The organism is Paenibacillus filicis (assembly GCF_038070315.1).
Taxonomy (GTDB): Bacteria; Bacillota; Bacilli; order Paenibacillales; family NBRC-103111; genus Paenibacillus_G; species Paenibacillus_G filicis.
The window spans coordinates 1-57671 of sequence record NZ_JBBPCC010000007.1 but is presented as its reverse complement, the minus strand read 5'-3'; the positions used below and the strand labels follow the sequence as shown (position 1 = coordinate 57671).

At 53.6% G+C, this 57671-nt stretch carries 42 protein-coding genes and 2 pseudogenes (1 of these 44 running past the window's edge); 12 read left to right on the top strand and 32 right to left on the bottom strand.

Annotated elements, in window-relative coordinates; all coding sequences use genetic code 11:
• The 8 genes from WMW72_RS12570 to WMW72_RS12535 form a co-directional block, all read right to left on the bottom strand.
• On the bottom strand, positions 1 to 197 hold the 5' end (the start) of the coding sequence (locus WMW72_RS12570; protein WP_341415828.1) for an SDR family NAD(P)-dependent oxidoreductase. 526 nt of this gene lie to the left of the window's left edge; 197 of the gene's 723 nt are visible here — the first part of the coding sequence; the start codon lies at positions 195 to 197; the stop codon falls past the left edge of the window.
• A 187-nt stretch (positions 198 to 384) separates the two neighbouring features.
• On the bottom strand, positions 385 to 1260 hold the full coding sequence (locus WMW72_RS12565; RefSeq protein ID WP_341415827.1) for a GNAT family N-acetyltransferase: 876 nt from the start codon (positions 1258 to 1260) through the stop codon (positions 385 to 387).
• 67 nt (positions 1261 to 1327) lie between these two features.
• Positions 1328 to 1657, bottom strand: coding sequence for a hypothetical protein (locus WMW72_RS12560; protein WP_341415826.1), 330 nt, complete (start codon positions 1655 to 1657; stop codon positions 1328 to 1330).
• A gap of 98 nt (positions 1658 to 1755) precedes the next feature.
• Complete coding sequence (locus WMW72_RS12555; protein ID WP_341415825.1) at positions 1756 to 4659, bottom strand: NHLP bacteriocin export ABC transporter permease/ATPase subunit; 2904 nt, start codon at positions 4657 to 4659, stop codon at positions 1756 to 1758.
• On the bottom strand, positions 4656 to 6869 hold the full coding sequence (locus tag WMW72_RS12550) for an NHLP family bacteriocin export ABC transporter peptidase/permease/ATPase subunit (protein ID WP_341415824.1): 2214 nt from the start codon (positions 6867 to 6869) through the stop codon (positions 4656 to 4658). The genes WMW72_RS12555 and WMW72_RS12550 overlap by 4 nt, the downstream gene beginning before the upstream one ends.
• 22 nt (positions 6870 to 6891) lie before the next feature.
• Entirely contained in the window at positions 6892 to 7758 is an 867-nt protein-coding gene (locus WMW72_RS12545; protein ID WP_341415823.1) for an HlyD family efflux transporter periplasmic adaptor subunit, read from the bottom strand.
• Positions 7755 to 9497 carry a cyclic nucleotide-binding domain-containing protein gene (locus tag WMW72_RS12540; protein WP_341415822.1) on the bottom strand — a complete coding sequence of 581 codons (1743 nt, stop codon included), beginning with the start codon at positions 9495 to 9497 and terminating at the stop codon, positions 7755 to 7757. The genes WMW72_RS12545 and WMW72_RS12540 overlap by 4 nt, the downstream gene beginning before the upstream one ends.
• 131 nt (positions 9498 to 9628) lie before the next feature.
• Complete coding sequence (locus tag WMW72_RS12535) at positions 9629 to 11383, bottom strand: protein kinase domain-containing protein (RefSeq protein WP_341415820.1); 1755 nt, start codon at positions 11381 to 11383, stop codon at positions 9629 to 9631.
• A gap of 263 nt (positions 11384 to 11646) precedes the next feature.
• Here WMW72_RS12535 and WMW72_RS12530 point away from each other — a divergent pair, with 263 nt between their 5' ends.
• Genes WMW72_RS12530 through WMW72_RS12515 form a run of 4 tightly spaced genes read left to right on the top strand, consistent with a single transcriptional unit; the run spans position 11647 to position 15702 of the window.
• Positions 11647 to 13131: a spore germination protein gene (locus WMW72_RS12530; RefSeq protein WP_341415819.1), complete on the top strand. Its 1485-nt coding sequence runs from the start codon at positions 11647 to 11649 to the stop codon at positions 13129 to 13131.
• Positions 13132 to 13153: 22 nt separating this feature from the next.
• The gene (locus WMW72_RS12525; RefSeq protein WP_341415818.1) at positions 13154 to 14350 is read left to right on the top strand and encodes a Ger(x)C family spore germination protein; all 1197 of its coding nucleotides are present in this window, start codon (positions 13154 to 13156) and stop codon (positions 14348 to 14350) included.
• A gap of 2 nt (positions 14351 to 14352) precedes the next feature.
• On the top strand, positions 14353 to 14583 hold the full coding sequence (locus WMW72_RS12520; protein WP_341415817.1) for a hypothetical protein: 231 nt from the start codon (positions 14353 to 14355) through the stop codon (positions 14581 to 14583).
• An 18-nt stretch (positions 14584 to 14601) separates the two neighbouring features.
• On the top strand, positions 14602 to 15702 hold the full coding sequence (locus WMW72_RS12515; RefSeq protein ID WP_341415816.1) for a GerAB/ArcD/ProY family transporter: 1101 nt from the start codon (positions 14602 to 14604) through the stop codon (positions 15700 to 15702).
• Between the two features lie 91 nt (positions 15703 to 15793).
• Here the strand turns inward: WMW72_RS12515 and WMW72_RS12510 are convergent, their stop codons facing one another.
• The 3 genes from WMW72_RS12510 to modA form a co-directional block, all read right to left on the bottom strand.
• Entirely contained in the window at positions 15794 to 19186 is a 3393-nt protein-coding gene (locus tag WMW72_RS12510) for a discoidin domain-containing protein (protein ID WP_341415815.1), read from the bottom strand.
• Positions 19187 to 19491: 305 nt separating this feature from the next.
• Complete coding sequence (gene modB, locus WMW72_RS12505) at positions 19492 to 20148, bottom strand: molybdate ABC transporter permease subunit (RefSeq protein WP_341415814.1); 657 nt, start codon at positions 20146 to 20148, stop codon at positions 19492 to 19494.
• Positions 20149 to 20159: 11 nt separating this feature from the next.
• Positions 20160 to 21011: a molybdate ABC transporter substrate-binding protein gene (gene modA, locus WMW72_RS12500; protein ID WP_341416020.1), complete on the bottom strand. Its 852-nt coding sequence runs from the start codon at positions 21009 to 21011 to the stop codon at positions 20160 to 20162.
• 417 nt (positions 21012 to 21428) lie between these two features.
• Here modA and WMW72_RS12495 point away from each other — a divergent pair, with 417 nt between their 5' ends.
• Complete coding sequence (locus WMW72_RS12495; protein ID WP_341415813.1) at positions 21429 to 23603, top strand: galactose-binding domain-containing protein; 2175 nt, start codon at positions 21429 to 21431, stop codon at positions 23601 to 23603.
• 68 nt (positions 23604 to 23671) lie between these two features.
• Here WMW72_RS12495 and WMW72_RS12490 read toward each other — a convergent pair whose 3' ends face one another.
• A complete protein-coding gene (locus WMW72_RS12490; protein WP_341415812.1) occupies positions 23672 to 24646 on the bottom strand; it encodes an AraC family transcriptional regulator in 975 nt (324 codons plus the stop codon).
• Positions 24647 to 24756: 110 nt separating this feature from the next.
• Positions 24757 to 25677, bottom strand: a complete 921-nt coding sequence (locus WMW72_RS12485; protein ID WP_341415811.1) for a tyrosine-type recombinase/integrase — start codon at positions 25675 to 25677, stop codon at positions 24757 to 24759.
• A 305-nt stretch (positions 25678 to 25982) separates the two neighbouring features.
• Here WMW72_RS12485 and WMW72_RS12480 point away from each other — a divergent pair, with 305 nt between their 5' ends.
• Positions 25983 to 26672 (top strand): hypothetical protein, encoded by a 690-nt coding sequence (locus WMW72_RS12480; RefSeq protein WP_341415810.1) that lies wholly within the window; start codon positions 25983 to 25985, stop codon positions 26670 to 26672.
• A 24-nt stretch (positions 26673 to 26696) separates the two neighbouring features.
• On the opposite strand, the gene WMW72_RS12475 is transcribed toward WMW72_RS12480, so the two are convergent.
• The 15 genes from WMW72_RS12475 to WMW72_RS12405 form a co-directional block, all read right to left on the bottom strand.
• Positions 26697 to 28094, bottom strand: a complete 1398-nt coding sequence (locus WMW72_RS12475) for an MATE family efflux transporter (RefSeq protein ID WP_341415809.1) — start codon at positions 28092 to 28094, stop codon at positions 26697 to 26699.
• Positions 28095 to 28098: 4 nt separating this feature from the next.
• On the bottom strand, positions 28099 to 28641 hold the full coding sequence (locus WMW72_RS12470) for an HAD family hydrolase (RefSeq protein ID WP_341415808.1): 543 nt from the start codon (positions 28639 to 28641) through the stop codon (positions 28099 to 28101).
• Entirely contained in the window at positions 28607 to 29650 is a 1044-nt protein-coding gene (locus WMW72_RS12465; RefSeq protein ID WP_341415807.1) for an ABC transporter ATP-binding protein, read from the bottom strand. Before WMW72_RS12465 ends, WMW72_RS12470 begins: the two co-directional genes overlap by 35 nt.
• Entirely contained in the window at positions 29647 to 30705 is a 1059-nt protein-coding gene (locus WMW72_RS12460; RefSeq protein WP_341415806.1) for an ABC transporter ATP-binding protein, read from the bottom strand. The genes WMW72_RS12465 and WMW72_RS12460 overlap by 4 nt, the downstream gene beginning before the upstream one ends.
• Before the next feature lie 12 nt (positions 30706 to 30717).
• Entirely contained in the window at positions 30718 to 31863 is a 1146-nt protein-coding gene (locus WMW72_RS12455; RefSeq protein ID WP_341415805.1) for an ABC transporter permease, read from the bottom strand.
• Positions 31864 to 31865: 2 nt separating this feature from the next.
• Positions 31866 to 32864: an ABC transporter permease gene (locus tag WMW72_RS12450; protein ID WP_341415804.1), complete on the bottom strand. Its 999-nt coding sequence runs from the start codon at positions 32862 to 32864 to the stop codon at positions 31866 to 31868.
• A gap of 63 nt (positions 32865 to 32927) precedes the next feature.
• Positions 32928 to 34883, bottom strand: a complete 1956-nt coding sequence (locus tag WMW72_RS12445; RefSeq protein ID WP_341415803.1) for an ABC transporter substrate-binding protein — start codon at positions 34881 to 34883, stop codon at positions 32928 to 32930.
• A gap of 312 nt (positions 34884 to 35195) precedes the next feature.
• Positions 35196 to 36353 carry a GntR family transcriptional regulator gene (locus tag WMW72_RS12440; protein WP_341415802.1) on the bottom strand — a complete coding sequence of 386 codons (1158 nt, stop codon included), beginning with the start codon at positions 36351 to 36353 and terminating at the stop codon, positions 35196 to 35198.
• Positions 36354 to 36474: 121 nt separating this feature from the next.
• A complete protein-coding gene (locus tag WMW72_RS12435) occupies positions 36475 to 38100 on the bottom strand; it encodes a response regulator (RefSeq protein ID WP_341415801.1) in 1626 nt (541 codons plus the stop codon).
• 1 nt (position 38101) lies between these two features.
• Positions 38102 to 39889 (bottom strand): sensor histidine kinase, encoded by a 1788-nt coding sequence (locus WMW72_RS12430; RefSeq protein WP_341415800.1) that lies wholly within the window; start codon positions 39887 to 39889, stop codon positions 38102 to 38104.
• Positions 39890 to 39983: 94 nt separating this feature from the next.
• A complete protein-coding gene (locus tag WMW72_RS12425) occupies positions 39984 to 41324 on the bottom strand; it encodes an ABC transporter substrate-binding protein (RefSeq protein WP_341415799.1) in 1341 nt (446 codons plus the stop codon).
• Positions 41325 to 41454: 130 nt separating this feature from the next.
• A complete protein-coding gene (locus WMW72_RS12420) occupies positions 41455 to 42279 on the bottom strand; it encodes a carbohydrate ABC transporter permease (protein ID WP_341415798.1) in 825 nt (274 codons plus the stop codon).
• 12 nt (positions 42280 to 42291) lie between these two features.
• Positions 42292 to 43176 (bottom strand): carbohydrate ABC transporter permease, encoded by an 885-nt coding sequence (locus WMW72_RS12415; protein ID WP_341415797.1) that lies wholly within the window; start codon positions 43174 to 43176, stop codon positions 42292 to 42294.
• A gap of 74 nt (positions 43177 to 43250) precedes the next feature.
• Entirely contained in the window at positions 43251 to 44366 is a 1116-nt protein-coding gene (locus tag WMW72_RS12410) for a type I phosphomannose isomerase catalytic subunit (RefSeq protein WP_341415796.1), read from the bottom strand.
• A gap of 2 nt (positions 44367 to 44368) precedes the next feature.
• Positions 44369 to 46471, bottom strand: coding sequence for a beta-galactosidase (locus WMW72_RS12405; RefSeq protein ID WP_341415795.1), 2103 nt, complete (start codon positions 46469 to 46471; stop codon positions 44369 to 44371).
• Between the two features lie 237 nt (positions 46472 to 46708).
• Between WMW72_RS12405 and WMW72_RS12400 the strand changes: the two genes are divergently transcribed.
• The 4 genes and pseudogenes from WMW72_RS12400 to WMW72_RS35580 all read left to right on the top strand — a co-directional run bounded on the left by WMW72_RS12400 (position 46709) and on the right by WMW72_RS35580 (position 49742).
• Positions 46709 to 47557, top strand: coding sequence for a class I SAM-dependent methyltransferase (locus tag WMW72_RS12400; protein WP_341415794.1), 849 nt, complete (start codon positions 46709 to 46711; stop codon positions 47555 to 47557).
• A 208-nt stretch (positions 47558 to 47765) separates the two neighbouring features.
• Positions 47766 to 48374: a PadR family transcriptional regulator gene (locus tag WMW72_RS12395; protein WP_341415793.1), complete on the top strand. Its 609-nt coding sequence runs from the start codon at positions 47766 to 47768 to the stop codon at positions 48372 to 48374.
• A 35-nt stretch (positions 48375 to 48409) separates the two neighbouring features.
• Positions 48410 to 48787, top strand: coding sequence for a hypothetical protein (locus WMW72_RS12390; protein WP_341415792.1), 378 nt, complete (start codon positions 48410 to 48412; stop codon positions 48785 to 48787).
• Positions 48784 to 49742, top strand: a pseudogene (locus WMW72_RS35580) (alpha/beta hydrolase). The gene WMW72_RS12390 and the pseudogene WMW72_RS35580 overlap by 4 nt, the downstream one beginning before the upstream one ends.
• A 73-nt stretch (positions 49743 to 49815) precedes the next feature.
• Here the strand turns inward: WMW72_RS35580 and WMW72_RS12375 are convergent.
• From WMW72_RS12375 to WMW72_RS12365, 3 genes are all read right to left on the bottom strand, one after another.
• The gene (locus WMW72_RS12375; protein WP_341415790.1) at positions 49816 to 50469 is read right to left on the bottom strand and encodes a DUF1796 family putative cysteine peptidase; all 654 of its coding nucleotides are present in this window, start codon (positions 50467 to 50469) and stop codon (positions 49816 to 49818) included.
• Between the two features lie 366 nt (positions 50470 to 50835).
• A complete protein-coding gene (locus tag WMW72_RS12370; protein WP_341415789.1) occupies positions 50836 to 52602 on the bottom strand; it encodes a stalk domain-containing protein in 1767 nt (588 codons plus the stop codon).
• An 84-nt stretch (positions 52603 to 52686) separates the two neighbouring features.
• Positions 52687 to 54408 (bottom strand): stalk domain-containing protein, encoded by a 1722-nt coding sequence (locus tag WMW72_RS12365; RefSeq protein ID WP_341415787.1) that lies wholly within the window; start codon positions 54406 to 54408, stop codon positions 52687 to 52689.
• A 314-nt stretch (positions 54409 to 54722) separates the two neighbouring features.
• On the opposite strand from WMW72_RS12365, the gene WMW72_RS12360 reads away from it, so the two are divergent.
• Positions 54723 to 55508, top strand: a complete 786-nt coding sequence (locus WMW72_RS12360) for a pentapeptide repeat-containing protein (RefSeq protein WP_423227542.1) — start codon at positions 54723 to 54725, stop codon at positions 55506 to 55508.
• A 301-nt stretch (positions 55509 to 55809) separates the two neighbouring features.
• Positions 55810 to 56396: pseudogene (locus WMW72_RS12355) on the top strand (LLM class flavin-dependent oxidoreductase); the annotation flags it as partial.
• A gap of 108 nt (positions 56397 to 56504) precedes the next feature.
• On the opposite strand, the gene WMW72_RS12350 reads toward WMW72_RS12355, so the two are convergent.
• The coding region (locus WMW72_RS12350) for a right-handed parallel beta-helix repeat-containing protein (RefSeq protein ID WP_341415785.1) at positions 56505 to 57671 on the bottom strand (1167 nt) is incomplete at its 5' end.

Sequence of the window (57671 nt, the reverse complement as noted above, 5' to 3'; positions counted from 1 at the left end):
TCTGAGATCACCCTGGCCGCCTGCTGAGGCTGCGACAGGTCCGCTTGAATCCACAATCTCCGAACCCCATCCTGGATATCCAGGCTACCCGGTCTGTTCCTGGAAACTACCCAGACCTGATCTCCCTGCTCCGGAAGTCCTCGTACAAAGGCATCTCCCAGCCCCCGGCTTGCTCCGAATATGATATAGGTTTTCATCTTCGTATCCCCTTGCTACGTTTCGTAATTCTAGTCCGTTGAACTTGCCCCTCCTGGCAGGAGAAGGCCGCTCAAGTCGGTAAGCTGTCCGCAAAACTGCAAACCAACCGAACCTGATAACGGCTGCGAAAAGCATATCATACTCCGGCAGATCCTTCCAGCAGTGGCGCATGAGCTAACCTGATGTTCAGAAATTCCACACCGCCCTCTTGTACTCCGTGACAATGGGATTCATCGGCACCAGCATCCGCTCGGCTACCTTCTGCATCCGCTCATTGCCCGTCAAAATCTGGATAACAAGATGCGCAGCATCCGTCCGGGCTATCCTTTGCGCGGATTGCGCCGCAAGAAGTATACCTAGTCCTAGATCCCGATAAGCCTCGCGGATATATAGCGTCCGGTAGAGCAGCGTATCCGCCAGCTGCCGGTCCACGATGGACCAGCCAACGATCTCCGCTCCCAGCTTCAGTACCAAGCTGCAGTTGGGTTCGATATGCTCTTCTTGGAAGAGGGGTCTGAAGTAAGTGTTAAAGTCTTGCTCCTGAAGCTGATTCATGAGCGTCAGTTCGTCTCTCCGTACCTCGCCCCATGGCATGACCGTATAACGGTCGGGCAGCTTGAAGCGGTGAATCCACCGGGTCTCCCGGTTTGGAACGATATCGCAGCGGTAGTACCGGCTGTACACCTCGGGGGACTGCCAGCCTGATCTCAGCAGCACGCGTTCCAGCGCCTGGTAACTGTGTAAGGCGTAGTACTCCACGCATGCTTGCTTGAGACCTATTCGGGTCAAGCACGCCTTCAGCTCCGACATCAGCGCACCGGCGATGCCGAGCTTCCGGAACCGCTTTTCGACGAAGACGGAAAGGACCCTTGCCGGCTCGTCCTGTTCAGGAGGATGGGCCAGGAGCAGACCCGCTGGCTCCCCCATGAAGCTCACACCTAGCGCTATCCGCAACGTGCCCGCCTCCCCTTCCGGCCCGCCCAGTCCAGCCTGATAGGTGCGATAAGTAAATGCCCGGTACGGCGCTGCCGTCTCCGGCGTAAGCGGAATAATTTCGATCAAGAACATGGCCCCCTCACATAAAAAAGAGCCGAAATCTTGCATTCCGGCTCTGCTTGCTATGCATGAATTATTTCTTCTTCGTTCTTTCCGGGTACGGAGGGCCGTATAGAATAAACGCGGAGAACGACGTGCCTCCGGCAACATGCTCCAGCTCCGCTTCATCCAGCTCGCGCTCGGCCTCGGAAGCCGGGGCGTTGATCAGGGTCTTGGCTTGAAGCTCTCCCTGCTCGTCCTCAGTAATAACAACCTCGATGCCCTCCGGCAACTCCTGGCCGGTCAGCTCTTGGATCGCTTGCTTAGGGTTGCTCAGCGCCAAAGCGCGGAATTCAGCATCCTCGGAAGCACGCTTCTTAAATACTTCGAATTGCTCATTGGCTTGTTCAATTGTCCAACTCATGGTCTATACCTCCATCGTCATATTGAGTAACTCTGGACTCATTATACCGGGTATAAAGTTAAAAATCCGTACCCCATACGGGGTATCTTTCGGCATATTCAGACAACTTGGCGCGCAGCAAGCCGGGCAAATAGTCCCTCCTGCCGGATGAGCTCTGTGTAGCTGCCCTGCTGCACGATTCTTCCCTGCTCCATCACGACAATCCGGTCCGCATGAATGATCGTGCTCAGCCTGTGGGCGATCACAATTCTCGTACTGCTCATGTTTCGCAGCATGGTCGTAATCTTCTCCTGCGATTTCTGATCCAGCGCGCTGGTCGCTTCATCGAGCAGTACGATTCGCGGTTTATGCACGATAGAGCGGGCGATCAAGATCCGCTGCTTCTGCCCGCCGGACAAGCTCCCTCCGCCCTCGGAGAGCACCGTGTGCATCCCCATCGGAAGCCGGCCGATCTCCTCGTCCATCCCCACCAGCTGCGCCGCATTCCACGCATCCTCGATCGTATATTCGCTGCTCTGCCCGATAATATTCTGCGCGATATCTCCGGCCCATAGGCGGCCGTTCTGCAGCACCACACCGCATCGCCGGCGCACGGCCCGCAGCTCGAGTCCGCTGAGGTCCTTACCATCGACATACACCGCGCCCTGCTCAGGCTTCTCGAAGCCTAGGATCAGACGCAGCAGCGTAGATTTGCCGCTGCCGGAGGCACCTACAATCGCTACATATTCGCCCGGCTTGATGCGCAGGGACACATGGTCGAGAACAGGAGGACTGTTCCCGTCATAACGGAAGGTGACCTCACTCAGCTCGATGGCCCCTTTCAGATCACCGGGGTCTTCCCTCCTTACTTCGTTCTCGGGCGGCTCCTTCATGAGCGGCTTGATCCGCTCGTACAGGGGCTTCAGCTCGAGGAGCGGCAGAGACGAGGCGCAGAAGGCGATGACCGAGCCAATTAAGGTTGCATAAGCGGCATGAAAGGCTGCGAAGGAACCCGGATTCATCCGGATGTCTGAAGCCGACATGACCCAAAACAGCAGCAGGCTCGACAGGAGCGGATACGTGCTGTTTACCACCGTCAGCCGGTTCCCGGATTCGCGAAGCCGGTATACGTGAGAGCGCTGTACACTGAATGCACGGCTCCAGCGGTTGAAGGCGCGCTGTTCGGCCGCTGCTACACGCAGCTTGGGCATATTGGTGAGCAGCTGCACGAGCAGCCCGCCCACGCGTCCCTCCTGCTCGGTTTTCCGTCGTGTATGCTTCGCCGCCTGAAGGCTTAGCACGGCGAAAATCATCATGTAGACAACGGTCAATATGACGGCCAGACAAGCCAGCAGGGGCTGATACCCGAACAGCAAGCCGAATTGCAGCAAGGAAAAAAACGCAATCGTCATCCCGGATACGAGCCAGCCGGAGATGAGATGAAAGACGGCGCTCACTCCTCCGATGCGGCTGGCCAGATCTCCTGCATTGTACAGGCGGAAAAAACCAACGGGCATATTCAGCAGCCGGTCCCAGGTGGCGCTATGCAGCGATGCCCCCCACCTGCCGAAGATCCGCAGCCAGGCCATAGACTGGGTAACCCGCAAGCCGAAGCCGGCGAAAGCTATGCACATCAGCAGCACCATGACCTGAAAAAGCTGGCTTGCATCGGCTCCAGGTAGGATCTTATCGATGATAACGCCGGTCGCAGCCGGCAGGGCCATGCCGAGCACCCCCAGGCTAAGCCCCGCTGCCAGTCCCCAGGTGACATCCTTCTTCGCTGCGGGAGTAAGGAGAAAGCGGATGATATCCCGGGGAACCAGCGGACGGTATGGCAAGGGTCGGTACAGCTCATAGGCGAACGGACGCAGCCGGGCGGCGAGCTGCTCCGTCACGATGACCGGCTTATCCCCGGTCTCGCATCTCAATGCATAGGCGCTCCCTCCGGTGGGAAGCAGTGCTGCCGGACGTCCGTCCTCGAGGAAGGCCAGCAGAGGTCCGTTGTCCTCCCTCCACCAGCCTGAACGCAGCGCTACCTTGCGGCAGCGGATACCGGCCTCACGGAACAAGTCCTCTGCCTTGCCGCCCCGCTCCCAGCGCTTCGGAATCTTCAGCTCCATACCCAAGCATTCGCAGACCAAGCGTGCGCAGAAGAGCAGTGGATCACGGTGATGCGTGAAGGTCTCCAGCGCATGGATCCCCTTCTTGTCCGCAACCGCCGAGAATCGGCCGACCGCTTCCTCCATGCTGAGCCTGTCTTGCTCCCGTCTCCTGCTGATCCGCTCCATCTCCTCCCACTTCGCGTCACGAAGCTGATGGAACAGCTTCTGTATGAGGAGACGGTGGAAAAGCTGCAGCGAAGCCGGTAAGCTGCCCCGCTGCAGGCCAGTTAACGTATCCGCCGTGTGCAGCCGGTTGCCTTTGGGCGAGGCCACCCATACGGAGCGCATCAGCGGCACCTCGACGCCAGACGGTATCCCGGGCAGGTCGGCGTCCTGCCATAGTGCGGGCAGTACGCCCACTGCTCGTACCCAGACGACTTGTGTCTCCGAGTTGAAAACCGCCGGCTCCCAGACGACAATCTCGGTTAAAGGCTCCGCGTGCTGAGCTTGCACGGGAGCTGAGCCCGTCACCGACGCAGCGCTTAGATTCAGCAGCCACTCGTCCAGCAACCCCGCCGTGTGTGACTGCCGTCTAAATCTGCTCTCCTCATGCCCGGCAGTGCCTGTAAATGTCTCTAAGGGGCTGCTCACCAGCACCGTATCCGGCATCACCTCCGCGATCCAGCCGAAGCTGCCTTCTTCTGTGGGCGGCATGTCGTACCAGACTTGCCCGGGCTTGATCGTCAGCACATACGACTTTGAACCGGCTGCCTTGCCTTGTGCCAGCTCGGCTGTGTATAACTCGACCGAGCCTTGCTCGACATAATGCATCGTCAGCGGCGTCTGCTCTTGAAGGATCAGCGAGGTCCTGGACGGGTAATGCCGTCGTGCTTCAGCGAGCTTCCCCCAGTCTATGGTCACGAAGCCTCACTCCTCTCCGAAGCGTAGAACAACTGACGGTAATGACCTTCCATACCGATCAATTCCTCATGGGTTCCCGTCTGGACCAGCCTTCCCTGGTCCAATACCGCGATTAGGTCGCAATCCCGGATCGCACTGAGCCGGTGGGCAATAATGACGCAGGTACATCCTCGCCTGCGGATATGGGTATAGATCGAGGCTTCGATCTCAGGGTCCAGGGCGCTGGTCGCCTCGTCCAGAATGAGAATCGACGGCTGCTGGGCGAGCGCTCTGGCAATCTCCAGACGCTGCGCCTGTCCTCCACTGAAGTTCCTGCCGCCTTCCTCCAGCTCGTGATCGTAACCGCCGGGTCTTGCGGCGATGACCTCATGGATGCCGCTGTCCTTGGCCGCCTGTACGACGACCGCATCGGGTATGGTCGAATCCCACAACGTCAGATTATCCCGAATCGTGCCTTCGAACAGCCGGATCTCCTGATCAACCAGTGATACGGAATTCACCAGCACATGACGGGGCAGCTCGGAGCGCTGACAGCCGTCGAATTCGACGGTCCCGTTCCACGGCTGGTACAGACCGGACAGTAACCTCGACAATGTTGACTTGCCGCTGCCTGAGCCTCCGACAATGGCAAGCGTCGTGCCTGGAGGCACTTCCAGCGTGATTTGCTCGATAAGCGGAGGGTCCAGAGGGCTATAGCCGAACGTTACGTTCCGTAGGGACAGAGCTCCCGACAGCTTGGGCGGCCAGTTGCCGGGCTCCGGCTGCTGTTCGCTGGATTCCGGGTCAGTGGCGTGAGTCTGATCGGCCGGATGCTTCAGCACATCGTCAAGCCGGGATAGATGCCCGCGCAGCTCCTGCACTTCCCCGCCCATAGCGACCAGACTATGGACGGGAGTGAGGAACCCGGCGGTAAAGCCGAGAAAGGCAAGCAGCATCCCGACCGTAAACGATCCGTTCTGCACGAGAAGTCCGCCGATGACGAGAATTGCGGTGTGATTCAATTGCTCCAGCAGCACAGGGATAGCCGACAGGTATTGATTGGACACTCCGAGCTGTTGCTCCGTGCGCGTCATATTGGCTTGATGACCGGCCCAGCGGGAGAAGAAATCCGATTCCCGCCCGCTGGCCTTCAGCGATTCCATATTGAGGAGTCCGGCAATCGAAGCGCCCCATAGCTTCCCCTGGTCCATCTGCAGCTTCTGGTTCCGGTCCGTCTGCTTGCGTGACACATACAGCAGGTACGCGACATTGAGTCCGGCCACTAGCATCGCAGCGAGCGCCAAGCGGTAATCGTAGAGGAGCATAAAGGTAAGGTAAAGCCCGACCAGCATCACGTCAATCACCGTACCGGCCAGCTTTTCCGTGAGAAATTGGGCAACTCTGTCATTGGCCTGCGCTCTCCCCGCGATCTCTCCCGCAAATCGCTGCGCGAAGAAACCGGCAGGCAGCCGCAGGATGTGCCAGACGAAGGCGCCAGACAAGCTGAGGGACAACTTCGTCTCCAATCTCAGCAGCGTATACTGCCTCAGAGCGGTCAATACTCCGCGGAGGATCAAGACGACGAGCATGCCGAGCAGCAGCGCGCCAATCCATTCCATCCGGCCGGCGAGCAGCATACGGTCTACGAAGAGCTTCAGAAATAACGGAACAAGCACGCCGGTCCCGGCCAGAGCGAGCCCCGCAGCGATCAGATAAACGATTTCCCATGAGTAACCCTTCAGCCGCTGCAGCAAGGACGCGCTCACTGAAAAGCGCCGCCCTTCCCGAATGAAGCCATCACCCGGCGCCATCGTGAGCACGACTCCCGTATAGGAGCTCTCGAATTCGTCCAGGCTGACCGTATAAGGACCATGGGCGGGATCGTTCAGAAATACTTTGTGGCCGGAGAAGCCTTCCACCACGAGAAAATGATTAAAATTCCAATGTACGATAAATGGAAGCTTCAGCGATCTTAGGCTTTCAGGTTCTTTCTTGTAGCCCTTGGCTTCCATCCCGTATTTGCGGGCTGCTTTCAATAAATTGCTCGCCTTGCTGCCGTCTCTCGACACGCCGCAGTCGTAGCGAAGCGCCTCGATCGGGATATGGCGACCATAGTACGCCAGTATAATCGCCAGCGACACCGCTCCGCATTCGACTGCTTCCATCTGAAGAAGGGTGGGCGTGAATACACGGGCATGGCCGCGAAGCTTGGATAATAACGACGCCTTCATCGGATGTCACCTCTTTGTGCGATCAGAACATCCATTCGATCGGATGCATCTTCCCTATCCTAAATTCTACCGAGCATAGCATTCCCGTTCTCAAGTTCAGGCCGGGTACTGCGCGCTGGGCCGTCCAGCGGAGTCCGGTGGGATGAGTCCGGTCTTTCTGCAGCTTGACCCTGACCTCGGCCAGGGGACCGTCCTTCATGTAAGCGGCGGCCAGCTCGCGGTTGCCGGTCGTACGCTCCATGTCCTCCAGACCTACCGGAACCTGCGAGACGGCTGCCACCTCGCCGAATACAGCTCCATTCGCGTTGGCGTAGTCGCCGTTCGGCCACACTCTGGCCGGCATGCCGATTTGCAGGTTCTTGGCCTTGTCGACAGGGACATAGACGACGGCCTCGGATTTTTCTTCGGAGCCCGCCGCTTCGAGCGTGAAGAGCGGCTCTCCGGCCTGGACCCACTGCCCCGGCTGTGCGTGAACCTTCAGTACGCGTCCGCTCTGCAGGCTGACGACTCTGGATTTGAGCAGCAGGCGCTGAGCGTTGTCAGGTGACATGTCCGGGGCGCCGGCCTCCGTCCAGGACGGATCGAAGATCCGCGCAACCGTCTCTCCCCGCTGGACGACATCGCCCGGCTGCACCCCGATATCCGTCACCTGCCCCACGGTGGCAGGCACGATGGTGGCCAGCCCATCTTGCATTAGAAATACACCGTTCCCATTCATCTTCACGGTAAGGGTACCTGCCACCGCCCAGGTGAAAAACGCGGCGAGCAACAGGAGAATGGATAACAGAGCGATCCAATGCCTCGGACGGACGATGGTCATCAGGATATCCAGCTTCTCGGGCGAAGACATTTTCTCGAGTGAAGACTGGCGGAAAATATTCGGCCTCATCGCTTCATCTCCCCTGCTTGTACGGATTTAGGCGTTAAGGAAAAGAACTGCACGAGCGCATCATCGCGGGCTGTGCTGCCGGACGAAAAGTCATAGCTTCTGAGGGCTCCCTCCCAGCGTCCGATACCCTTTAGCGCCTCATACATCCCGGCAGGCTCCGCTGCTCCCGCCCGATCCGCGGATAGGGCGATAAGACGCATGGCGTCATAAGCAGCCGCAGCAAGACGGCTCGGCTCTGTGCCAGTCGCTAACCGATATCGCTCTATGAACGCCTTCGTCTGCATCCGAGAGGAATTTTTGTCAAAGTCGGAATACCCGTAAACCTCGCCCTTGTACGCGGTTAAGACATCCGTACCGGGAATCGACGGTCCGACAAGGAGCGGGTAACGCGCCCCCAATGAAGCCAGACCAGCGCTGATCTCCGGCGTCACTGAGCCGCTGGCGTCATAGACGACGACCGCTTCCGTACCCAGCAGCCTCCATCTAGACCATGCCGCCGTCAACCCGGAACGCGAGGGAATGCTGGCCAGCCGGTCTACCACCAAGAGACCCTGCTGCTCAGCCCATTTCTCCAGGGCTGCTGCGAACTGCTTACCAGGTGCGCTGTCCTCGTAATAAATGACCACTTTGCCGAAACCATGCCTCAGCAGCAAGTCCGTCACGGCCTGGGCATATCCTTCCGTCGAGGGTGCCAGCGCAACCGAAGGAGCGGAGGCAGCCGCAGCTCCTTCCAGCAGGATAGTGGGCAGGCCGCTTCGCTTGGCCGAATTCGAATCGGAATCCGAAGCTGCTGCGAGGGTCCATACAGGAACAGTCCTTCCGCTCCGCATGTCTTCCCCGCTCCCCCGATACTCCGGCTTCAGCGTCAGCGGATGGCGAGAGACGGAGCTCTGCTGAAGTTCGGTCATCGCGAGCTCGACCCCTTGCCTGATGGAGGCAGCGCTGACCGCATCCCGAGGGAGCTCCACGACAAATGGCACTTCAAGACCACGCTCAGGTCCTAGTGGTCCGCCCGTCATCACAGCGGGCACAGAGACGGTCCGGTCCGCTTTATACGTCGTCACTACATACCCTAGAGGAACAGCGATCAGAATCGCCAGACAGATCGGAAGTGCTTTATAAAGAACGGTTGGATTCCCGGCTCCCTTCTTGAGGAGCCATCCGTCGAGCCATCGTTGGTCGGCTTCGGCAGAAGCCTCCACTCGCTGTCCTGCTTCTCCCTCTCCCTCTTCCTCAGCGGCAGCGGCTCCCGCTGAGGAAGCCGCTCCGGGCAGCACCAGCTGCGTCTTCTCCTGTTCATCCCGTGTCAAGCTGCCCGCGCCGGATTGCCGGTTGACCCGGGCGAGCCGCTTGGCCAGAATACCGGCAAATTGTACGGCAAGCGCGTTATGCTCATACAAGATCCGGTCGAACGACTCCTTAAGCATCTGGAGCACCACCAGATCGCTGTCCGCCTTCGCAGAGGCCGAGCGCGGATCGCCTGTCAGCAGCGCCATTTCGCCGAAATATTCCTTCTCTCCCAAGATGGCAAGCGTCGTCTCGCCCGATCCAGAGTCTTTCAGATAAATACGGGCGCTTCCCTGCATAATGATATACAAGGAATCGCCGAACTCTCCTTCCTCGAACAATAAATCCCCTCGCCGAAAGCTAAGCTGAGTGAATTCCTGCAGCAGCGCTGCCTTATGTACGCGGTCCAAACCTTCAAAAAGCGGGATCTCCAGAAACGTCAGCTTATTCAAAGATCACTTATCCCCTTCCGAACGCTGCATTCGCAGGATGCCGAGCCAAATGAAAAAGCCGAATCGTGTCTGGCACACATTCCGGCTCATTTCATTCTTTTCTCTTCGGTTCCATACTTTTAATTATAAGCTCACTTCAGATCCTGTACATACCCCATATGGGGTATTGTCGGGTTCAATAAGTTCAGTTTGGCTGCCATGGCGACGGCTTTCACGCGGTTATTCACGCCGAGCTTGTCGAACACGTTCCGTACATGAACCTTCACTGTACCGGCCGACATCACCAGACGGACTGCAATCTCCTTATTGGATAAGCCGGCGGACAGCCCTTGCAGAACATCGACCTCTCGGTTGGTCAACGCGGGAACAAGCATAGCCGGACGCTCGTCGTGAGCCGCATCCGGACCTGGAGGCTCAAAGTATTGCATGAGCGTATACACATACCCCAACTGAGATGACAGCATCTGCAGAAGTGCCGCCCGATCGGTGGTAAACACCCCGGAGGCATAGTTGTTCTCCAGGTAGAGCACGCCCTGCAAGTCGCCTTGTATCGCAACTGGCAGCGCAAGCACGGATCTGGGTCTGTGCTTCACCATATAGGGATCGCCAGAATATTGTAGATGCTCTCTGGCATCGTTCAGCATGACAGGTGCGCGGGTCTCCGCCGTATGGCGGATTACGGATAGACTGACATCGCCGCACTCTCTCAGCGGGATACACCCCATCCAGGTAGAGGCCCCCGGGGCCGGATCCAGAACCAGCACAGTATAGAATCCGTCTGGTGTACATGTAACAAAAGCGCCCTTCTGTGCTCCCGATATTTCCATGATAATGGTCATCAATCTCGACATCAGCTTCTGGGAATCCTTCTCTTGGGAGAAAGCCTGGGATGCCCGCATCATCGCCTCCATCTCCAGCACCTGGCCATAACCGCTGCCAGTATCGGATTGCCCTTCACCCAGAGGTAGCTGACGGATAGCGCCTTCCTCCACGGAAGAGGCTGAAGCCATCCGTATAGTGTCTTCCTCCTGCCCGAGCCCGAAGACATCCATGAGACCGGTCTGCTCGTGTTGATCTAAGCATGCGCTTAAATCGGTCCTTAAGGCTGCTGCAGTCCTATAGCGGCGGTCTAGCGATTTTTCCAGAAGCTTGAGGATGATTCTTTCCACCATCACGGGGATATCAGAAGTATCCGAGCGCAGTGGTGTGGGTGCTCTAGCTACATGAGCATGTGCCCATTCCAACGGGTTCTTCGCTTGGAACGGCAATCGTCCCGCAAGAATCTCGTACAGCGTTACGCCGAGGGAGTAAAGGTCAGTGCTCGGACCGATCCATTCGTGCATCCGCCCGGTTCTCTCAGGTGCCATATAGGGAGGGCTTCCTTGCATGAGCGGTATGTTTCCAGCCTGGCGGTCCTCCTCCAGGACAACAACCGCATGTCCCAGTCCGGTCAGGCAGACCTCAAGCGTGGAGGGCACCACGACAATCGTCTCCGGCCGGATATTCATATGGATAATGTTCTGGGCATGCAGCTCCTCCAAAATATGTGTAATCTGGATCGCAATCCGAAGAAAGACCGGAACGGACATCTGACTTTCCCTGGAAAAATGCTTCAAGGTCAACCCATACCGCCATTCACTGGCCATGATGAGCCGGTTACCTTCTCTCTGCAATGCCAGAGGCTGTAGAATTCCAGGAAACTGCAGGTTTCCCGCGACTTCATATTCATTCATAACCTTCGCATTTTCGATGATGGCCCGAGGTCCTTCCTTTACGATCTTCAAGAGCACCTCCCTATCAGCGTCTGCCGATGAGGCATGACAGACGACGATAGCGGAGTCTTCATAAATCACCTGTCGTATATGGTAACCTGTTACGTTATGCATAAGAACTCCTTTGTCTGATAAGGGGAATCAAAAGTTGTATACCGGTAATTTTAACATAAATGTTGTCTTACTATATGTGAACTGTACAACATAATAGCGCAAAAAATGCGCTGTGCGTGACTTCTTGTTGCCCCTAATCTTCTAACCTTCTGATAGTTCATTATAGGTGCTTGTTTTGCATAATTTTTCTTCTTCTGGTCACAATAGGGGGTATCCAAATTGGGGAATGGAGCGTGAATTCTATTCAATCCGTATTCGATTCTATGGATCCTCTGGACCCAGATTTGAATATTACGCTCCGGCAGATTGTGAGCATCATGGGTCAAAGCCCGGATCTCATCGTAAGAAAGATGACGCTGGCCAATGATTGGCAGATCGCCTTGTTATATATCAATGGTCTTGCCGATCTTCCGATGATTCAATCCGCGATTCTGGACTCACTGGTTAATGGAAAGTTTGCCTATACGCCTTCCCTTCATGGGAGCCCGCTAAGCTTTCTGAAGGAGAAGGTTCTGACCGTAGGCGATATCAGCCCGATCGATAGACTGCATGCGATATTCCCGTATCTGTTGTCTGGCGATGCGATTGTACTGCTGGATGGATTCGCTGACGGCCTACGTATTGGGGTGACAGGCCGCGAAGAAAGAAACGTCAGTGAGCCGCAATCTCAACCTAGCATCCGTGGCCCCATGGACGCCTTCACGGAAACGCTGCTGACCAATATATCGCTGATCCGCCGGCGGGTCAAGGATCCTCAGCTCTGGCTCGAAGTTCATGAAATCGGCAAAGTGACGAAAACAAGCGTTGCGTTGATGTACCAAAGCACCATAGCGAATGAGCAAATGGTTCAGGAAGTGCGGCGGCGTCTGAAGGAAATTGATATTGACGGTATTTTAGAGAGCGGGTACATCGAAGAATTCATTCAGGAAAAAACGATAACTCCCTTTCCTACCGTATATAACAGCGAACGTCCGGATACGATCGCCGCAGGAATTTTGGAGGGCCGGGTAGCGATCTTGATTGATGGAACTCCCTTCGTCCTGCTTGTCCCTGCTCTGTTCATTCATTTCATGCAGACTTCCGAAGATTATTACCAGCGTGCGGATATCAGTACGTTAATCCGGATCGTTCGTTATCTGGCATTTTTCATCGTTCTGCTCGCGCCATCGTTATACATCGCGATCACGACGTATCACCAGGAGATGCTGCCAACCAATCTGCTCCTGAATTTAGCTGCGCAGCGGGAGGGCGTTCCTTTTCCGGCATTTATCGAAGCGCTGATGATGGAGATCGTGTATGAAATTTTGCGGGAAGCGGGAATCCGAATGCCCCGTACGGTCGGACAAGCGGTGTCGATCGTCGGAACGCTTGTCATCGGTCAATCCGCGGTGGATGCCGGGGTCATCTCTGCGGTTATGGTTATCATCGTCTCGATTACGGCGATTTCCAGCTACGTAATCCCTGCCAATGCCATGTCCATTTCAGTGCGTATGCTGCGATTCCTGCTGATGGGTCTGGCGGCCTCCTTCGGATTATTCGGTATTCTAACCGGCATCATCTTGCTCACCCTGCATCTGAACAGTTTACATTCTTTCGGGGTTCCTTATATGAGTCCGATCGCGCCTTTCAGCTTAAGCGATCAGAAGGATACGTTATTCCGCATCTCATGGCCGCGTATGATCAGGCGTCCCAGCCTGCTCAAGCAAAAAGACAGCATCCGTATGAAGCGTCATAAAGGGACATCATAACGACTCGGAGAGGTGTGCGCCCATGCAACGGATCAGAATTGGAATGGTTGCAGGGGTACTTCTGGTCACACTCTTGACCGGTTGCTGGAATCGGCGTGAGCTCAATGAGCTGGGGATTCTGTCAGGGGCTGCGATCGACAAAATCGGCAATCAATACCAGGTTTCAGCCCAAGTCGTCATTCCCGATCAGGTCAGCAGTCGATCCAAGGGTGGTAAGGCGCCCGTAACCCTGTATAAGGCCAGCGCCCCTACTTTGTTCGAAGCTTTTCGAAACCTGACCACGACGAGCCCGCGAAAAATATATACGGCACAAATACAAGTGTTGATTTTGGGCGAGTCCGTTGCTCAGGAAGGCGTCGCCAAAGTGCTGGATCTCTTGGTGCGAAACCCTGAAACGCGAATGAATTATGCGGTATTTGTTGCGAAAAAAACCTCCGCTGAAAGCATTCTGAAGGTTTTGACGCCTTTGGAGAAAATCCCGGCAGATTCGCTATACAATTCTCTGGAAACCTCTTCTAAGGTATGGGCCCCGATCACCAAGGTCACCGTAGATATTTTGATTGATCATATGACGGGAAAAGGGATCCATCCGGTTTTGCCCGGCGTCACCATTATTTATGATGCTAAGGAGAACCCATCAGGAGATGAAACGAAAACGGATTATCCCGAGAAACCTCAGTTATCGGGTCTAGCCATCTTCAAGAAAGATAAATTGGTTGGCTGGCTTGGACCAAATGAAGGGAAAGGCTATAACTATATCACGAATAAGGTGAAAACGACGGTAGGCAACTTGAAATGTTCAGATGGAAATCTGCTGGCTCTGGAAATCATCAGCTCTCATACGGATCTGAAATGCCGCCTGGTAAATGGAAAGCCTGTCATTGAAGTGCAGGTGGAAACCGAGGCGAATGTTGGAGAAGTCACATGCAGTATGGATGTCACGAGTCCTCTTGTCATCGAAGAGCTGGAGAAAAAGGGCGCGGAAAAAGCAAACGAGCTTATGAAGCATACGGTGGAAGTCATGCAGAAACAATATAAAACAGATATCTTCGGCTTCGGTCAAGCCATCTATAAAACGTATCCAGAATTATGGAAGCGTCTCGAGGACGATTGGGATGAGCGGTTTGCCGACCTCAAGGTCGTATACAAGACGAAGTTACATATTCGCAACACCGGTATGACCAGCAATTCTCTGGAAAACATCATGAAGGAGAAATAACGATGGTTAAGACGATTCTTGTCGTAGTCCTGCTGGCCGTAATCGCAGCAGCCGTCGAACTCCCTGCTCAGATCCGACAAGCATGGACGAGAGACGTGGTTGTCTATGCGGTGTTATTGATCGTCGGTTCCATCCTCAGCACATACGCTCTGCTTGGCATTCAGTTTCCAAGTCTGATGAGAGTACCGGAGTTGATGTTTAAGCCGATATCGGAATGGTTTCAGAGACTCTGAGGATCGAGGAGGTTGAATATGTTCGAGAACGGGAGAATCAGCACGAGGCAGTTGGCCGTGCTTGTCATCTATTTTATCATCGGAGATATGCTGCTGATTCTCCCCTCTTTGACGGTTGCGGCAGCCAAGCAGGATGCCTGGTTATCGGGGGGGCTAGGATTTATCGTAGGCTGGCCGGTTGCATGGTTGTTATTCCGCTTCAGTCGATTGTTCCCCAAGCTGACGCTGGTGGAATACAACCGGCGATTACTGGGGAAGTGGCTGGGAGCCATCTTGACGATGTTCTATCTCTACTACTTTCTCACCAATGTGTCCATATTGCTCCGGGAAGCCGGGGATTTCTTGGCAACTCAGATCCTCACACAAACCCCCATCGTCGTTATTCATCTCTTGCTGATTATCGCGCTGGTATGGGGGGTTAAAAGCGGGCTGGAGGCGATTGCACGGACCGGGGAAGCTTTTTTTCCCTGGTATCTTTTGCTGTATGTGGCTTTGATTATCCTGCTGCTGCCTCAGGCGCAGATAGACAGGGTTCAGCCGATTTTTGGCGAAGGCATGCGAGGCATCATCTACGGCTCTTCCTACAGCAGTACCTTCACCTTCTGCGAAATGGCCCCGTTCCTCATGATATTCCCGCAAGTTGTGAACGGTAAGCATACCGAGAGAGACTACCTGATAGGTGCTTTTCTGGGGGGGATGGCGATTTGCTCCATCGTTCTGCTGACCCTGGTAGTGCTCGGCCCTAATCTGATTCCGAGTCTTCTCTATCCCACCTATGTGGCAGCGCAGAGAATCAATGTAGGCAATTTTGTACAGAGAGTTGAAGCCATACTCGCGATTAATTGGATTATATCCACTTACTTTAAGACCATTCTGAATTTTTATGCCTTGCTGCTGGGAATCACCCAATTTCTGAAGCTTCGAAACCACCGTTCATTGGCCGTCCCTGTCGGTATGATCGTATGCGGGACGGCGTTTGCGGTTACACCGAATACCGTCTACTTTAACTATGTGGTCAACTACTATATTTATTGGGATGTGACCTGTGCTGTCGTGATCCCTCTTCTCTTGTTCCTGGTCTATGGCGTGAGAAAAAAGCAGCTGGGCCATCGCCTATAACTGCTGCTTATCCGGAAAACGTAAAAAAGCGGAGAGTTTCGAAAAACTCCCCGCTTTGGCTTCACTTGCTATTCTCGGTACAATTCTCTTGCTACTGGATCACCAGATTAAAGCCTTGCTGGATGAAATTAACGTTCGGATGCGCAATATTGCTGGTCGTCAAGTTGTGGAACGTCGCGGAGCCGTTGCCTGTGTAGGTGTAGATAGCCGCACCCGGGTGAGGTGTCGTGAATCGCGAAGTTAAGATGCCGTCCTTGCCTGTGCCATCGATTTTGATATTGTTGAACACGATATTCTGGAACCCGCCGCCATAGCCGAATTGAATCGCGCTGCGCTGGGTGTTGAGGATATCGATGTTGGTGAATGTCACGTTCTTGATCGAGTCGCCGGAAGCTTCTAGATCGATCGCGCCACGCTCGCCGTTGTACAGGTCCTTGCTTGTGCCGCTGTTGATAATCGTCGAATCCGAGAACTGAATGCCCGTATTGTCCGCAAAGTGATAGCCAGGGAATACCGTGTTCATCCGGAAGGCGGAACCGCCGACGGTATCGACGATCAGATTGTTCGTTGCTTTGTGACCGCTGCCGCCGAAGAAAGCGATTGCTGCAGCGCGCCAGTTGTTTTCGATCGTATTGTTGGAGAACGTGTTGTTCACGCCGGCCGGAGCGGCATTGACGTTACTCGTCCAGACGGCCAGACCGTCATCCCCGTTGTTCCGGATGCTGCTGTTGCGCACAGTCGAGTTGCTCGTGCCTTGAGCGAAGTTAACGCCGTCGGCCAGGTTGTTGCGGATGCGGCTGTTTTCGATGACCAGCCCGTCGGCATAGATAGCCGGCGTATGTGCGTAGTCAGCAACCCAGAAGCCGCACTCGAAGTGCTCGACCCAGACATTGTGAACCTTCGAATTTTTGCCGAAATTGTCCATGAAGGCTTTGTAGATGGCTCCTTCGTGGTAACGCGAGCGCAGATTCGAATTCATGTAGACGTTGCTGAAATCCAGCTTGCCCTGGACGCGGAACGAGATGCCGCCTCCAGCGATGTTCGGGTTGGTGAACTGGATATTCGTATGCCAGATACCAGCGCCTAAGATCGTGATATCGTTGATCTTATTGCTGACGGTGCCGATTTTCCACATGTTGCTCAGATGGAACGTACCCTCTGGGATGTACAGTGTTTTGCCCGTGGATACAGCTGCTGTGACAGCCGCTTCGAAGGCGGCCAGGTCATCGTTGCCATCGTTAGCTACAGCGCCGAAGTCAGTTACGGACACAGAGTTGGCCGGGCGCGGAATAGCGGTAGGAACCGGCTCAATCTCGATGAAATCTACGCCGTATTCGAGGGTATCAGCATTGCTCTTCTGGATGCGGATTGTATCCCCGGCTTGAAGCGGAGTATCCAGCTTCCAGTGTACTTCGTCAAAGCGGAACAGCGGACGACCACCCGAAGGCGTATCTGCCGGTTGATCGCTGCTGAAATACTGCCAGTTGTAGTAGGAGGTCAGCGGAATCGTCTTGGCCTTGGTGCCATTGACATAAACGTCCAGGGAGCCGTTCAAGCCCATGCCATTGGCCGAGTCAGGCAGGGTGAATCTCATCGTAACCCCTGCCCCGCCTTCGCCCGGTCTAACGGTCCATTGCAGATAAGAGCCATTCGAAGGCAGCGCAATGTAGCTCTGTCTGGAAGCTTCCGAGGCGGTCAGCGCCTGATCGAAGGTTGGAGCGGATTGCAGCGTTGCGCCGCCACCGCGTGTAGCATCTTCGGTATCATAGCGCTTGTAAGGCATGCTGGCCCCACGGGCGGCATAAACGACCAGATTGGAAGTGCTGACATTGTTACCTTGCTTGGTTGCCACTTCATTGGCATCCGGTGCGACCGTTGTCGTGACCGTGTAGCTACCGTTCGCAGCCGTCCAGGTGCCAAGGGAGACATTGGCGGAAGCTCCAGGTGCCAGGACGCCGTTGTAAGCGCCGTTGTAGGTCTGGATCGTATTGCCGGAGGAGTCCTTCAGCACGACGGTCACGCCATGCGCACCGCCGGCTGTCGCTATGTTGCCTTGGTTTTTCACGTTAACTGTGAAGTTGACCGTATTGCCTACGAATGGCGTGCTTGGCGTCCAAGATACCGTTCCTACCAGATCGGAGCTTGGTACGGAAGTCACGACAAGTGGTGTAGGATGCGTATAGCTGTTGTTCGCTTCGTTCTGCTCGATGACGACGTTATTCTCATCGACCTTGGCGCTGAGCGAATACGAAGCTGCGCTTTTCGCACCGGCATTGACGGATACTGTAGCCGATGCGCCTGCAGCAAGTGCGCCTACCGGAGCGGAACCGGCCAATGTGTTGTCCAGGTAGAAGTTAACCGTAGTTGCCGCCGAAGCCGCCGTGCCGATGTTCTGAACGGTGGCATTCAGTGTGATCGGGTTCACTTCGACCGGGGAAGCGGGAGACCACGTCATGCCGGTGATCGTCAGATCCGGATTTGCTGCTGGCGTACCGAATACTTGGAATTCGGCGATTTGTCCGGCTGGAGCGCCGGAATTGGACGTGATGTTCAACTGCACCCGCTTAACCGTTGCCGTAACCGGAATCGTGACCGAGTTCCCGGTGGCCGGATTGAACGTGTACGACTGTGCGGCAACCAGATTGCTGAAGGTCGTCGCGTTCTGGTCATGTCCCAGCACTTGAATCGTTTGTGTGCGGGTGCTCCAGACCGCAGCCGGGTTCAGCTTCAGCACGATCGCATTGATACTGTGGTTGGAGCCCAGATCCAGCGTCAACGTGCTCGGGTTGCTCCCGCCCTCCCAGTACGTGCCGGTGTTGTCATCATTTGCGTTAGCAGCTACGAAGGATTGCGTAGCGGAGGAAGCTGTGATCGGCTTGCCCAAGGCTACGTTAGTGCCTTGAGGCGTAGAAGGACCGCCAGGATTTCCCGGATTACCGGGATTGCCAGGGTTTCCAGGATTGCCGCTACCGCTGCCGTAGATTTCGAATTCGGACAGCTGCGCTGCCGGCCAGCCCGTATTGGCTGTTACATGCAGGCGAACGTAGCGCGTGCTCGCTGCGGCAAAGTTAATCGTGACCGTATTGCTGTTAACGGACGGGTTGAACGTATAATTGGCGGAGGCGACGATGTCCGTGAATGTGGAACCATCCGCACTACCTTGAACGGCCAGCGTCTGAGTGCGGCTTTCCCAGTTTGCAGGCAGCTTCAGGACGACTTGGTCGATGCTTGTCGCTGCGCCCAGATCGGCTTGAATCCACTGAGGGAAGGCGTTATTGGCGCTTTCCCAATAGGTGCCTTGATTGCCGTCCTGCACGTTGCTAGGTGCGTAAGTCTGAGATTGACTGCTCGCAGTTATCGTTTTACCTGCAGCCAGATTCGGTCCGCCGGCTGCCGAAACAGAAGCCAAAGGCCCCACCGACAGGAAAAAGCTTGAGATGATCAAAGATACGATAAGTGACCATATGACATACTTATTGCGCATTATGTTCCTCCTTGATTAGATGTGGTGAAGGCAAACGGCTGAGCTTGTGAACGCGCGTACTTGTGAGCGATTACAATTTCAGAACGATTCATTAAAGCGCTTTCTTAAGGGTTGCTAGGATCACCGCCTTTTGTATTTTGGATTGCCAACCACAAATCTAGACACCTCCTTCATGGTTGCAACAGCCTCGATTTCCACCTTATCTTACATTCGATCAAAAAAATAGTCAATGATTACATGTAATTCTAATAATTACCTTCTATTAAAAAAAGCCGCTATCCACAGCGGCTTTTTCGTCATCTCGATTATGTTCTCGTTCTTGTGAACATCAGCATCACGAACGAAATAACGATCATGGAGCCCGTCCATGCCCATGCCATCGTCATATTCCCTGCATCAACCGCCACGTAGATGGCGGTCGGAATCGTCTGTGTTTTACCCGGAATATTGCCGGCAATCATCAGCGTCGCTCCGAATTCGCCCAGCCCGCGGGCAAAGCCGAGAATATAGGCCGAGACCAAGGAGCGGAACGTTAACGGAAGCGTAATATACCGGAACACCTTCCATTCATTGGCTCCGTAGGAGCGAGCCGCGGCCTCGACATCCCCGTCTACGGAAGAGAAGCCAACCTTCATCGTCTGATACACGAGCGGGAAGGCTACCACAACCGCAGCAATCACGGCCGCCCACCAGGAGAAGATGACCGGTGCGGAGAACAACCATTCGATGAACGTTCCGAGCCAGCTCTTGCGGCCCAACATCACGAGCAAGACAAAGCCTACCACGGTTGGCGGCAGCACCAGCGGCAGCATAAAAGCTGTTTCGAGCACGATTTTGCCCCGGAACGAGGCTCGTGACATCCACCAGGCAGCTCCTACGCCGAGTATAACCACTACAATGCTGGATATGAACGCAACTTGCAACGATAACTTGATCGGTGTAATGAACTCATGCCCATTCATGGCTGTCCCGTTCAATGAATGGCCGAGAATCCGTATTTAACAAAAACGTCAATCGATGCCTGAGACTGCAGAAATGCGTAAAAATTCGCTGCTTCTTGGCTGTGCTTCGTGGCCTTTACGATGCCGATCGGATATTCAACGGCTGTATACGTTTGGGGATCGACAGGGAAGGCGATCTTGACCTTCTGTGAGGTTAAGGCATCTGTTTTGTACACGAAGCCCACATCGGCATTGCCTGTTTCCACATACTGCAGCACTTGCCGGACATCTTTCGCCTGAACCAGCTTCGGCTGCAGAGTATCCCAAAGCTTGGCGTTGGTGAGCGCTTCTTTGGCGTAGCTGCCTGCCGGGACGCTCTCCGGGATACCGATCGCTACCTTCTTCACGTCCGGCTTGTTTGCATCCGCTACGCTTGCGACCGTTGTTTTGGCATCTGCTGAGATGACAGCGACCAGTTCGTTCGTTAATAATTTCTTCTGCTGATTGGCATCAATGAGCTGCTTGTCCACCAGTGCCTTCATGTTCTTGGTCGCAGCCGACAGAAACAAGTCAGCTGGCGCTCCCTGCTCGATCTGCTGCTGCAGCGCACCGGATGCACCGAAATTGAAATTTATTTTGATATTAGGATTTGTCGATTCATAAGCTTTCTGGATTTCCTTCAGTGCATCCGTCATGCTGGCTGCTGCCGATACGGTTAATTCCACCGTTTCAGCCGGCTTCTGACTTGGAGCGCTCGTGCTTGGGGCCGGATTGGCCGGATTTCCGTCCGTGGACGTTTGCTTGGCCGTACCGCAGCCTGCGACAGCCATCATCAAGGATAGGAAAACAGGCAAAACCACACTACTTTTCATTCGTTTAAACATCATGTACCCTCCACAGTATGATCTAGATATAAATAAGCATAACTATTATACCTACACCCCATGGGGATGTAAACGTTTCGGGAGGGGATGAGCCCTTTCCTTTGCTGTGAACTGCCTGCTCTTGTTTGCCTATTGAAGTACATCTGCATCTTATCTCATGGAGTGAACTCCAGAGTCAAGCGATTTGTGAGGTTCTGATGGCTTAGCATGGTCCGTGATGATTATGATGCCAGTTTATCCTAAAAGAAAAGCACAATTGTACAAAAAATGAGCAATCGCTTACATGGAGAATATAGCGCTTTCAAGGTACGATCAAGGAAATACGCGGAGGGAGGCTTCAGGATAGCGCAGCTTAACAACTTAGCTTTCACTCTTTGAAAGCGATTACCCCACTACGCGAAGGAGGCTATTTAGAACATGTTAAAACCGATCACGATGAAAAAAACTACGGGGACCTTACTCCCTTTCGCGTTATTAGTCGGCTTGCTGCCGATATCCTTGCCAGCACCGGGTGCTCATGCGGCCGTACCTTCCCGCGGAGCGGAAATTCCGTGGACAACCTATGAAGCCGAAGATATGACAACGAACGCTACCGTACTCGGCCCCCGCTACGACCCCAACACAGAAGAAATCGAAGCCTCCGGCCAAAAGGCGGTTAAGCTGGACTCCACCGGCAAATACGTGCAGTTTACGGCGCAAGGTGCGGCCAATGCCATCGTCATCCGCTACAGCCTACCTGACTCTCCCGGGGGCGGCGGGATTGACGCTACGCTCAGTTTGTATAAAAACGGGACCTTTGTTCAAAAAGTGCCGATGACGTCCAAGTATTCCCGCCTCTACGGCGCCTATCCGTTTACCAATAATCCTGGTGGAGGCACTCCGCGTAATTTCTATGACGAGGTTCGTTTGAAGCTGGGTACTATCAATCCTGGAGATGTGATCAAGCTGCAGAAGGACTCAGGTGATAGCGCTTCCTACTACACCATCGACTTTGTCGATCTGGAGAATGTCGCCCCTCCTCTGGCCAGATCTGCTAACTTCCTATCCATCACAGACTACGGTGCTGTAGGCAATGGCAGCAACGATGATACCGGTGCCCTGAATAATACGATTAATGCTGCCAAGGCGCAAGGAAAAGGTGTCTGGATTCCGGCCGGTACCTACAAGATCCGCGGAACGTTCAATCTCAGCGATATCAAGATTCAGGGTGCCGGAATCTGGCACAGCACCTTTGTAGGCGACGATAACTATTATGATGGCAATCGTATCCGTTTCAACGGCGCGGGGAATAATGTGTTGCTCTCCGACTTCGCCATTACCGGCAAACTGGATTACCGCAGCGATAGCGAAGCCAATGACGGCATTATCGGCTCCTTCGGAACGGGCTCTGTCATCCGTAATCTGTGGATTGAGCATACGAAAGTCGGCGCCTGGGTAACCAATTCGGATGGTCTTCGCTTCGAAGGCATGCGGTTCCGCAATACGATCGCGGACGGGATTAATTCCAGCGTCGGCACACGAAATACGTTGATCTATAACTCCACAGCACGTGGAACCGGGGATGATGCCTTCGCGATCTGGCCTGCGGAATACGAAGCGTCCCGCTTCGAACCGGGCTTTAACGTAATCAAGAATGTCACCGCCCAGCTCCCTTGGCTCGCCCACGGCGCAGCGGTCTACGGCGGGGACAGCAACCGCGTGGAAGACAGCGTATTCAAGGATATCCCGCACGGAGCAGGCGTTCTGATCAGCTCCACGTTCCCGGGTAAATCCTTCAGCGGCACCACGACCGTACAGCGGAACGATATTATCCGTGGCGGCGGGTATGATCACGGCTTCGGCTGGCGCGGCGCCTTGCAATTCGTAGCTCATTTCAAAAACATCTCCGGATTCAATATCAACAACCTGAACATAACGGATGCTCTCTCGAGCGGCATTCAGTTCCAAAGCGCCGGGTCCAGCCAATCCAATACGACCATAGATCAGGTCAAGATCCAGCGTCCGGGTCTTCGCGGCCAAGGCTACGGGATTGTTGAGATGGCTGGTGCACTGGGCAATGCGACGATCAGCAACACGTCCGTCACGAACCCAGCCCAAGGCGGCTGGCAGGATCTTGCGCCTGGCTTTACCATCACGCCTGGCCCTGGTAACAGCGGCTGGTCCGGCGGCACGACGCCAACTCCAGGCAGCAGCAATCTGGCACTCGGACAGCCGATCATGGAAAGCGGCCATACCCAAGTCTACGGAGCAGCCAATGCTAACGACGGCAACCCCGCTACGTACTGGGAAGGTAATGCCAATGCCTATCCGAACTGGCTGACGGTCGATATGGGCAGCAGCAAGTCCATTACGAAGGTCGTCCTCCAACTGCCGCCAAGCTGGGGCTCGAGAAATCAAACCTTGTCCATAGAGGGCAGCACGAACGGTTCTGCTTTCACGACGATCGTACCGTCCGCAACGTATACGTTTAATCCAAGCTCCAATGAGGTGACGATCACGTTCCCTGCGACCACCACCCGGTACGTCCGAGTCAACTTTACGGCCAACAGCGGAGCGACCGGAGGTCAAGTTTCCGAGTTCCAAGTGTACTAATCCGTGCGGATTTGAAATTTTTCCTTCCATTATATATGCGTATTTCTACACATAAAAAACAGGCAGCCTCAGGCGGGTGATCCGTCCGTGGCTGCCTCTTCCATGTCGCTATGTATGGCGGCGGCCGAATGCGGCCAATCCGGAGAAATATCACGCCAGTTGGTCGGCGACGCTCCCTTCAGTTTTTTGAAGGTCCGGCTGAAATAATAAATATCATTATACCCGATCAGGAGAGCGATCTCCGAGATGCTCATCTGTGTCGTACGCAGCAGCTCAGCTGCGCGGTTGATGCGGAGAAAGTGAATATATTCCGTTAGCGTTTTCTCTGTCAGTTTTTTGAACAAGCGGCTGAAGTGGGAACGGCTCATATTAGCCAGATCGGCCAATTGCTCTACGGTCAACGACTCATGCGAATGCAGTTCCATATAACGAAGAGCCGGGGCCAGATGCTCGAGATGCTTGAGCCGGAGCCGGTAGCCTTCCAGATCGCTGGACGAAGCGATATAGCGGCGGACGAGCAGAGTCATCAATTTGTACAAGTCGGACTTGATCGCAAGCTCATACCCTTCCTGCTTATGCTCGATCTCGTACGTAATCTCTTCGACGCAGCGTGAAAAGCGCTTGTCCCCCGCAATATGGTTCAGGAATAACAGCCTATTCTGGGAGATCGGAATCATGAATTTCGTCTCGACCGCATCGGCATTAGAGCTCTGAAGCAAGGCCGGGTGAAAAATAACCACATAGTAAACCAAGTCACGGGAGGTACAAACACCGTAGTGCAGCTCATTGCTATTGACGACGATGACATCCCCGGCTTTCGCTTCATAGGGTACCGAGCTGCACTCGATTCTCGCGCTGCCGCTTACGATATAGAGCAGCTCAATCTGCTCGTGCCAGTGGGGATGAAAGATAATAAACCCCTCTTCCTGACAGGTGAACCGAAATAGCTTGATCGGAAATGAATGATCCGGCATGGACATCCGCTCGCGGAGAAGCTCATCTCTTTGCATCTTCCCTGCCCCCAGGCTTGTAGAATAGATCATACGATCCCTCTTGAACATGTCACTTTTATCTTAACACTCTCTTCTATTGTTTTCCATATGATGGCGCGGAGCAGATAAAGAATACCGGGAGTCTTAGGCACAGCAAATTCTTAATAATTTGCTGGCAATTTGGGCTGAATTCGCTCTTGAGCTTCGATGAGCTGTTCATTCTCAATATGGGTATAGATCTGTGTCGTAGATATATCCGAATGCCCCAGCAGCTCCTGCAGCGTACGCAAGTCCGTACCGTGCCGGAAATGGGTCGTGGCGAATGTATGTCTTAGCTTATGACTGCTGATCCGCTTGTCCTTTAACTCCGGCCTGGATTTCTTCAATGCCTGTGCGGTTTGTTCAATCACACTTTGAATCGTTCTGCGGCCGACACGTTTACGCTCTTGTGACACGAAGAAAGCATTAGAGTCGCTCTCTGCCGCTTCTAGTCGTTCCTTGTGCATATACTTGTCTAGAATATTCACAACGCTGGCATGAAGTGGAACATTTCTCCACTTGCGCCCCTTCCCCATAAACTGCAGGTTGGGTCTCTGGCCGCGATTGAAATTTTCCAGATTGAGTGCGTGAACTTCGGAGACCCGCAGCCCGCAATAGGCCATCAGCACACAAATCGCCAGATTGCGAAGCTTATGTATGCCATTCACTGACGTAAGAAAATCCTCCAGCTCTTCTTCATTTAAATAGACGGGTACCCGGTTTTTTTCGATTTTTGATTTCTTCACGGTTAGAGCGGGATTCTGCTGCATCCTCTCGAATTCGATCTGCGCGTTAAAGTAGCTGCGCACGGCGGACACCATCCGGTTGATGGCCGCGTCCCCCGCCCCCCTGTCTCTCATTTCTTTCTGATATCGCATAATATCTGCTTTTCGGATCTCTGTGGCATCTTTGTTCCGGACAAAGGCCAGGAAGTTCCGGGCTTCTCGTATATAGGCGCGCTGAGTCTGGATGGTGTACCCGGAGTTCTGAAGATAGGTTAGAAAGTCTTCTATCGTAGGGTCTGTATGGTCATTGTTGTGCAAGCCAAGGGCCTCCATTTCGTTTATATGAGACGTTCATGTAGGTAAGGGCGTGAAAAAAACATTTCGTCGCTCTAAAGCCGTTGAATTCTTCTTCAAATAGGCTCATTTCGATTTTCAAACAAGCGCGAAATGTGTGTTTCGCGCTTGTTTTATAGTAACATATCTGTATGAAAGGATGCATCTTTAATTTGAGTCATATCGGCAATATGCATATCCGGACTTAGGGAAACGGTCAATATAATGTTAACCCAAATTTCTCCTGAATCCGTTATACTAAGAACGATATCCAAGGGAGGTAATCATCCATGTCCACCGCTCAAAACCCATCGCTTTCCCGGCCGGATCTGCGGGAGCAAGTCCTTCGGTCCGCGCCTATTTTGCTCATCGACGAACATGAGCCCTTTTTGCCAATTCGCGTCGGCGTCACCGTTTTCGAGACAACGGCTCCCTCACCTTCTTTCCCCCGGACGATCGAGGTGGACCCTGACAAGGTGAAGCTGGTGATCGAATACGCGATCTACTATGATTACGACATCCAGCATCTGTACGATCTGGAGCATGTGTGGGTGTACCTCGGTCATGACGGCGAGGTCGTCACGGCCGAGTGCAGCTTCCACGGCCAGTACATGATTGGTGTACTGAGCGACCGCAGTAACCTGACGGCCGACGGGCGCGTCCAGCTGTACGTTCAGCCAGGCAAGCATGCGATGACACCGCTCGCCGAGCTGTTCCGGCTGCTGCCAAACGCCATCGCGGTCAATCAGGAGCTGGCCGGCAAGGACGGCTTGCTGGAGCCCGATATGTTCAAGGGCGAGTTCAAGTTTGGCCCGGATGATGATAAGCTGGCTGACGAGCACCTTCAGAGGTTCCGCTTTCTGCCGAGCTTCTCTTACTCTCCGTATACGTGGGAAGACGGGCACTTGGTCAGCTGGGACGAGCTGCGGGAGGAAATCCCCGTTCGTCTCAGAGCACTTATGAAGACGCTGCGCAGCTAACAAAAGAAACCGTCAAACTTCCTATCATAAGGAAGTTTGACGGTTTTGTGCTTGTTTGACGAGTGTATAAGATTCCCAGCGGCGGCTGTTCCAGCGGTACAAATTCGCCAGGCCGCGCAGCCACTCATCCAGTCCCGTAGCGATCCAGATGCCGACTAGTCCCATGCCTGCAGAGATTGCCAGTCCGTAGCCGGCCGGCAGACTCAGGCCGACCATGAAGATCAGACCCATCCAGACGGGGAATTTCGCATCCCCGGCGGCATTCAGCGCACTGACCAGATTCATGTTCAGTACCCTGCCCGTTTCCACCAGCAGGTTCAGCATGAGCAGTTGCCCGCCCCATTTTAATACAAGCGGATTCTGTGAGAACAGCCCGATCAGCGGATGACGGAAGATGATGAACAGCACGATGACGACTATAGCCGCCATGAAGCTCCAGCTCATGCTTCGCCGGGTCTGCTCATAGGCTTCCTGGTAACGTCCCGCTCCGGTCAGCTTTCCGACTAAGATCGAGTTGGCAAAGCCCAGTGCCGTTCCGAATACGGAGATGAACATCGTGATATTCATCGCATATTGTCTGGCTGCAAGCGCTTCGGTACCCATGGTGCTGATAAAAGCAAGAAAGGCCGTTTGTACGAGATGATACGTAAATGCCTCGATTGCAGCGGGGACGCCGATCTTCAGCATATTACGCAGATCCGACAGATGGAACTTGACCAGGCTCGTCCATCTCAGACGAAGGGATCTCAGCTTGAGCAGAAGGATGAACAGCACGACGGCCGCAGCAAGCCTGCTGATAACCGTAGAGAGTGCCGCTCCTTGCACGCCCATCGCTGGGAAGCCTAGCATCCCGAAGATCATGACCATATTCGTGCCGATATGGAGAACATTCATGCCGACCGAAATCAGCATGGCCTCACGGACATGCCCGTACACCTTCAGCACTCCCGAGATGCCATTCACCAGTGATTGCAAAAATAAAAAGCCGCCAACAATCAGCAGATAAGCGGAAGCATCAGCCATAAGCTCGGGTGCAATATGCAGCAGCCTCAGCAGTGGCTCCCTGGCTATCACCAGGATCAAGCTGAACAAGCCGCCCGCTAGAACGTTCAAGGAAATGCACGAAAAAGTAATCCGGTCACTCTCTTCCCATCTGCGGGCACCCAGGTATTGCGAGAGTACAACCTGAGTCCCCGTGGCGATCACCTGCATAAGCAGAAGGGCAAGCATGATGTATTGATTCGCCAGAGCTACAGCTGCTACAGCGTGGTCGGAGAGAAAGCTGAGCATCAGCGTGTCGCTGTTGCCCATTACCAGACCTAGCAGCATCTCGATCCAGATGGGCCAGGTCAGGTTCCAAAATTGTTTGGAAGACGTTGATGTATGCGGTGAGGCTTTTGTTACTTCTGTCTTGGTTTCCAAGCTGTCAGCCTGCCTGTTGATTCAATTGTTCGTTCAACGTTTCGACCAGCTCCAGCAAATCCAGCGGCATATGAATCGTATAATCCGGACGCTCGCTCTCGTCTGCCGGCGTCTTGGGATAGCGATCCGTCCAGTCCAGATGGATGCTGGTAATGCCGAGCTCATTGGCTCCCTTGATATCACGGCTCAAGTTATTGCCGACCATCACAATTCGGCTATAGTCCGACTCGTGCAGATCGAGAGCACCGACCGCTGCCTTGAACATGCGCGGACTCGGCTTCTCCGCTTTGATATACTCCGAAGCAATCATGGTGGTGAAGCAGTCATAGATCCCGTGCTGGTTAAACATGTTGGTAAAGGACTGCACCAATCCATCTGCGACCAAGGCGATCGTGTAGCCTCGCTCAGCGAGCGTCTTTACCATCTCGACAGCGCCGGGAAGGGTCTCCGCGCTTACGACCACATCGTGCTCGTCGCGGATTTCCGTCCTCTCGTCAATGATGGTGTCTCCGCTATCCAGAAATATAATTAAGCTCTTGGGTGTCATGTGTCATGTCCTCTATTCCTTGTAGTTGAAATTGCTCGATATGATGGCAGGCCACGGCGTGACCGCCGCCGATATCCTGCAGCTCTGGCGCTGATTGGCGGCACAGCTCGGTCGCATAGGCGCAGCGGGGGTGAAAGTGACAGCCGGACGGCGGATCCGCCGGGTTCGGCACCTCGCCCTGCAAAATCTTGCGCTGCGTCTTGATATCCGGATCAGGCTTAGGCACCGCCGACAGCAAAGCCTCGGTATACGGATGCCTTGGCGTTCGGAACAATTGCTGGGTGGGAGCCATCTCCACAATCCGGCCCAGATACATCACCGCGATCCGGTCGGAGATATGCTCGACGACAGACAGATCATGGGATATAAACAGGTAAGTGATGTCGTACTCCTGCTGCAGATCCTTAAGAAGGTTAATAATTTGCGCCTGGATCGATACATCCAGCGCCGATACGGCTTCGTCGCAGACGATCACCTTGGGACGTGTGATCAGTGCCCTGGCGATGCCGATACGCTGCCGCTGTCCGCCGGAGAAGGCATGCGGATAACGGTTCAGATAGCTCAGATTGAGACCCGTCTGCTGGGCCATCTGCATGACGCGTTCGTCAATTTCGGATTTTTTTAGATCAAAATTCGCCTTAAGGGGCTCGCTGATAATATCATACACCGTCATCCGCGGGTTCAGGGACGCATACGGGTCCTGGAAGATCATCTGAATCCCTTTGCGGGTTTCCTTTAGCTGCTTACCGGTGACCTTCAGGAAGTCTTGCCGGGACCCATCCTCTTCACAGAAATAGACCTGACCCGAGGTCGCATCGATACCGCGTACCAGGCAGCGGCCGAGCGTCGTTTTCCCACAACCGGATTCGCCAACCAAGCTGAAGGTCTCTCCTCTTCTCAGACTGAACGAAACCTTGGATACGGCCTTGGCGACAGCCGACTTCCCTCTTGCTCCATGCACGGGATATTCTTTAACCAGATCCACGATCTGCAGGATATCTTCACTCATCGTGCTGCTCCCCCTTCCTCTTGGCCCGCTTCATAAAGAAAACATGATACAAGGTGATCCGGGGCCACTTGTGTGGACGGCACATGGCGCGTATTGCATACGCCGGGAATCCGCTGGCTGCAGCGATCGTAGAAGCCGCACATGGGCGGCATGTTGAGTGGGATCGGCACGGTCCCCTCGATGGATTCAAGACGTTTCACACCACTCCCGATCTTCGGGATGGAACGGAGAAGTCCTTGTGTATAGGGATGCTTCGGATGGTGAAATAAATTCCGCACGGTCGTTTGTTCCACGATCTGGCCCAGATACATGACGGCAACCTCATCGCACATCTCGGCCACGATACCGAGGTCATGGGTGATGAATAGAATCGCCATACCGAATTCCTGCTGCAGCTGCTTCATCAACTCCAGCACTTGAGCCTGGATCGTCACATCCAGCGCGGTCGTCGGCTCATCGGCGATCAGCAGCTCGGGCTTGCACGAGAGTGCCATGGCGATCATCGCCCGCTGCATCATCCCCCCTGAGAATTCATGCGGGTATTGCTCGAACCGCTTCTCCGGATTCGCGATGCCCACCTTGCGGAGAATGTCGATCGTCATTTCCTTGGCTTCCCGCTTATCCTTCGTCCGGTGCAGCAGGATCGACTCCATCACCTGATTGCCGATTGTATATAAGGGAGAGAATGCCGTCATCGGCTCTTGGAAAATCATCGCGATCCGGCTGCCCCGGATGGCGCGGATTTCTTTGCCGCCCGGCTTCAGCTTGACCAGGTCCACCATCGTTCCGGGCTGGCCTACACTTTTCTGGTCCAGCTTGATCTCACCGGACACCTGCGAATTTTTGGGCTGCAGCCCAATCATCGCTTTGCTCGTGATGCTTTTCCCACAACCGGACTCGCCGACGAGTCCCAGTGTCTTGCCTGGCTCGATCCTGAAGCTGACGCCGTTCACGGCTTTCAGAATTCCGCTATCTGTCTTGAATTGAATCTGTAGATTGTCTACATCCAATAGTGGCTGCGTATCCTTATTGATCTCACGCTCGGTTATCATCATCTATGTCCTCACTTATTTATAAGGGTCGGCCGCATCGCGCAGCCCGTCGCCGAAGAAGTTGAATGCCAGCACCGTGATGACCACGAATACCAGCGGGATCAGCTTCCACGGGTACAGCGCCACGTTCTCAAACTGCTGCGCTTCTTGCAGCAGCACGCCCCAGCTGGCCGCCGGCGAACGGATGCCCAGGCCGAGGAAGCTCATCGCCGTCTCACCGATGATCATGGAAGGAATCGCCAGCGTCATCGATACGACGAGGTAGCTCAGGAATCCCGGCACCATGTGAACCGCGATGATGCGCATGCTGCTTACGCCGGAGATCCGCGCCGCCATAATATAATCCTCGCTTTTCAGCGAGATAAATTTGCTTCGTACGACCCGGGCCAGGCCCGTCCATTCGATGAAGGCCATAATAATGGTGATATACAGGAACATCTGCACCATCGGCACCCGGGCCGGGATCGCCGCAGACAGCGCCATCCACAGAGGCAGCGTCGGGAACGAACGGATGATCTCAATGATGCGCTGAATTACCGCATCGATCATCCCACCGAAATACCCGGAGATGCCGCCGATCAGAAGCCCCAGGAAAAAGCTGATCCCTACGCCCACGAGCGGGATCGTCAGAGATACCTGACTGCCCAGCACGACGCGTGAGAACAAGTCTCTACCCATCCCGTCCGTACCGAACAGGAACAGACGGCCAGGCTCTTCCACCCCGAACAAATGCAGGTTGCTGGGAATGAGGCCTAGGAATTTATACGGCGTTCCGCTCACAAAGAACTGCACTTCGTATATTTTAGACGTGTCCTCGACGAAGAGCTTGCGCAAGGTTTCAGGGTCACGTTCTGATTTCGTTCCATAAACGAAGGGCTTCCAGTGGAATTTCCCCTCGGTATCCACCCAGTGGATTTTCGACGGCCGGCTGTTGAGATTGACGCTGTCATAGCTGTCTAATCCCTGCGGAGCAATAAAATTGCCGAACAGCGCCACTATGTACATGAAAGCAAGCACCGCGATACTGATGCGCGCCAGCTTATGCTTCATGAGCTTGACCATCATCAGACGCCATTGGGAGGCTGAGTAATTGGCCTCTTCCGCTTTTTTCTTAGGAAGCAGCAAAGACCGCCACGATTTCGGACTGAGTTGTGTGTTCATGGTTACATTCCTTTTCTCTGCATGCGTATTCTAGGGTCGAGCCAGAAGAGCAAAATATCCGAGATTAACGTGCCGAGGACGATACAGATCGCCATAAAGAGCAGCCAGGTTCCCGCCAGATACATATCTTGGCTGAGCAGCGCATTGTGCATGACCGGACCTTGAGTCGGCAGATTCAGTACAATGGCCGTGATGGTAGAGCCGGTGAAGATCGAGGTCAGAGACCAGCCGAGCGTACTGACAATCGGGTTGATAGCCGCGCGTACCGGATATTTCATCATGATCTTCCCTTCGGATAATCCCTTGGACCGGGCTGTCAGCATGTACGGCTTGTTCATCTCATCGAGCATCTGGCCGCGCATGACACGGATGAGGTCACAGGTGCTGGCCATGCCGATGACGATGATAGGAATGATCATATGCTTGAGAAAATCAATGAACTTGGCCATCGACCAGGCTTGATCGACGAAGGAGGGCGAGAATAAGCCCAGCATCGGATCGCCTATATAGACATAGGACAAGTACATCAGAATGATCGCGAGCAGGAAGTTCGGGGTTGCCATGCCGAGGAAGCCTATCCCCGTGACGATATAGTCGGCGGCGGAATATTGCTTGACGGCGCTGAATATCCCGATCGGGATCGATAACGCATACGTGAACAGCATGGAAACGATGGACACGATCAAGGTCAATCCCATGTATTGACCGATTATTTCAGCGACCGGCCGGTTGTAGCTAAAGGAATACCCGAAATCACCCTCACTAACCATCCCCCAAATCCACTTGAAGTATTGCACGATCCAAGGCTGATCGAGTCCGTAGGCAGCGCGCATGACCTGCAGCGCCTGCTCATCCATGATTTCGCCGGTGGTGGACATCTTCGCCGCATAAGTGCTGACAAAGTCGCCCGGCGGGAGCTGGATGACGAAGAACACGAGCATCGATATCAGAATCACGACCGGGATCATGAGCAGAAGTCTTCGAACAATATAGGAAAACATGAGAACCCCTCTCTTGATGGCAAAAGGGGAGAGCTTCGTCTCCCCCGCCCCATCGTTATTCGTTTACTCGATAAAGAATTGAGCCGGATGTGCGTGACCCAGACCGCGGAACTCATCGCTGTTCACAAGCTTCGGTACGTTTCTTACATTATTCTTGGCTACGACCAGTACAGGCGTTGGGCTTGTATAGCCGATGACCCATTGGTTTTTCTGATGGAGCTTGATGATTTCGTTGCTCCATTTATTGATTTCGTCCTTCGTTTTGGCTGCCTTGATCTTATCCCAGTTCGCGAGCAATTCAGCGACATCGCCCTCCGGCTTGACGCCTTCCTTGCCCTTCGAGGATGTATACAGTCCGTAGTGGCCGAACCATGGCGTGATGACGCGCAGTGGAACCAGCTCGTCGGGTCTGTAGGCGACGTTCACGAGGTTAACCGTTTTAACCGAAACCGGAATTTTGTTCGCATACTTTAGATCAAAGAAGCTGCCTTGATCGACAATCTTCACGTCCGTCTTGATGCCGACCTGCTCGTAATATTTGCGCAGCAGCTCGATAAACTTTTCATTGTCAGCGATCTTCTCTTGATAGATGACCATGCTGAGGTCCGATCCGTCGGCGAACGTTCTATACTTATGGGCTGCATCCCATTTCAAGCCGATCTCGTCAAACAGTTTGGCCGACTTATCACGGTCGAAGGCTGTCCACTGCTTGTCCCAGCCTTCTTGGAAGTTCGGCAGTCCCTTAGGCACGGATGCTTGTGCAGGCTCGCCGATTCCGTTGGTGATGATCTCGGATACTTCTTTGCGGTCCACCGCTACGGACAGCGCTTCGCGGAAGCGTATATCCTGGAACAGCGCGCGCAGTTTCGGATCTTCCGTCGTCTGGTTCAGCTCGACGCCCGTACTCGACCAGGACGGTGTGGACCAAGGAATAACGCGGTAGTTGCCCTTCTTCTCGTTTTCCTTCAGAACCGTGAAGTCCGCGAAGTCGAAGGAGCTCACTTCGACATTGCCTGCCAGCGCTTCGACCAGCTTGTGGCTCTTGTCTTGAATCTTCGTCTGTACGATCCGGTCGATGTAAGGCAGTTGCTGCCCTTCTTTGTCCGTCTTGAAGTAGTAAGGGTTGCGCTCGCTGATGAAGCGGTCGCTGTTAGGATCGTTCTTCGGCACCCAAGGGCGCAGCGTCGGTCTTTGCGAATACAGCCAGTAGTAGTAGCCGGTATTGATGCCCAGCGTTTTCGTATCCTTGAAGCCGTACTGCTTAGCGACTTCCAGCGCTTTCTCTTCGCCGATGAACTCCGGCAGGATCGTCTTATAATAATGTGCCGGGGCGAAGAACCATTTGTTGTCAATAGCCATACGCTCCAGGAACATAACGCTTGGATGCTTGAACTTCACTTGCACGGTGTAGTCGTCGAGCTTGGTAACTTCTGCTCTGGCTTTCTCGCCAGTAACCGGATCTACGGAATAATAGCAATCGTACAGCGCCTTACCGAACGTTTCCTTAACCAGCATGTGCTCCCAATAGAAGATCACGTCATCGGCGTTGAATACGTGGCCATCCGACCACTTCATGCCTTTGCGAAGGAAAATTTTATAAACTGTCGAGTCGGCGTTGACTTCATAGCCCTTGGCAACGTTTGGCTCCACGCCGCTACCGTCCGGCTTGAAACGAAACATCGCTTCTTCGGTAATCATGCCAATGCCCCATTTGTCGTCAGGACCGCTCCAAGGCAGACGCCAGTCGCCGCCGTATTTGCCGATCTTTTCGACCGTTTGCTCGATCATGATGTCATCTTTCTCCGGCAGACGCTTGTCCACAGCAGGCAAGGTGCCGTTCTTCACAAGAGAGTCCCACATCGGAGCTTCCTTGTACGAGCCGGTCGAAACTTTCGGGTTCGCATCCTTGACGGACTCGCTCCCAGGTTTGGTTGTGCTGGCGCTATCACCGATACAACCGGTTAATGCGCTCAATGACATAAGCACGGTCAAACCTAGCAAAACTGGTTTTTTCCTCACAGAAACTCTCCATTCCACAATTTATTAATATCACTTGCATGAATCAATCATAGTAAAGGCCACTGACATATTCAATGGTTCAGAATTTGTAGATTACGTAAAGAGATGTCCAGACATCATGCGGTTGTAGGAGATACTGATAATCCGGGCATTTTTACAGGATTAAGTGTAGTTTAGCGCACAAAAAAAGCATTCACTTCCTCTATGAACTACAAAGTATGCCAACGACATCCAATATCAGGATAAATATCAGTTGTACATAAAAAAACTTTGTATGTATAGATTAAGTAAATGCTTATAGGGTCAGAACAATTATCGGACAGAGGCAAGCGACCTCACAGAGCTGCGTTCCACCAGATCCGTAGGCACTTTAATCGTTGTAGCTACCTCATTCGATTTTTCCATCCGTTTGGCTAGCAGGTCGAAAGCCGCAACGCCGAGCAGCTCCGTCGCCTGGCGCGAGGTCGTTAGCGGTACCGGCAGCAGACTGGCAAGTTGAATATCCGCGAATCCGACCACGGACACATCGTCCGGCACCGATTTCTTCATGGAGAATGCCGTGTACATACATGAGGTTGCCAAATAATCATCTGCGCACATAACGGCAGTCAGCGCAGGATTTTGTTCAAAAAAGGCCACGATCTGATCATTCGGGGAAGTCAGATTATCCATATAAGACTCGTTACAATGTAAATACATATTATGGCTGTTGATGGGGAGCTGATTGTCAAGCAGTGCCTCGAGATAGCCTCTGTACCGCTCCTCCCGGCTCGTTACCCCGTCGAAGGACATGGACAAATAACCAATCTCCTTATGCCCTTGTTCAATCAAATATTCGACTAACCGGTATGCGCCCTGATAGTGATCGTGGTATACGCAATCAATCTGGACTTCCCTGAAAATCCGGTCGATGATGACGAGCGGATATTTGAGCAGGGATAGGCGCAGCACCTTCTCGCTGCACGTCTTCCGGCCTCTCGGGTATAAAATAACACCGTCCACTTGATCCTCATATAACTCTTGCAGACAATTGCTCTCATCATCCCGGTCCTTCGTAATCTTCACCAGGAGATGGCAGTCCATCTTCCGTGCTTCGTTCTCGATGGATACCATGATGCGAGCCACGTAGTCGTCCAGATTGGGGACGACTAATGCGATCCGCCGCTTCTTGACATAGTCCCGATCAGGCAGTACCACGGTGTCCTCATGCTCTGCGGCCGCGTCCTCATAACCTTCGGCAATGAAAGTTCCCCGCCGTGCCAGCCGATACACGATGCCTTGCTTGGCCAGCGATTCCAGCGCGAGCTTCGTCGTCATCCGGCTGACTCCGAAAAGAGAAGCAAACTCTCCTTCGGAAGGAACCGGATCATGAGGCTTAAGCTTCCGGCTGCGAATCTCGGATTTGATCTTTCCCGCGATCTGTACATAGAGCAGTTGCTTCTTGCCGTGCTTGTCTACGCTGTAAGTCATCGAATCATTCCTTGTCCTTGTATACTACTCGTATAGTAACATAACCATTGACATGGAAACCACTGAATTTTGATCATTTAATATCGATCCTGTTCATGGCTGCTTTCTCAACAACTGGCATTTAACTATTCACCGGACCAGCCTGCAGTTCGGACGGTGACATGTGATAGATCGATCTGAAGCATTTATTGAAGTAGCTCTTGTTGTCATAGCCGAGCTGGTAGGCGATCTCCTCGACTGTTTTATTCGTCGTCTCCAGCCACTCCCTTGCCTTCTCCATCTTCATACGGGTTACGTATTGAATAAAGCTCTCTTGGGTTTCCTTCTTATACAACCGGCTGAAGTAGGCTTGGTTCAAGTGCAGCATATCGGACACTTCTTCCAGTGTAATTTTGCGGTCAAGATGGGTCAGCACATACTTTTGCGCTTTGATGATTTCCATCCTTCTGGAGCGCTTGGACATTATCGAGATCGATTCGAGCAGTGATTTCCAATACGAGGCGAGCCACGCCTCCAGCTGATGCAGCGATTCCATGGACAATACAGTCTGATGGAGCAGCTCCTTGGACAGCGTGAAGTCAAAGTATTGGGCGGACGAGCGGACTTTCACATATTGATCCATCACCAGTCTTAGGATGAAGCTCTTCAGCTCCTCCGGGTGGAACCGGCGCTCTCTGACAAACCGGAACAGCTCCGATATAGCCCCGTCAATCGGCTCTTTGGATTCGTTCATCAGCAGCTTGCCCAGCGACTCAGACGTTTCCGAGTAATACTGGAACATATCTTCGCCGGCAAAGGAAATATTCAGCTGATCCGCACGGATGATGATTGAATCCGGTAAGTAAAACCGCTGCTCGGACAGCTCCATCATGGCCTGCACATGCTTTTTCAGCAGCTTAATGCTATCGCAATATTGTTCGCCTACGATGAAGGAGCCCTTGATTTTCACATAGCTGCTTAGAGCTGACTGGATGTCCCGCAGCGGCTTCTTATCGAACGCAGCCGTATCGCTGCGCTTCATATCCCCGGTGTGGAACAGCAGCAGCAACTCCCGGGATCCCAGGGAAAAACAAACCGCATTCCGCTCCCGGCGGATCAGCTCCTCCACCACGTTCAGAACCGGGTACATGAGCAGCTCATCGGATTGAAACCGCTTCAATTGTTGTTCGTACTGGTTGATATATAAGATAACGGGAACATATCTGGTGTTGGAAAAATCGACATGGAATTTCTCGAATTCCCGCTGCCAATCGGCTTCGCTGATAATCGGGGACAGCATCAGATTGCTCATCAGCTTTTCCTTCAGAACGTCCTGATTTTGCTCGAAGGACTTGAGCAGACTCTGGTTGATCCGGGCCTCTTCCCTGTCCTCATCCAGCTGCTGCAGCAGCTTCTGCAGAATGTCGATAATCTCCTCAATCTCCATCGATTCCTTGAGCACATAATCCTGAACATTCAGCTTGACCGCCTGACGTGTGTATTGAAACTCATCATGGCAGGTCAAGACTACCGTACGCAGCGCCGGATTCAACTGCTTGAGCTGCTGCGTTAATTCAAGTCCGTCCATCCCAGGCATGCCGATATCCGTAATCAGCAGATCGGGCATCTCTTCCTGAGCCTTGGACAAGGCGGATAAGCCGTCCTCTGCATAGCCGATGAGCTGCAGATTCAGCTCGGCCCAAGGGATTTCTTGGATCAGAAATTCAATGACTGGATAGTCGTCGTCTGCGAGCAGTACCTTGTACATGCTAAGCCTCTCCTTTGGCCGATAGTGGGAGCTTGACCACAATCTCCGTTCCGCGGTGCAGGTCGCTGTGAATATCCATCCGGAAGGATGTCCCGTACGTCATCTGCAGCCGGTCATATACATTTTTCAGCCCAATTCCATTGACTCTGCTCTTCGATTCATGCTCTTCGCGGTGCAGCGCCTGGTTCAATTCATGCTTCGTCTCTTCCCCCATGCCGACCCCGTCATCTTTGACCGAGATGTACATGAACGCATCTTCCTTCCAGATCGTAAGTGTAATGTGTCCGTACTTCTGGTTCAACCCGTGTATAAATGCATTTTCGATAAAGGGCTGGATGGTGAACCGGGGAATTTCCTCCAGCAGGACATTGGAGGCGACGGATTCCTCGTACTGAATCTTCTGATTATGCCGGACATTCATCAGCTTGACATAGTGCTGGACAATTTCCACTTCCACATGCACCGGGAGACATTCATTGTTGCGGTTGATCGACATCCGGAGCAGCTTGGATAACGAAGAGATGATATCGGCGCTCTCCCGATCCCCCTTCATTCTAATTTTCATCCGGATCGAATTCAATAAATTAAACAAAAAGTGCGGATTGATCTGCGCTTGCAGCAGCTCCAGCTCCAGCTTGCGCTTGCGTGTCTGCTCTTCGGTAATCTGTTCGATCATCGATTCGATATGGTCGAGCATCTGGTTAAATACTTGCCCGAGCCTCCCAACCTCGTCCGTCCCCCGGATATCCGCTCTGACATGAAGCGTGCCAAGCCTGACTTGAGAAGCCACCCGCGCCAGAATAACGAGCGGATTCATAATGCGGCTAATGATCCAATACAGGATCGCGATGAACACCAGCAGAAACAACACCTGCACCAGATAATCATTAGTCCGGATCGTTTGAATTTTTTCGATCGCATTCTGGTAGGAGACGAGGCTGATGAGATGCCAGCCTGCGAACGGCAGTTTCTTGTTCAGGAGAATATACTCCTGATCGTGAATCGTGAATATTTTGGAGCCCTGCTGCTCGCTCGGACCGTAATCCGGGAATGCCGTTGCAGCGCCGATCTGCTGATTGTCTGCGCTTGCAAAAACAGTTCCCGCAGCGTCCGTCAGGATCATTTTCTGCGTCGGAGCGTATTTATAGAAAAAATCGCTGATCGTCTTTTCCTCGGCGCTCAGGATCACATAGGCATACGGCTTGGCGTCGCCCGACTTGAGAGCTCTCGCCATCGTGATCAGATAAGGGCTGGTTTTACTCCGGGATTGAATATAGTTGGGATGCGCCCCTACCCACTCTATATCGTATTCGGTCATCTGATCCAGCTTGGAATACCACGATTCCTCAGCAAATTGCTGAGGGTTGAACTCCGATCCCGAATAATTCGTGAAATAAGCGCCGTTCGGCAGCAATACGGAAATATACATGTGGTCCTTGGAAAAAACAAGCGTTTCCAATTTATTCGTTATATACTTGCCCTCCAGCACCAGGAGAGCCGGGTCCAGCGGCTGCTGTCCCAATTTCTTCATCACAGTTGCCATTTCATTATCGAATTGAATATTATTCGTCATGTAAATCATCGAATTCATCCGCTCGGTCACATACAGATTGGCAACGTCCAGAGACTCCTGCGCATTGATCACAGCTTGCTCCCTCAGGACATCCCGGGTAAAGTAATTCGATACCTGAATCGCAATAGTGGGTGGTGCGATCAGACATATGATGATCGAGAGCAGCACTTTTTGGCGCAAAGACCATTTCGAGAGCTTATCGAATAATGTTTTCAAGAGTATCCCTTCTCGCCCAAAACATGATAACCGTGAAGAGCAGGATGCTCTCCACGGTTTGGTCTTGCGGTCGACCCAATCGGGTCGGGCACTATTAATTATTCAAGTTAATCACGTCTTGGATGGATTTTTCTGCGTTGGTAATCGTCGTGTTCAGATCCTGCTTGTTCAACAGGTATTTTTCAACCTCAGACGTATAGCGCTTGGAGGCATCGCTCATGTAAGTCGGAGGCGCTTCAATTTTAACGGGTGCCGAAGTTCCCAGCACATGCTCCAGAGAAGCCTTATTGACCATCTCCGGGTTCTTACCGGTCTTGACCATGCCGTCGATCATCTTGTTCAGATCAGCCTTGGTCCAGGAGGAGAGCATATTTTCAGCTGCGAGAATCCCCTTCGTTGAGTACCAGCGGGTAAACTGGTAAGCTTCCTTCGGGTGCCTCGACCCGGAGAATACACCCATGTAGTCAATATTGGCAAGTGTAGCGCCGTTCGGGTCTTCCTTCTTGTACTTCGGATAAGGGGCGAATACCGATTCGAACTTGGCAGGTACGGTGTCCGTGCCGGCCGCTTCCGTAATCATCCAGCTTCCCGTTGGGATCATGGCCGCTTTGCCGCTGAAATATTCGTTGCGGTAAGCCAGCTTCTGCGAGATGACATCCGCATACGAACGGGCCGACTTGTCCACATTCTGAACCTGATTCGCGATCTCCAGCGACTTGCGGACACGGTCGTTGTTGATGTTCGGTTTACCGTCCGATGTTACGAGTTTATTGCTTTGCGGGCTATTAATCAAGGCCAGGGTGATATATTGTTCCCAATTGTGAAAATAAGTGCCGTATTGCTTGGATGGACCTTCGCCCCTGGTTAATTTTTTGGAATATTCCATAAATTCATCCCAAGTCCATTCCTTCGGAACTGCCAGTCCTGCTTCATCCAGTTTTTGCTTGTTCAGCATGACGAACCAGGTCAGCAGGCGCCCGGGCAGCGCATAATACTTGCCTTCCATTTGCGTCGTCGCTTTGTATTCGCTATCATAATTAACGCCGTCAGCCTTCAGATAGTCATCGAGCGGTGCGAGCATGCCTGCTTTGGCGCGTTGGACGTAGCCCGTCGAGTCGTTGATCATCACGACGTCCATCTCCTGACCGGATGCGGCCGCCAAGTCAAGCTTCTTCATCGCTTCATGAGCATCGTCCTTCGTGGAAAGCACGTTAACATCGACTTTAATATTCGGATATTCTTTATAAAATTCAGGAAGTATTTTATTCCAGTGCATCGTTTCTTCCGATAGCCAGGTGAACACCTTCAAGGTGACTTGCTTCGTATCACCCGCTCCTCCCTCGGTCGTCTTTGCCGGCTCCGCATTGCTTCCGCAGCCTGCCAAGACCGAGCCCATCATGACACCCGTCAGCAGCAATCCTGTTGTTTTTTTCATAGCAGCCAATCCCCTCTAGTCTAGTTTCGTTGTTGCTATCCCTGTTTTTGTACTGCCTCTTCATTATAAGGGACATGAAAAATGGACATAAGCAATTATTTTATCTTGCTGGCAAAAATTTATACGATTATTAGCCTTTGACCCCGCCTGCAGAGATGCCTTCGATGACATGCTTCTGTCCGACGATAAACACGATCAGCAGCGGAAGGATCGCGGAAACCGCGCCCGCCATAACGAGAGAATAGAACTGGCCGTTCTCATTACCGAACGACTGAATGCCGAGCTGCAGGGTAAATAATTTTTGAGATTTGAGAAAGATCAGCGGGTTCTGGTAATCGTTCCAGGTCCAGATGAACCGCAGGATCGCGTAGGTGGCAATCACAGGTCTGACCAGAGGTACCATGACGGAACGGAAGATCCGCATGTGTCCGGCGCCATCCATGCGCGCGGATTCCAGGTATTCGTCATTGATGCTCATGAACGCCTGCCTAAGCAGGAACGTGCCGAGTACGCTGAAGCTGTTCAGCAGAATCAATCCTGTCAGCGTATCGTACATGCCCAGCCAGCGGTAGAGAATGAACTGCGGCACCAGAATTGCCTGATGCGGGATCATATAGACGACCAGCAGGATCAGGAAAATCGCTTCCCTGCCCTTGAACTTTACTTTGGTGAAGCCGTAGGCCGCCAGGCACGAGACGAGCACCGACAAGACCGTCGTGATGACCGTAACGAAGACCGAGTTGCCGTAGTATTGGGCGAATGGCGTGTTGACCCATACCTGCGTGTAGTTTTGAACCGCGTTCCACTGCTTCGGAATCCACTCGATCGGGAAGTTGAACACTTCCGTCTCCTGCTTGAGCGAAGCCGAGATCATCCAAAAGAACGGAAACAGAAACAGGAAGCCGATGACCACCATCACGGCAGTCGTTATAGATTTGCGTATGTCAAGCTGCATAGGGCGAGCCTCCTAATAATTGACCCACTTCTTCTGGGCGAAAAATTGAATCACGGTAATCACAAGTACACAAAGGAGAAGCACAACAGATACCGAGGATGCATAGCCGGTCTTCAGGTTGACAAAGGCCTGCTGATATAGATAGAACACCATCATCGACGTGGAGTCGGATGGTCCGCCCCCGGTCAGGACGACGATAATATCGAACACCTTGAACGATCCGATAATCCCCGTGACCAGCAGGAAGAAGGTCGTCGGCGACAGCATCGGCAGCGTAATCCGGAAGAACTTCACCAGCGGCGTTGCGCCGTCGATATCGGCAGCCTCGAACAAATCCTTGGGAATGCTCTGCAAGCCGGCCAGATAAATAATGAGATTGTAACCCAGGCCCGTCCATACGGTAATCGCCATCATAGTCGGCAGAGCGAAGTGCGGATCGGCCAGCCACTTGGGCGGGTCTGTGATGCCGATCGATTTCAAGGTCTCGTTGATCGGGCCGTACTCCGGGTGGAACAATACCTGGCACACGATCGCAACAGCGACGATACTCGAAATATAAGGCATGAAGTACACAACCTTGAACAAGTCTTTCCAGTACACGTTCTTATTGATCGTGACTGCCAGGGTGATGGCCAGAATCATCGTGATCGGCACGACCAGGATGAAGATAAAGTTATTGGTCAATGATTTGATAAATACCGGATCGTGAAACAGCATGGTGTAGTTTTTCATGCCGACGAAGGTGATTCCCTTCATCCCCTGTACCAGGCTCCAGCTTGTGAAGCTGAGCAGGAACGAGATGATGATCGGGACGAGCGTCAGTACAACCAATCCGATAGCCAAGGGGGCGATAAATAAATAGCCCGTTACGTTTTCGACTACCTTGCTTTTTTTCATAGGCTTTTACTTTCCTCCCCATTCCAAACAATTGTCAAGCTTGCGGTACTGCCGCTCTGGTGGAGAACTCCCGGCTATACGCCGGGAGGGTAACACAGGATCACCTGCAGCGGCTCCTCACCCTGACGAGCCCACTTCAGCTCCGTCATGGAGGCCGGCAGGAAGAAGGTATCTCCTTGTCCCACCTTCGTCTCTCCTGTCTCCCCGGTCAGGGTGCCTGACCCTTTCAGGACGATGGCGATGACGAAGGTTCCGTTGCCCTTCATGCTGTATTCAGTATCGACTGTCAGACGGTTCATGGAGAAGCGGTCCGTATCGGTGTTCTTGATCAGCGCGGTCAGAAGTCCTCCTGCCGATTGCTCCAGTACGGCCGGCTGCTTGCACCATCTGTCCTTCACCTGCTCCAGCGTGTGCGTGTCATAGTGGAAGCAGTTCAGCATCTCATCGAAGCCCAGTCCCTGGTGGCAGGCTTGGTCTGGAACGACGTTGCCCTTGGGCGTCGTTCGCTCCGTACGAAGAGTGTAGTCCGTCGGCTCCTGAATCTCGATCAGGAAGCAGCCGCTGCCGATCGAATGCGGCACGCCGCCCTGCACGAGGAACACATCCCCCTCGCGGACCGGAATCCGGTGCATTGCATCCAGCATGCCTGGAATATCCTGGCGGTCGAACAAGTCCTTCCACTGCTTCGGCGTGACGCCCGGCTTGAAGCCGAACAGTACATAGGGCTCCTCTCCGTCCACCTCGCGGCCCCCGATGACATACCAGGCTTCCGTCTTGCCGAAGTCAGACTGGAATTTCGTCTTGGCATACTCACGGTCCGGATGCACCTGGATCGTCAATCGTTCGCTGGAGTCCAGCACCTTAACCAGCACGCCGGTCTTATCGCCGTATTTCTCCGCATGAGCCTTGCCGAGGAAGACTGTGGGATCGGAGGCGATCACGTCCTTCAGCGTCACTTGGCTCCCATCCGCCAGCTGGAGGGCGCTAAGCCCCTCCTGCAGATGCTCGCGGCCGACATTCGTCGCCTGCACGACGGAGGCTACCCATTCCTCAGGGAAGGTGCTGTCTTCGGCAGATGCTTTCCCCTGCCACTCATCAATCAGCCTGCCGCCGGAATACGTACGCCACACCCGGGTCGATTGCAGCCGGATCGGCTGTCGGGACAACTCTTTTACGTCGATATCGGTCACGGTTACCCCCTCCATGCCAGCTTATAGATGGCGACTTCCTTGCTTTGAATGGCGTCTGTGAAGGCGACCTGATCCTGATTCTGCTCGATAGCTATGCTGCGTCCGTCCGTGACACGCACTAGTGACTCCGCACTTGAGCCGATGCCGTTCAACCGGATCAGCGAGCTGATCGCTTCGCCCGTATAGTTGAAGACAAAAAGCAGCAGTCCGTCCTCGCCTCTCAATGTGCACAATCTAAGGCGCGCGTCTTCGGCCTTATGAAGCGCCAGCTCGTACTTCTCGTCCAGCAGCCGGACCCAGTCCAGCACACGAGCATCCGGTTTCTTGTTGTAGCCGTACCAGACCATCGAGGAGATGTACACAATACGGCCCTCACCGACCGGTGACACGAGCACGCCCGCATGGTTGTCAGCGTAGGCCCCCCATACTTCGGCTTTATCGCCATCAACGTGCAGCAGCTTCCGTTCGAAAAATCCCGGGAAATGGAGAGTTTCTCCGTTAGCTTCGCGCTCTACGTTTATGCCCAGCCCCAGCGGATCGATATCGATCAACTGATAGCCGAGTTGCTCGTTTAAAGCGCCTCCGGGCAATTGCTCGTTCAGCAGCCCGTCCTCGCGAATCTCACCGAACTTACCGTCGGCGATCACCGTACCGCCTTGCGCTGCGAACTGCCTGATCGCTTCGGCCAGTTCAGGACCTATTGCTAATTGGTTCGTCAGGAACAGTGTTTGAAATTCCTTCTCCTTGCCGCTCTTGACATCATCCGGCGTGATGAATTTGACCGGAATATTCAGCTCCCACAGGCATTCGTATAATCCGGCGAGCGAGTCGATGTAAATATTCGCCTCATGCGGCACGCTCTGGGTGAACGCTTTGGTGAAATCATGCGTCAATTTATCGTACAGAATCGCTACCCGCGGCTGCTCGGGGTCGTAGGTCGTAAACTCATGGCTGTATTGATCCAGGATAGCCGCAATTTCGGCAGCCGCATCAGCCCGCGGCGTGAAGCCACCCTGTGGATCGACCAGCCCGCGACCGGCTGTCTGGACCCCCTTGATGAACGGGTCCCACTTCCAGTAAATCAGGCCTTTCGCTCCGTGGGAGATGGCTTCCCAGCTCCACCACTTCAGCTCGTACGGATAGACGATGCTGTTCGGATTGAACATATTGCGGTGATGGCTTTGCAGCTCCGAGATCCAGAACCGGCCTGTTTTCGTCGCCGAATGAACGCCGACGAACGTCTCCCAGCGCTTGTAATGCGGCTGGCCCTGCAGGTTTTCCTTCGGATAGAAGGAAATGCCGTATTCGTCTACATTCTCGGCGATGTTCCAATCATCATGCGGTCTGCCGTAGAAGTTATCGGTCGCAATCATCGAGTTGATATTGTCCGCGATCGTCGGGCAATCCGGGTCAACCGCCTTGATATAGCCCTTCCACTCGTTCAGGATCATCCCCATATTGGTCTTGCGGAATTGCTGCCAGTCGACGAACGGCATCACGCTGGCCCAGAGCCAGTACGTAAATTCGATCTGATTCCAGTCGTAGTACGAACGATCCCACACTTCATTCAGCCGCTCGATCGTCAGGTACTTCTCCTCCAGCCATTCCCGGAACAACTGCAGCGTATAGCGGTCGTAGGAGGTAAACATCGTTTCGTTGAGAATATCGTATCCATACAGAGCGCTGTAGCCCTTGTATGCCTTGGCTGCGGCCGTATAATGCTTTCTGACCATCTGCTTCACTTCAGGGTGATTGTAGTTCAGGTAATCGAAGATGATTTTATCGTTATCCACGGTGCCGTTGGCTTTCTTGGCATAATACTCTTCCCGCATGATGAAGTCTGGTGCGTATTCGAGCGCCGTAATCTGACCAGCCAGTTCCATGATGACCTTCATGCCGATCTCTTCGGCATGCTTCAGAATTTCAATCCCGGTCTGGAACGGGTAATTGGCATGCGCTTTGTTCTCCCACCAGAACAAGGCTGGCCAGATAACCACATAGTTCATCCCACAGCGCTTCATTTCATTTAATTTGGTGCGGATATCATCCAGTGAAAATTCCCTCTGTACTTTGAGGACGGAGCCGTACGGAAAGGTTGTGCTCATGTTAGCGTTCTCCTCACATGTCTGCGATTTGTGTTGCTCTCATGTGCTATTATAAAGATTCGGATTCGCCCTCCATAAGCCAGGAAGATGACCTATTGAAAAAAATTTATACTTTTTGGAACCCTTCATCCGCCAGCAATCGTATAGATTTGTTAGTCAGTTCCAACCAGAAGGAAAAAGCTGAGCGGTGTGGAAGGATATACCGAGATATTTGTTGCGAGGAAGGGATTGAACGTATTGAACAATGACAGGTTGGAATCCATTCTGGCCCGTATAGGGGCAGACCAGGCGCCAGGAAGTATCCAAAGAGTCCAGACCGCCCACCGGATCGAGCTGGCTGAGTTCTGGGGTATACAATCAGGAGAACGAATTCTCGAAATCGGTTGTGGCCAGGGCGATACGACCGCTGTATCGGCCTATATGGTCGGTGAGGAAGGACACGTCCATGGAATTGATATCGCCTCCCCTCATTATGGAGCCCCCATGACGCTGGGCGAGGCGACAGCGCGGCTGCAGCAATCGAGCCTAGGCAAGCAGATCCGGATTGAGTTTGAAACGGACATTTTGTCATCGGAAGTCAGCTTCCCGGATCGCGCCTTCGATAAAATCGTCCTCTCGCACTGCTCCTGGTATCTGCCGTCCTTCGAGGTGCTGTCGGCCATTTTGCAGAGGGTGCGTCCCTGGGGCACTCAACTATGTATCGCCGAATGGGACCCCCGCATCCGGACGATTGGACAGTTTCCTCATTTCCTGGCAGCATCGATTCAGGCGCAGTATGAATGCTACAAGACCAGCAGTCTCTCCAATATCCGGACTCTCTTCACCCCCGATGACATCCGAAGACTGGCGGAGCAAGCGGGCTGGCGTTCTGTGAAGGAGGCGTCGATCGATTCATCGGCGCTGCAGGACGGCGGCTGGGAAGTCGATATGGTCATTTCCGATTATCAATCGGAACTGGAGCAGCTGGGTGAAATTCCGGCAAGAATGAAAGCCTGGATTCATTCCCAGATAGGTTTGCTGCAGGATTACGCTGAGCAGCCGGACCGGATCGAGTCGATGTCCACCTTTGCATGGATCGCGGATTAATGGTTATAAGCAGGACCGGACGCACCGTAAATGAAACGGATGCGTCTATTTTGCTTGCAATCGTTTAATTGCCCTCCGAATGGAGCAAGATGACGATAGATGTAGGTTATTATTGTATTTTGACAAGTTGAATGGGTTACACTAATATATCTGGTAGAGGCATTTATATATCTGGAAGAGATATTATTAAGGAGGAATTGAGTTCAACATGAGTCGAACCAGCCTAGATTCTGAGGATAATCAGCCGCTGTCAGCCCTTGTCGATGAAGGGAACATGGAGCTAACGCCAACCGCCTGGACGATTCTGGGCTTTCTATCCTTGCAGCCCCGGAGCGGCTATGAAATTCGGGAGGCTGCCAAACGATCGCTGTCCTTTTTCTGGGGAATCAGCGATGGACAATTGTATCCGCAATTAAAGGTTCTGGAGGCGCTTGAACTGATCGAAGCGCCGAGAGGAGCCGAGGGGCCGAGGTCGCGGCAGCAGTGGCAGCTTACGGAGATGGGACGCCGGGCATTGCGCAAGTGGTTGTCCGCCCCCTCTGCCCCGCTGCAAATCCGAGATGAAAATATGGTCAAGTTTTTATTCGCCAGTCAGGAAGGCCCGGAGCTGCTCCTGCCGCTGATCCGGGAGAGGCGTGCCAGCTTCGAGTGGTTCCTATCCGCCATTCAAGCCGTCCAGCCGGGCATGACCTGGGAGGATCAGGAGGCTGCTGCTTCACTGGACGGTCCGGCGCTGGTCAAGCGCTATGGCATGGATTTTGCGGAAACGGTGCTGCACTGGTGCGCAGAAGCCGAGGCTACGCTGACTACTGAATAATCTCAGTCTGATCAACCCTTGAAGGAGGAAATTCGATGAACCAAGAGTTGCAGGCAAGCTCCAAAAAACCCGTAGTGATCTCAACGATCCAAATCCTCCTCTATATCGCTGCGGCTATTCATGTATTTAACGGTATCGTTTCACTAGGTGCCGAAGGCATGGAGAAAAAAATCATCTCGCTGGCGATGATACTTTTCGGCATTGCCTCTGTCTGGGTGGCAGCCCGGCTGAGCACCCCGCATCCCGCCCGGAGACAGAGTGTTATCGTTCTGGCTGTACTTCTGATCGTCCTGCGGGTCGTCGAATTCACCGTCTGGCACAGCTACGGATTTTTGCTGGGCATCTTGCTGCCTATTCTGGTGATCTGGAGGCTTAACAGTCAGGAAGCAAAAGCGTGGTTCGGTTTGCGATGAAAAAAATAGGGAAACGATTGCTGATCATCGTCCTTTCGATCGTGCTTATCGTGCTGGCAGGCACGATCGCGTATGCGGCAACTCCGCTTTCCACCTGTCAATTTCCTGACCGTATCGTATCCGATGTCACATCGGACGGGGTTCAGTCGGACCCTGGGAAGCAGCCCAAGGATGAGCATGTCCAGTTTGTCGAGTCCGGCGATCATGTCCGTCTCGCCTACCGGGCCTATACACCTGCTAATCCCAAAGCCGTCGTGATCTTCTATCACGGCTCGGGAGCCAATAGCGCGGCAGGCTACCAGCCGATTGGCGAAGAACTGAGCCAAGCCTACGGTATCGCTACTTATTTGCCGGATATACGGGGACATGGAATGTCGGGCGGCCCCCGGGGAGATGCCCCTAGCATCGACAGGTCTACGAGGATGTCACCAGCATCGTCCAGGCTGCACACCAGCAGTTCCCTTCTGTACCTGTCTTTCTGGGCGGTCATTCCGCTGGAGCCGGTCTGGTGGTGAATTATGCGAACTATCCGCACCATGAGAGTGTGAACGGTTATCTGTTCGTCGCACCGGATTTTGGTCCCAGATCGGATACGATGCGGGAAGGAAACGGGAATTTTGCGACAGTTTGCATGAAGGCATTTGTCGCCCATGCCATTACCGGGGGGTTGCTCAAGGGTCATGCGGTAGGTGTCCGCTATAACTACTCGCCAGAACAGCTGAATTCTAGCATAGGGTTGGTTCAATACAATAGCGTTAATATGTCACTGGCTTTGAATCCCGCCAAGCCTTCGCAGGAGGTGTCCAGATTAGACAAACCATTCGGACTGTGGATCGGTGAGGACGATGAGATTATGGATCCGCCCAAAGTCGTAGCTTATGCAGGCCATGCAAGTGCTCCCGCAATCCCATGTCGAAATTGTGCCTGGGCAGAAGCATCTGCCCATCCTCAATGATTCGGGTAAACGAATAGGACCTTGGGTGTTGAGCAACATCCCGAAGTCCTAACAACGAAGCTCATAATCCGCTCTATGGAGCATTGTGCCAGGCAGACATTGCCTGGCTTTTTTGCACGGTGAAGCCGCTCATCACGCGGTTCCAGGCCCCATCCGACCCTCTCCAGTCGTGGCCGCGGGGAACCGTTACACAGCAGACATCCTTGAGTGCCCACTCCTCATCTACGATCTCGGAGTTTGGATAAGTATGGCTATTCACGATCAGCAATCGGAAGCCCCCATGCATGAGGGTATTTAAAGCCGCTTTGATCTGCTGCGCTTCTTCGATCGTCGTTTCCGTGCGGATAAACAGGATTGGTTTATGTTGAAGGGTCTGCCAGAAGCGGTTGACCCTGCGCTCCAGCTTCTGCTTGAATGCCGGGTAAGCATCCCACCAGTTCTGCTGATAGACGGGAAAGTCGTGATAGGAAATGATATCGTATACAGGGTCCTCCACTACGAAGTTCTCCCCTATACGGTCCACCACCCGCATGTTGCGGAAGGTCATCAGACCCTTGAACCGGTGCTGCAGCAGCCGGACAAGCCCGGGAACGGATTCGGACGTAAACCAATCGAGTGGGCCGGAAGCTTGGCGCAAGCCCAGTCTGCTTAGCTGATAGGCCACCTGGCAATTGGCCCCTAGGCTGATATAGCTCTTGTACGGGCCTACACAATCATTCCATCTCATTACGCTCACTCCCGGCAATCGAATGGTTGGGCAGCGCAGCCAGCAGCGGCAAGGGCCCATGTTTACTTTATTCCAGAGCGGGAGATTAGGTGTTTGTCCCAGGAATGGCCCTTGTGGGGGTAGTTAAGGAACGCTCCTTATTTTTATTAATAACATTAATAATTAGTTGCATAAGTTAAATGGAGCCAATTATAAGATTACATAATATATATTATGTAATCTTATAATTTCAACATCTTCTTATGCCAGTCAATTGACGTTTCATATCGTTATGGATGTTGATGTCCCCTTATCCATAAAAAAAGCGCCCCTCGACGGGACGCTTCTGTAATCCATCCTAATACATTTGTTCAACTTAGCGCAGATCTACTTAATCGGATACAAAATCACGTCAATCGGGAACGCTGACCCCGCTGCAGGCGAAAATTCCAAGTCCAGCGTAGGCTCCGTCCCGTTGGTCCTCGCAATGATCGTATACCCCTGGTAATCCATCATAACGCCAGAAGGCGGCGTCTGTACGATTTTGCCGTCCACCTTGAACGGCCCCTTGAACACACCGCCTCGCGGCAGGATCAGTACGGACATTTTCGGCGGCGCCTTAATCTGAATATGATACACCACACCGTAATTGCCTAGGTTAGTCGAAGCTTCCTTCTGGAAAGCATCCGTGCCGGTGACAAACACATCCGACGTACCGTCGCCGATCGCGAAGCTGGAAGGCTCCTTGACAGACGATGCATCTATACTCCACAGCACCTCCGAGCCGGTGAAGGTCCCGCGAACATTACCGCTATACGGCAGCTTCGGATAACCGCTTATCTGCTCCAGCCCATCCTTCTCTTCCATCGCGACGAAGGTGAACTCCACAAGTCCATCCGTCTCTACGTCGTACAGCACATTCACGCCCTGGCCCGGATAGAAATCCGGCATCGTCCGGTAATACGCCGATTCGCCGGGCTTCAGCGACATCGTCTCCTCCGGCTGTCCGCCCTGCAGGAATTCGATGGTCGCTTCATTGCCGATCAGGTTCGCATAGATCGAGGGGTAAACTTCTCCCTGATTGGTCGTTTTGATCACGACGCTGCGGGACTCCTCCAGGTTATGCGCGATAATGGCAAACTTCATCTTCCGCTCGGTTCCGTTCACATGGTCCGCATACAGCCGCGCTTTACCTTTCACTTGATCGCTGTACAGCTTGCCCTTCTCCTTGAAGGTTTCCGGGCTGTCACTGACGAGCAGCGGACGGTCTGCGGGCTTGCTTTCCTGCCGCTTCAGGTCCGGGATGCCGCGCAGATGCTTCCTCAGCACCTCTTCCTCTTCCTTCACAAAAGTACCGACCGGCTTGTAATTCACCTGATAATCGAACTCGTCCAGATAGGGAATATCCTTGACCAGAATATTGCGGGAATATGTCTCACTGACCTGACCCAGGCTGTCCGTGACCTGCAGAGATACTTTATAGAGCCCTGGTACGAAGATGGCCCCAGCATTGCCGGTCCATTTCACCTCTTGCAGCTTGTTTCCCTTCGGATCGTAGCTCAAGTCCATGTAACGGATCGGCTCGCCTATCCTGTAAGACTCGCGGTCCACCGCGAACTTGGCGACAGGCTTGACATTCGGCATCGTATCGTTGGTAAATAGCAATGGGTTGACGGATGGCCGGATATAATTCAATTCTACGCGGCGGGCTTCTTCATCCACTCGCGACTGGTAAGAAACATATTGCTGGAGAAAGGCCAGCTCTACATAAAGACGCTGTTCTTCTAACCGCGCGTCCGTTCCCCAAGGCTGAAGCTTGCCGTTAACAGCGAGTGTTTCGTCAGCCGGGAAGAACTCTAGAAAAGCCTTCGGGGTGCTCACTTGCACGGCTCCCTTGACCTCATCCCATCCCACGCGAAGCCCCAAGTATTCGGTCAGCTCCGCAGCCGGCAGATAGAAGTGCTTGCCCCGCTCAATCAGTGGAAGCTTGCCTTCCAGCTTGGAGCCGTTTAGATAAGCAGACGAAGCTCCCGGATAAAGCAACAGTTGAGTGGCCTCCGGAGCGGCTGCGGCTGCGGCAGCCGGCGGTGTGGATGGTGACGCAAGGATACAGAAGGCGCCGAGCGCCAATAGCCATGGACGTAACTTCAACATAAAGATATGAGTCCTTTCTATACATGCTTATTCTACGTTTATTTCAGCCTTACGCTGGAAATCGTTCAACCTTCAATCGTACCGTTATTTCTTCTGCAAGGGATACAGAATCCACTCGACCTGCGAGCTGCTGCCGGGAGCGGCCATCCAGTCAATATGAACAGATGATTCCAGTCCTGTTGTCCGTACGACGAGGAATGCGCCGTCATGATCCGTTAAACCGCCTTGCGGCAGCGGAACGACAACCCCATCCACCTTCAAGACGCCGTCGGCGTAGCCATCCTTCACATGCATCGCTATCGCGGTCGGAAGCGGGTCGTTATAATGAATGGAATACAAGGTTCCCAAATCGGAAACAGGCTTATGATCAACAGACCATTTGGAGACGTTTTTTAAGTTCTTCAGCGGTTCAATGACATCCATCCGTATTTCTGACACACGGAGCGCATCTTCCTGCTCCTTGGTTAAAGGCGCCGGTTCGGGGTAGAACTGAAGATCTTGAACGAATTCATTCTCCTCGGCTGCAACCATCCCGATCTGTACGGGGCCGTCCGTCTCGATATCCTTGAAGCTGGCCATACCTTGTCCAGGCTCCAGTTTATAGCTGTCCAGCGCTACCGTTTTGCCTGGACCGATCTTAATCTCCTGTCCGGCCTTAGGCTGGGTCATGAAGTCCGTCACGGCCTCCTTGGCCACTGTGCGATGAAGCAAGGTTGGCGTAGCCTCTCCCTGGCTTGTCATCCGCAGGGTACGGGACTTGCTGGTATCCGGGTTATAGACCAGCGTCTTGAGCTCTACTGTCTTCCCCAGCTCGTTGATATGGTGTGAGACGAGACGCGAATAACCATGGACCGTTTGTTTGTTCAACAATCCGGTCTCCCGAACCGCCGGATTTTCCCCGCTGACGACCCGTTCACGATAGGCGGATTGTGTCAGCAGCGACGTCAGAGGATGGGCCTGTTCGGCCGCTTGCTGCCAGGCCTCTGTTTGGCTGCGGATCAACGAACCTGCGGGGCTCGCATACCAAGGAAATTCGGCTTCGCTCAGGTAGCTCTCGTTCGTCACGTGGATCAGACGGGTGTACGGCTTGCTCCAGTTGCCATGCCGATCCCTCGCCTCCAGGGTTACCGGATAGGTACCCGGCTTAAAGAAAGCGTCCTCTTTACCCTTCCACCGGTATTCCGGCAGTCCCTCGGCATCGGGATCGTAGCTTAGATCGATATAGTGAATCGGTTCCCCCAGCCGGTAAGAAGCCTTGTCTGTTGCAAACACCGTAATAGGCCGCGAGTTCGGCTGCGTGTCCTCTGTGTACACGGACTCGCGATAAGCCGAATCCGTAGGCGACACATAAGTGAGATCTACCCGGCTTGGCTGCGGGGTAAAGGTATACTTGACGCCCATATAAGGTGCAATCGCGCTGAGCTTGACAAGAAGCGTACCATCTTGGACGATAGCGCTGTCAGCTAACGCCGAGGTCGTCCCATTCACGGAACCCGTCCCTCGCTCCAGATCCCATTCCAGATAAGCGTGAGGTGTGGTCAAGCCGATCGAACGACGCTCTTCGTGCCAAACAACTTCCATGCCCAGTTGCTGTCCGAGCCAGCGGATCGGGATATAAAAGCTTCCTTCTACAATTTGAGCCGCAGACTCGAGTGGAACAGTAATACCATCCACCTGTGCGGACTGCTGCCGATCCTGAAATTGAATATGTATCGTCGTACCGGATACATCCACTGCCGAGGCGCTAGTTTCAGCCGCAAGCGCTGCCAGCAGCAAAGAAAGAGTGACCAGATGCTTTTTCTTCAAGGTGCATATTTCTCCTTTGTTCATTTGATGTAAGAAAGATTTCAGGAGAAATCCTTCCCTAGTAAGAAAAAAAGACGTATGTAGACTGTACCATGAATTTACCAAAAATTCACGTGGAATACCGAAATGTGATTTTACAACGGCAAAGATTGACGGTTAATCATGTTCAGAATTAGTATTATGAGTATAAAAAATACCATGTGTTGAAAGTAGGTTCCCAATTGACAGACATCCAACCATTTTCCAAACAACATACGGACAAGCCTCCGCTGAATCTGCAGTCTGATTGTGAAAGCTGCTTTGGATTATGCTGTGTGGCTCTTCCTTTCGCCGCTTCCGTTGACTTCGCGATGGACAAACAGGCCGGGCAGCCCTGTCATAATCTGCAAGCCGACTTCCGCTGTGGGGTACATACCCATCTCAGACCGTTAGGCTTCCGCGGCTGTACCGTGTACGACTGCTTCGGAGCAGGCCAGCATGTGTCCCAGGTCACCTACCAAGGTATTGATTGGCGGCAAGCCCCTGGCACAGCCATGCAGATGTTCGAGGTATTTCCTATCATGCGGATGCTGCACGAGCTGCTCTGGTACTTGAGCGAGGCGCTGACACTGAAGCCCGCGCTGCCGATTCTGGATGCGCTCCGCGCCTCCTGTGACGAGACGGAGCGTCTAACCCGGCTTAGCCCCGAATCGGTCCTGGCCTTGGACATCGCCGCCCATCGGGCAGCAGTTAACGAGCTGCTGCTGCGGACCAGCGAGCTTGTGCGCGATGAAGCGCTCCGCAAGTTGAAGGGTACTCCGGGCAGCCGCAAAACCTACCGGCGTGGCGCTGATCTAATGGGTGCCAAGCTGAAGGGCGCGGACCTGAGAGGAGCTAATTTGCGAGGTGCTTACCTGATTGCGGCGGACCTTCGGGGTGCCGACCTGAGGGCAGCCGATCTCATCGGGGCGGACTTCCGCGATGCCGATCTCCGAGGTGCCGATCTGACCGAAAGCATCTTTCTTACCCAAGCGCAGCTTAACGCGGCCAAGGGGGATGCGTACACCAAGCTTCCGCCGGCCCTCTGTCACCCGGCACACTGGAGCGGCGTCAGCGTATAGGCAGGATGCGGTACGATTATGGGCTTTGCCAACCGACGGCTATAAGCCTTATATCGACCTCCTGCCTAGGCTCGGTCAGTTTGAAGCCACGAATCGATCATCCATGAGATACATGCTACTCGTATGCTATCAGCCCCGCTCTTCACCGAGTCCTCCTGCAGCATGCACATCCCTCCGGCCGGGCAGAAGTCCCGCACCGCAGGCGTCCCGCGCAATATCCATTACTTGACCGCATCCAACAAAAATAACTTACGATAGTAAAATGACAAGTAAACTGGAGAGGATGAAGGAGGCTTGCATGCAAATGTCCCATCGCGCTCCTATTACCAATCTTGCTATTTATCCCCGCCCGGTTCAAAGCCCTCTGCCTGTATGGATTGGTACGGGCGGGAATGCCGAATCCGCGATCCGGGCAGGCACCCTGGGGCTTCCGATCGTATTCGCCATCATAGGAGGCATGCCCGAGAGCTTCACCCCGCTCGTCCGATTGTATAAGGAAGCCGCTGCACGCGCCGGTCATGATCCCGACAAGCTGCCCATTGCGACGCATTCGCACGGCTTCGTCGGAGAACCTCCGAAGAGGCTGCAGAGCTATTCTTCCCTCCCACCCAGGCACAGATGAATGTGATCGGCCGGGAACGCGGCTGGGGGCAGCCCTACAGCCGTTCTACCTTCGATGCCGCACGAAGCCTGCGGGGGGCTCTTGATGTAGGCGACCCCGAATATGTAGCGGAAAAGATCCTTCTGCTGCGCAAAAATCTGGGCGTCACCCGATTTCTCCTGCATCTGAATGTCGGTACGATGCCGCACCTCGAAGTGATGCGTGCCAACGAGTTACTGGGCACCAAGGTCGCGCCTATTGTCCGCAAGGCGTTGGGCGGCAGCTAGTCTGCAACCCGAGTATGCGTCGCGAGCGTTCAATGCCTTTAACAGGCCATACGTGCTGACAATAAAGAGCTGCCCGAGGGCAGCTCTTCTGCATCATACTCTCTTTTCTTACCGTTGGTCATCGATAGCGGCATTGCTGTTATTGGCAGTCAGATCGGCTATAGGATCATATGGAGATCCCGCAGGCGTACCGAGTAACAATGCAATGTCCGTAGCATTGGCAGGGTTGCCCCAAGAATTTCCAGAAAATTGAAAAATAGCCGAATCTACCACAAACCCTCTCGTATTATAGACCACATTGTCCGTAATATAACCAGTCGTACCCGGATTCAGATAAGCAGGCTGCCGGAGCGAATAGAAAATATTGTTCCGCACCAGCAAGTTCGTCATATTGCCAGCCTGGCTGACAAATCCGCGGTTGATCACCCAGTCTGTAGACGGGCCGGTTTGCGGCGGTCCATAGATCACATTGTTAATAATACTATGATTGGATCCTCCGATTTGGATGAACTCGGCTTCATACGGAATATCACTGGTTATCGTCAATCCGTCTATGGTCACTCCATTTCCTGTAACCACGAAAGGAATCACTGCCGCTTGCAGGCTGACTAACGTGCCGGAATATCCTTTGATGGTGATCCCAGGGATGGCTACGGATATGGAGGTCGTAATTGGATACGTGCCAGCCAGTACGTGAACCGTTCCTGTCGGAGACACACTTGCAATCCCTTCTTGAATGGTGCCAAAGGGACTGGTGTGCGAACCATCTCCTCCTACGGCATCTGCCTGCACATATACCTCGAAAGGATTCGGTTCGAGCGCACCTGTTGCTCCTGTTGCTCCTGTTGCGCCCGTAGCTCCAGTTTCACCAGTTGCACCCGTCGCCCCTGTTTCACCTGTCGCGCCAGTGGCTCCTGTTTCACCTGTCGCGCCCGTAGCTCCTGTTTCACCTGTCGCGCCGGTAGCTCCTGTTTCACCTGTCGCGCCCGTAGCTCCGGTTCCACCCGTAGCGCCTGTAGCTCCGGTTTCACCTGTCGCGCCAGTAGCCCCAGTTTCACCTGTCGCGCCAGTGGCTCCGGTTCCACCCGTAGCGCCAGTGGCTCCTGTTTCACCTGTTGCTCCGGTAGCCCCAGTTTCACCTGTCGCGCCTGTAGCTCCTGTTTCACCTGTCGCGCCCGTAGCTCCTGTTTCACCTGTCGCGCCCGTAGCTCCGGTGCCACCCGTAGCGCCTGTAGCTCCTGTTTCACCTGTCGCGCCCGTAGCCCCAGTTTCACC

Coding starts and splice junctions, on each gene's coding strand:
- WMW72_RS12560 (WP_341415826.1), bottom strand. CDS start 1,657: ATGAGTTGGACAATTGAACAAGCCAATGAGCAATTCGAAGTATTTAAG.
- WMW72_RS12550 (WP_341415824.1), bottom strand. CDS start 6,869: ATGAAGGCGTCGTTATTATCCAAGCTTCGCGGCCATGCCCGTGTATTC.
- WMW72_RS12545 (WP_341415823.1), bottom strand. CDS start 7,758: ATGAGGCCGAATATTTTCCGCCAGTCTTCACTCGAGAAAATGTCTTCG.
- WMW72_RS12535 (WP_341415820.1), bottom strand. CDS start 11,383: ATGCATAACGTAACAGGTTACCATATACGACAGGTGATTTATGAAGAC.
- WMW72_RS12530 (WP_341415819.1), top strand. CDS start 11,647: ATGGATCCTCTGGACCCAGATTTGAATATTACGCTCCGGCAGATTGTG.
- WMW72_RS12525 (WP_341415818.1), top strand. CDS start 13,154: ATGCAACGGATCAGAATTGGAATGGTTGCAGGGGTACTTCTGGTCACA.
- WMW72_RS12520 (WP_341415817.1), top strand. CDS start 14,353: ATGGTTAAGACGATTCTTGTCGTAGTCCTGCTGGCCGTAATCGCAGCA.
- WMW72_RS12515 (WP_341415816.1), top strand. CDS start 14,602: ATGTTCGAGAACGGGAGAATCAGCACGAGGCAGTTGGCCGTGCTTGTC.
- WMW72_RS12510 (WP_341415815.1), bottom strand. CDS start 19,186: ATGCGCAATAAGTATGTCATATGGTCACTTATCGTATCTTTGATCATC.
- modB (WP_341415814.1), bottom strand. CDS start 20,148: ATGAATGGGCATGAGTTCATTACACCGATCAAGTTATCGTTGCAAGTT.
- modA (WP_341416020.1), bottom strand. CDS start 21,011: ATGTTTAAACGAATGAAAAGTAGTGTGGTTTTGCCTGTTTTCCTATCC.
- WMW72_RS12495 (WP_341415813.1), top strand. CDS start 21,429: ATGTTAAAACCGATCACGATGAAAAAAACTACGGGGACCTTACTCCCT.
- WMW72_RS12490 (WP_341415812.1), bottom strand. CDS start 24,646: ATGATCTATTCTACAAGCCTGGGGGCAGGGAAGATGCAAAGAGATGAG.
- WMW72_RS12480 (WP_341415810.1), top strand. CDS start 25,983: ATGTCCACCGCTCAAAACCCATCGCTTTCCCGGCCGGATCTGCGGGAG.
- WMW72_RS12470 (WP_341415808.1), bottom strand. CDS start 28,641: ATGACACCCAAGAGCTTAATTATATTTCTGGATAGCGGAGACACCATC.
- WMW72_RS12465 (WP_341415807.1), bottom strand. CDS start 29,650: ATGAGTGAAGATATCCTGCAGATCGTGGATCTGGTTAAAGAATATCCC.
- WMW72_RS12460 (WP_341415806.1), bottom strand. CDS start 30,705: ATGATGATAACCGAGCGTGAGATCAATAAGGATACGCAGCCACTATTG.
- WMW72_RS12455 (WP_341415805.1), bottom strand. CDS start 31,863: ATGAACACACAACTCAGTCCGAAATCGTGGCGGTCTTTGCTGCTTCCT.
- WMW72_RS12450 (WP_341415804.1), bottom strand. CDS start 32,864: ATGTTTTCCTATATTGTTCGAAGACTTCTGCTCATGATCCCGGTCGTG.
- WMW72_RS12440 (WP_341415802.1), bottom strand. CDS start 36,353: ATGACTTACAGCGTAGACAAGCACGGCAAGAAGCAACTGCTCTATGTA.
- WMW72_RS12435 (WP_341415801.1), bottom strand. CDS start 38,100: ATGTACAAGGTACTGCTCGCAGACGACGACTATCCAGTCATTGAATTT.
- WMW72_RS12425 (WP_341415799.1), bottom strand. CDS start 41,324: ATGAAAAAAACAACAGGATTGCTGCTGACGGGTGTCATGATGGGCTCG.
- WMW72_RS12420 (WP_341415798.1), bottom strand. CDS start 42,279: ATGCAGCTTGACATACGCAAATCTATAACGACTGCCGTGATGGTGGTC.
- WMW72_RS12415 (WP_341415797.1), bottom strand. CDS start 43,176: ATGAAAAAAAGCAAGGTAGTCGAAAACGTAACGGGCTATTTATTTATC.
- WMW72_RS12405 (WP_341415795.1), bottom strand. CDS start 46,471: ATGAGCACAACCTTTCCGTACGGCTCCGTCCTCAAAGTACAGAGGGAA.
- WMW72_RS12395 (WP_341415793.1), top strand. CDS start 47,766: ATGAGTCGAACCAGCCTAGATTCTGAGGATAATCAGCCGCTGTCAGCC.
- WMW72_RS12390 (WP_341415792.1), top strand. CDS start 48,410: ATGAACCAAGAGTTGCAGGCAAGCTCCAAAAAACCCGTAGTGATCTCA.
- WMW72_RS12375 (WP_341415790.1), bottom strand. CDS start 50,469: ATGAGATGGAATGATTGTGTAGGCCCGTACAAGAGCTATATCAGCCTA.
- WMW72_RS12370 (WP_341415789.1), bottom strand. CDS start 52,602: ATGTTGAAGTTACGTCCATGGCTATTGGCGCTCGGCGCCTTCTGTATC.